We start from the raw sequence: 56,453 nt of genomic DNA on the forward strand, positions 1-56,453 counted from the left end.
TTGTCGGCGTTTTTCAGCCCGTTCATCGCGTTCATGTCGCCCGGGCCGGGGACGACGACGGTGGCTGCGGGCCGGCCAGTGGTTTCGGCGTAGCCCCACGCCTCCTGCGAGACGGCGGTCTCGTGGCGCGCCATCACGAACTGTACGTCGTTGCGGCCGTCGATGGCCTCGTTCAGCGGCAGCGTCTGTTTGCCGGGGATCCCGAACACCGTGTCGATGCCGTGTTCGACCAGTCGGTCGACGACGGCGGCGGCGAGCGTCATACGCGGAGGTGGCGACCGGCGACGGGAAAACTGTATCTCACTCGGGCGGCGCGGTTGAGGGAGACAGGAAACGCTCTCCAAGTGGGCGATTTGTGAGTCGGCACGAACGAGAGGACTAGTTAGCTTCCCGAAGACACTTATCGGTTGGTTGAAAACTGCCAGCCAGTAGCCTCCCGGAATGACTCGCCCTCCATCTGCGGCACCCGCCACGAGAGTGACGGAACTGCGAGACTCGTGCCGGCGGTATCTCCAGTTACGTCTCGGCATCGACGCGAGAGCGGTGGCCGCGTTCCGAATGGGGCTAGGCCTCGTCGTCCTCTTCGACCTCGTCTGTTCCCGGATTCCGGGGCTCAGAACGTTCTACACGGACAGCGGGATCTTGCCCCGGTCGGCCCTCAGGGAGATCTCCCCCACGCTCGCACAGTGGTCGCTGCACGCGATCAGTGGCTCCATCTGGGCCCAGGTGCTGCTGGTCGGCGTGACAGGCGTTGCTGCAGCGTGTCTGCTTGTCGGCTATCGACCGCGGCCTGCGGCAGTCGCTTCAGCGCTCCTGCTCACGTCGCTCCACGCCCGGAACCCGTATCTGGTCAACGGCGGCGACACGATACTCATCTCGGTGCTGTTTCTCGCGGCGTTTCTGCCACTCGATACACAGTGGGCGCTCCGGAGTTGCGACCGAACCGATGGGAAGAAGATCCGCTCAGTCGCGACGGCGACGATCCTCCTCCATGTCGAAAGTATCTACGCGGTGAACGCGTTGCTCAAGGTCCAGAGCGAGGCGTGGATGGGTGGGATCGCCGTCCAGCGGATCTTCCAACTGCAGGACTTCGTCTACTTGCTGGGGCCGACCGTCGCGGACTACCCGGCGTTACTCACCGCGATCAACTGGCTGTGGGTTGCACTGCTGTTTGCGTCGGTACTGCTCGTGTTCGCGACTGATCGGCTTCGGGCCGTCACCGTCGTCGCGTTCATGGGCGCGCACCTCGGGATGGCGGCGACGATGCGCTTGGGTGTCTTTCCGTTCGTCATGATCAGCGCCCTACTGCTGTTTCTCCCCCAGCGAGTGTGGAACGGCGTTGATCGACGCATCGACGAGAGCGGACCACGCTCCTCGCTCACGTCGCTGATCGGCCAAGAAAACGGCGTGACGCCGAAATCGCGACTGGCTGCTCGTTCGCCCGCTGTCCGACGGGGAGTTCGGATCACGCTGTCGGTGATTCTCGTCTGTTTCCTCATCACCACCGTAAGCTGGCAGGTCGTCTCGGCTGACCTCGTCGACACGCCGTCGACGGAAGCGAACGGGATGCTCGAAACCGCGAGTTGGGGGTTTTTCGCGCCGAACCCGCCAGATACGTACAGTTGGTACGTCGTCGCAGCCACCCGAAAGTCCGGTGAGCGGCTCGATCTCGTCGATGGGGGCGCTGTGGGGTTCGACCGACCGCCGAACGCGATGGACCGATATCCAACGACGCTCTGGAAACGCTACGCGACGAAAGGGCGAGATGCTGGAGGCGGCCTCGCGGAGCCAGCAGCGGCGTACTTCTGTCAGCGGAGCGCCGACGACATCCAGTCGATCACGATCTATCGGGTGGACCAGTCCGTCGACAGGGACGGGCCCGTCGGTGAGCCGACTCGGCACAAACTGGCCTCCACCACCTGCGACTGACGAGCGTGAGCAGCGAGGGCCAAACGTCGGACCGGGAGATACAGGTCCGTACGGCTGGTACTGATCGCATGGCTCCCACTGTTGCCGAGCAACGAAACGAGATCCGGGTCGCGGTCGGTCGGTACAAGCGGAAAGTGTCCTCGGGATTCACGAAGGAAGCGTTGGCAGCGATCTGTGACTCGCTCGACGCGGACGTGGAGATCGACGTCCTCCCGAAGAAGGGGGTGATGCGCGCGGCCATCGCTGAAGAGGTCGAGGGCGTCGACGGCAGCCGGGATCAGGGCAGCGCGTTCCGGAAAGCAGAACTGACGGCGATCACGGCGGCGGTCAGTTCGGACTGACTTCTCTATCGACGAGCAGCGAACGCCCGCTTACTGGTTCCACGCCGCGGCGTCGGGGTCGATCAGCCGTTCCTCGTCCTCGATGCCGTCGATGGTCGCGACGTCCTCCTCGGTCAGTTCGAGGTCCGTGGCTTCGCGGTTCGCGCGGATGTGGTCCGCGTCGGTGGACTGCGGAATCGGGACGACGCCCTTCTCGACGGCCCACGCGATGCAGACCGCGGCGACGGTGGTGTCGTGGCGCTCGGCGACTTCCCGCAGTTCGGGCGTGTCGAAGATTTCGCCCTGTCCGAGCGGGCAGTAGCCGACGAGCGTGTGGCCGTGTTCGTCGGCATACGCCCGGAGTTCGTCCTGCGGGAACAGCGGGTGGCACTCGACCTGGTGAGCCGCGATATCGATGTCGAGGATCTCGCGAGCCTCGTCCAGTAGTTCGGGCGTGAAGTTCGAGACGCCGACGTTCCGGGCGACGCCCTCCTCGTGGAGCTCCTGCAGCGCGCGCAGGCTCTCCTCGGGGTCGTACGCGCCGGTCGGCCAGTGGACGTACAGCAGGTCGACGGCGTCGACGTCGCCAGAACGCGACGCGTTCTGGCTGGCTGACGAATCGCTACGCGATTCGGCAACGCCGAGGCGTTCGAGACTCTCCTCGCTGGAGCGCTTGGCGTCCTCGTAGCCGAGGTTGTCCGGCAGTATCTTGCTCGCCAGCACGATGTCTTCGCGGGCCACTTCGGAGAGACGGATGCCCGCACCCACCGCGGGCTCGTTGTCGTACATCTGGGCGGTGTCGACGAGGCGGTAGCCGGCGTCCAGCGCGGTCCAGACCGCGTCAGCGCACTCGTGGCCCTTGGCGCCGGAGGTGCCGAAGCCGATGTCGGGAAGGTCGAGACTCATGTGGGCGAGTGGTAGGGTCCGGGGAGTAAAGAACTCCGCTTCGCGGCGGTTCGCGCACGGGAGAGCGACTAAGTGCGCCGCGCTCCAACGTTGAGGAATATGCTCTCCACCAATACGGACGCAGGAACGCTGAGTCGGGGTCTCGCCGGGGGCGCGGTGCTTGCCGCGCTGCTCGCGTCGGCCGTGCTGTTGTTCCCCCAGCCACCCGCAGACGTGTTCTTCACGGGAATCGTGCTGCTGTGCCCGCTGTTCGCCGTCGTCGGCGCCGCCGGCGCGTGGACCGGCCACACGGCGCTGGTCTGGGTGGCCGCGCTGCTCTCTGTCGGGCTCACGCTGGCGGGCGCGATGTCGGTCGGCCTCCTGTTCGCGCCGGCCGCCCTCCTCTTGCTCGGGAGCGCCGTCGCCGCGCAGGCTGCTGGTCCCGATACGGCGGCCCAAGAGAGCCTCCTCGCCGATCCGCCCGAGGCTCGTGAACGGGCTCAGAAAGCGCTCCTCGGCGTCGCCGGCATCGTCGTCGGCGCCGCCGCGGTCGACGCCGCCGCGTTGGACCGGGACCTGTTCGGCTCCTGTGCGCAGGAGACACTGGGCTGTGTGCTGCAGACGACGAACTGGGGGCTGGTCGGCCTGACGCTGCTCGGCTTCGGCGCCGTCGCTGGGGGTGGGTAGCTGCTCTGGAGACAGGTGTACGTCACGCGAGTGCTCGCCGGAACGCGGGCGGGCTGACTACTCCAGCGCGCTCGCGGCCCGGACGATGGTCTCCTCGCCGTACTTCGGCCCGATTAGCTGCATCCCGACCGGCAGGCCGTCGGCCTCGCCGGCGGGCACGGAGATGGCGGGCAGGTCCGCGAGGTTCACGGGGACGGTGTTCGCGTCCGCGAGGTACATCGTCCGCGGGTCGTCGAGGCTCTCGCCGAGTTCGAACGGCGGGACCGGCATCGTCGGCGACGCGAGGACGTCCGCTTCCTCGAGGGACTCGTCGAAGTCCTGCTTGATCCACGCACGGGCGTCCTGTGCCTTCCCGTAGTAGCGGTCGTGGTAGCCCGCAGAGAGCGCGAACGTGCCCAGCAGGATCCGACGTTTGACCTCGGGGCCGAACCCTTCCTCGCGGGCCGTCGCGAACGCCTCGTTCCAGTTGCCGGCCTCGTCGAGGTCGTCGAAATCACCCGCCTCCACGGCGTTGAGGCCGTAGCGCGTGCCGTCGAAGCGCGCGAGGTTCGAGGAGGCCTCGGACATCGCGATGACGTAGTAGGCCGCGACGGCTTTCTCGACGGAGGGCATCGAGACTTCGACGTACTCGGCGCCCTGGTCCTCGAGGTCCGCGATGGCGTCCCAGAACGTCTCGACGACGCCCTCGTCCGCCCCCTCGATCAGTTCGACGGGGACGCCGATGGTCATCCCCTCCACGTCGCCGTCGGCGGCCGCGGCGTAGTTCGAGTCGTCGCCGTTCTCGACGGTCGTCGCGTCTCGCTCGTCGGAACCGGCGATCACGTCCAGCAGGCCCGCAGCCTCCTCGACGGTCGGCGCTATCGGGCCGATCTGTTCCAGCGAGTTCGCGTAGGCCACGAGACCGTACCGACTGACGAGGCCGTACGTCGGCTTGATCCCGACGACGCCACAGAACGCGGCGGGGGCACGGACCGATCCACCCGTGTCGCTCCCGAGTGCGAGGTCGGCCTCGCCGGCGGCGACTGCGGCGGCCGAGCCACCCGAGGAGCCACCCGGCACGCGGTCGGTGTCGACCGGATTCAGGGTCGCGCCGAAGTGCGACGTCTCGGTCGTCGACCCCATCCCGAACTCGTCCATGTTGGCCTTGCCGTTGATCGTCGCGCCGGCCTCTTTGAGGTGCTCGACGACCGTGGCGTCGTAGGGCGGGACGTAGCCCTCCAGCATCTTCGACCCGCAGGTGGTCTCGACGCCTTCGGTGGAGATGTTGTCCTTGACGGCGACCGTCTTGCCGGTGAGCGGGCCATCGTCGGCGCCCTCGATGCGCTCTTCGGTGATGTAGGCGTTTAGCTCGGCCATCTACGACACCCGGGGTCCCTTGAAGTAGCCGTCCTCGGTCTCGCTGGCGTTGCTGAGTGCCTCCTCCTGGGTGAGTCCCTCCTCGATCTCGTCGGCGCGCATCACGTTCACGAGGTCGGGTTCGCTCTCGACTTCGGGCACCTCGTCGAGGGTTTCGAAGTCCGCGAGCACCGCTTCGAACTGCTCGGCGAACTGTTCGACCTCGTCGTCGCTCAGATCCACCCGCGCGAGATCCGCAACCTCCCGGACCTCCTCGCCGGTGACCGCTGGCTCGTTCCCGTCGCTCATACTCTCCGGTCGCTCCGGATTGGGAGTAAGGGTTTCGGTGGGGCCCGAGACCGCCGTCGGAACGCCTTCGGGCGGACCAATCGGCCGGCCGAGCGTAAGCGTCGAGTTCGGCACGGACCCGCCGAAAGACGACCGGTGGCTCTGGGTTTGGGCTGCCGGCTACGCGGCCGTCGGCGGTCTCCCGCTCAGATCCCGATCTCGCGGCCGATCACGAGATGCTGGATCTCGCTGGTCCCCTCGCCGATCTCCATCAGTTTCGCGTCGCGGTAGAAGCGCTGCGGGGCGAAGTCCTCGGTGTAGCCGTAGCCGCCGAGGGTCTGGACCGCCTCCTCGGCGACCTCGCGGGCGGCCTCACTGGCGTCGAGTTTGGCGAGGGCGGACTCGCGGGTAACCTCCTCGCCCTGATCGTACGTCCACGCCGCCTTGTGGGTCAGCAGCCGAGCACGCTCGATCTTTCGGTGCATGTCCACGACCTTGTCCCGGATGGCGTCGAACTCCGAGATCGGCTGGCCGAACTGCTCGCGCTCGGTGGAGTAGTCACGCGCGGCCTCGTAGGCGCCCTGTGCGAGCCCTGTCGAGAGCGCGGCGATGCTGACGCGCCCGCCATCGAGGGTCTTTTTGGTCTGCTCCCAGCCCTCGCCCTCCTCGCCGAGCAGGCGGTCCTCGGGAATGCGTACGTCGTCGAGTTGGATCTCGCAGGTGGGCGAGGAGTTCAGGCCCATCTTGTCCCAGACCGTCGAGATCTCGAAGCCGTCGTCGTTCTCGGGGTCGACGATGAACGTCGAGATGCCGCCGTAGCCCGCGTCGGGGTCGGTGACGGCCTTCACGAGCACGCTGTTGGCGACGTTGGCGTTGGTGATGAACTGCTTCGTCCCGTTGAGCACGTACTCGTCGCCCTCTTTCACGGCCATCGTGTCCATGTCCGATGCGTCGGAGCCGCTCCCGGGTTCGGTGAGCGCCCACGCACCCATTCCCTCGCCCGTGGCGAGCGGTTTCAGCCACTCTTCTTTCTGTTCCTCGGTGCCGAACAGCTCGATGGGCTTGGAGCCAAGCGAGACGTGCGCGGCGTAGGAGAGCCCGATCCCGCCGGAGATCCGGCCGAGTTCCTCGGCGACGAGTGCGTACATGAACTGGTCGCCCCCGAGGCCGCCGTACTCCATCGAGACGGGCACGCCCATCATGTCCAGTTCGCCCAACTGCTCGAAGATCTCCTCGGGGAACCGGTGGTCGTTCTCGATCTCCTGGGCGATGGGTTCGATCTCCTCCTCGCAGAACTCCCGGACGGTGTCGCGGATCATCCGGTGTTCCTCGCTGTCGATCACGTCAAGCAGGCCAGGCTCGCTCATGCGCGGCCGTTCGTGGGAAGACGGCAAAAACCCCGCCGGTCCGCGGGCGTCGACGCCGACCGCCACCGGTGCGGTCGCTGGACGTACTCAGCGGCGCGTGGTCGGCGTAACCGACCAAAACAACGTGGGGAGAAACCAAACAGCGGTGTTCCGAAAAGTGGTGCTACCTGCCCGTTTCAGGGCATGTGGATGCTCTCTTCGGCTTCCAAGAGCTCGTGGTAGCGGTTGCGGATGGTGACTTCGCTGATGTTCGCGACTTCGCTGACCTCGGACTGGGTCACCTTCTCGTTGGTCAGGAGCGATGCGGCGTAGACGGCGGCGGCCGCGAGGCCGACCGGCGACTTGCCCGAGTGGACCTCCTGTTCCTTCGCGGTTTGGAGGAGCTGACGGGCGCGGCGCTCAGCCTCGTCGGAGAGACCGAGGTCGCTGGCAAACCGCGGGACGTACTGCTCGGGGTCGGCGGGCTGGATCTCGAGTTTGAGCTCGCGTACCACGTAGCGGTACGTCCGGGCGATCTCGTCCTTCTCGACGCGGGAGACCGCCGAAATCTCGTCGAGGCTACGCGGCGTGCCGGCCTTTCGGGCGGCGGCATAGAGGCTGGCCGTCGAGACGCCCTCGATGGAGCGGCCCGGCAGGAGGTCTTCGCCGAGTGCGCGTCGGTAGATCACGGAGGCAGTTTCGCGGACGTTCTCGGGGAGACCGAGCGCGGAGGCCATCCGGTCGATCTCGCCGAGTGCCTGCTTGAGGTTTCGTTCCTTGGAGTCCCGGGTCCGGAACCGCTCGTTCCAGGTTCGCAGGCGCTGCATCTTCTGGCGCTGGCTGGCCGATAGCTGGTTGCCGTAGGCGTCCTTGTCCTGCCAGCCGATGTTGGTCGACAGCCCCTTGTCGTGCATCATGTTCGTCGTGGGGGCGCCGACGCGGGACTTCTCGTCTTTCTCGCGGGAGTCGAACGCGCGCCACTCGGGGCCGCGGTCGATGCTGTCCTCGTCGACGACGAGGCCACAGTCCTGACAGACCGTCTCGCCGTGTTCGGTGTCGGTCGCGAGGCTGCCGCCGCACTCGGGACACTGCAGTTCGTCGACGGACTCCTGCTCCTCTTCGCTCTCTTCTTCGCTCTGTGCGGACTTGGCACGCTCGCTGGTGTACGCTTGGACTTTATCGCTCATTGGGTGTATTGGGGGAGAGACAGATGGGTCTGGACTGCGGATCGTCTCACGTCTGGGTAACACGCCACCCTACTTAACTCTGCTGGCTATTTTCCCGGTAAGTAGCTCAGACAGAAAGCCCTGTGTGGGCGTGACACGCCGTAATTCGGCAGTGTCAGCGATGCGTTTCGTTCGGCCGTGGGACCACCTACGGACTACTTGAGCGTTTCGTCGCGGTGAACCAGGGTGTTTATTGAGCGTTTCGCTCGGCAAACTCCCCGAAACGGTAGACTTTCAGCGCTCCCGTCGGGAGCGAACGGTATGTACGTCGTCGTCGTCGGGGCGGGGGATATCGGTCGCCCGCTCATCGAGATTGCCACGGCAGCGGGGAACGAAGTCGTCGTCGTCGAACGCGACGAAGCCAAGGCCGAAGCAGTCGCCAGCACCTACGACTGCCTCACGATCAACGACGACGCCACCGTGAAGGACACGCTCGAGGACGCGGGCGCGGGACGCGCCGACGCACTCATCTCGACGACCGACCGCGACGCGACCAACGTGATGGTCTGCCTGCTCGCCCAGGAACTGGCGGTACCTGCGGTGGTCTCGGTGGTCCACGACCCCGAACACATGTCGCTGTTCGAGCGCATCGGCGTCAACACGATGGAGAACCCCAGCCGACTGATCGCCGAACATCTCTTCCGAGCGGTCGAGCGCCCCTCCATCATCGACTACATGCGCGTCGGCGACGAGGCCGAGGTGTTCGAAATCGAGGTCACTCACGGCGCCCCCATCGCCGGCGAAACGCTCTCGGAAGCTGACGCGGCTGGCCACCTCCCGGATGATCTACTGGTCGTCGCCATCGAGCGCGGGGAGGTTGGCGAGGTGATCACCCCCCGCGGCGACACCGTCCTACAGGCCGGCGATCAGGTGACGGTGTTCGCCGCCCGCGGGATCACACCCGAGGTCACCAGCGTGTTCGGCCACGACGGGGGCGAGTAATGCCCGGGCGATACGGACGACTCGGGACCGATATCGCCACCATCGCCCGGGACGTCGGGTCGTTGGTCGCCATGGAGTCCGCGCTGATGGCCGGATCGGCGCTGGTCGCCGCGGTGTTCCGCGAGTGGCACGTCGCCGGCGCGTTCCTGCTCGCCGCGGCGGTCACCGGCGTCGTCGGCGTCGCGGGGCGTCGACGGTTCAGCGGAGCACCCCAGCCCAAGATGAAACACGGGATGGTGATCGCGGCCGGGGGCTGGTTCACCACCGCGCTGTTCGGCGCGCTCCCGTTCCTGCTCGCCGCCCATCTCACCCCGCCGGCGGCCGTCGCCGCCTACGTCCCCGCGGGCGCCGACTACAGCTCCAGCCTCTACTACTTCCGCGACCCGCTCCACGCGCTGTTCGAGAGCATGAGCGGCTGGACCGGCTCGGGGCTCACGATGGCGGTCCACGAACCCAGCCTCCCGCGGGCGATCCAGTGGTGGCGCTCGCTGATCCAGTGGGTCGGCGGCGTCGGCGTGGTGGTGCTGACGGTGTCGATTCTCGCACGCCCGGGATCTGGGAGCTACGCGCTCTACCGCTCGGAGGCCCGCGAGAAGAAGATCCACCCGAGCGTGGTCTCGACGGTCCGGACGGTCTGGAAGATCTTCCTGCTGTACACCGCGCTCTCGGTTGCGACGCTGTTCGCGGCGATCCTCGCCACCGAACGCGGGGCGAGCCTCTCCCTCGCGGCGGCGTTCTGGGAGGCGCTGAACCACGCCATGACCGGGCTCTCGACGGGTGGGTTCTCGATCACGGACAACTCTATTGCGACGTACAACTCGCCGCTGATCGAGGGTGTGCTGCTCCCGATGATGGCGCTGGGCGCCATCGCGTTCCCGGTCCACTACGCGATGCTGCAGGAGCGTGACCCCAGCCACCTCTGGGAGGACCTCCAGACGCGTTGGCTGTTCGTGCTGTTCGTGCTCGGGACGGCCGTGCTGATCGCTCAGAACGTCCTCACGCTCCCACAGGCAGCGGGGGCCTTCGTCGCCGAGGACTGGCTGGGGCTGTCGACGCTGGCCGAGACGGCCGGCCTCGGGCTGTCGCCGATGGCGGCCGATGCGAGCCGCGACGCCGTGTTCCAGTTCGTCTCGGCGCTCTCGTGTACGGGGTTCCAGTCGGCGCCGATCGGCGACTGGTCGGACGGCGGGAAGCTGATCCTCTCGGGGGCGATGGTCGTCGGCGGCGCCGCGGGGTCGACGGTTGGTGGGATCAAGATCATCCGCCTCTACACCATCGGTCGGGGGATCGCGTGGCAGTTCGGCCGGGTGTTCCTCCCGACCAACGCGGTCGTGACCGCAAAGATGGGCGACCGGACGCTGAACCGACAGGAGATGGAGGCGGAGTTCAGCGAGGCGGCCATCGTGAGCCTGCTCTGGGTCGTGTTGCTCGTCGTCGGGAGTCTGCTGATGGTGAACCTCGCGCCCGTGGAGTTCGGCTACGCCGACGCGCTGTTCGAGGTCGCGAGCGCCCAGGGGAACGTCGGGCTCTCGACGGGAATCGTCGGGCCGTCGATGGATCCGCGGCTGGAGGGGATGTTGCTGTTCAACATGTGGGTCGGGCGCCTGGAGATCATTCCCGTGCTCGCGCTGTTTCGGTCGTTGGTGTACGGGATGGAGCCGTAACCAGCCACGGCACACGACTGGCTCCGGCCTCCGTGCCGGAGCCACGGAGCTACGCCGTGGCTGTGGTAGACCAATCGCGGCGAGCGACCTGTCGAGTGCTCCGTCGCGCGACGGCGGAGCCCATGCCGCGGCTGTACGTAAGCCACCCACGGCACACGACTGGCTCCGGCCTCCGTGCCGGGGCCACGGAGCTACGCCGTGGCTGTGTGTAAGCCAACCGCGGCGAGCGACCTGTCGCGCGCTCCGTCACTCAACGGCGGAGCTAATCCTGTGTGCCATCGCTCCAGCCACCCTGGAAAGCGTGGTCTCGCGCTACGCCTTCGCAGTCAGCGCGGTCGTGAGTCGGTGCTCGACCGTGTCGATGCGGTCGAGCACGCGCGCGCCGTCAGCCAGCACGGGGTAGGTGGCATCGAGATCCCGGTAGAGGTAGCGATACACTGACTCGGTGTCGCGGCGCTGCCAGCCGAACGTCACGCCCTCGTGGAGCTGTTCCTGGCGTCTCTCGAGGGTCGTTTTCACCGACTGCCGTGCGTCCTCGAGGCAACTGTAGCGTTCCTGTAGCTCCTCGAACGACCGGCGTCGCAGGCGATCCCCGTCCAGTTCGCTCGCGTGGTCGGCCGTCCGTTCCAGCGCGTCGCCGGCCGACTCGAGACGGCGGCGCTCCCGGTCGAGCGTATCGAGATACTGATTTCGCTGCTTGCGGCTCTCCTCGGCGCTCGACAGTACCGCACGTTTGACCTGAGGTGAAAGCCCGTCGTTGACCACCACGGCGCCGGCGACGCCGTCGCCGAACTCGTTGGCGAGATGCTCCGGGAACGACTCCCCGTAATCGCGCTCGTAGTGGTCGACGGCCATCACCGTCTCGCGATAGCGTTTCCGGAGCGTCGCCATCTCGCCGGACTGGCTGTTGGCGCTGACGACGCCCGCGCCGCCGGCTTCGACGCTCGGCGTCGGGCCGGGTGCGGGGATCGACTCCACGTCGGCCGCGAACGTCGAGAGCGCCTCTCGCTCGTCGATGACTGCCTCGCGCTCACGCCCGAGCGCCGCCAGCGCGGCGCGTACGTTCACCCGCGGCGCGAACAGCAGCCCCGCTGACAGCCCGGACCACAGCAGGAACGCGATCATCGCGCCCGCGACAGCCGCTGCACAGCCAAAGGCGCCGCTGCACGTGGCAACCCCCCCTTCCACCTCCGGTCCGAGACTGTAGGATGCGGGCATCTGTTGAATGTATCACTCGTGGCAACCCACTTCAAACAATCGGGGGTTGTAAGAATCCGGTAACGCACCCCCATCGACAGAGCGAAGCAGCCTCCGTCACTAGAGCCGATATGGTGAAAATGGTCGTGCTGCTGGTCCGCAAGGAATCACTCAGCTACGAGGCGTTCCGTCGCTACTGGGAGGACGAACACGTCCCGATGGTCGAGGCGCTGCCGGGGGTCCAGCGCTACGTAACCTCCCACCCGACCGACCCCGAGAAATCCGCTTACGCCGGCGTCGCCGAGGTGTACTTCGAGGAGATGGACGACCTCGGTGCGGCCTTCGAGTCCGAGGCCGGCCAGGCGCTCCAGGAAGACGCCGCCGAGTTCTCGGATCAGGAGGCCGGCGAAGTGATGTTCATGGAGGAGACCGAGCAGTTCGTCGCGGAGTAACTCACAGGACTCCGTCTTCTTGCAGTGCCGCGATCCGTTCCTCGCTGTACCCCAACTCCGCCAGCACCTCGTCGGTGTGCTCGCCCAGCAGGGGCGGGTGACGGCGAGCAGTCGCCGCGTACTCCCGGAACTGCATCGGCGACCCCGGTAGCTGAACCTCGCCAGCGGTGGGGTGTGAGACCTCCTGCAGCATCCCACGGGCGTCGACCTGCGGGTCGTCGAACGCCTCCAGCACGTTCCGGATCCGGCCGACCGGCACGTCGTTTTCCCGGAGCAGATCAACCACCTCGTCCACCGTGCTGTCGGTGAACGTGTCGGTGAGGATCGCTTCCAGTGCCTCCCGGTTCTTGACACGCTTTTCGTTGCTCTCGAAACGCGGGTCGTCGACGAGGTCGGGACGGTCGAGTGCCTCACAGAGTCGGTACCAGATCGCCTCGCTCGCACAGGCGACGACGACGTAGCCGTCGGCGGTCTCGAACGCCTGATACGGCGCGATGTTGGGGTGGCGCGAACCCATCCGTTCGGGCGCCTCGCCGGAGGCGAACGCGTCGGTCGCCATGTAGGAGAGCCACGCCAGCAGCGAGTCGAACAGCGAGATGTCGATTCGCTCGCCGCCCTCATCAGCGAATTCGCGGCGGAACAGCGCCGCGAGGATCGATTGGGTGGCGTACATCCCGGCCGCGAGGTCGGCGACGGCGACGCCGACGCGCACTGGCGGGCGCCCCTCCTCGCCGGTGATGCTCATCATCCCCGCCTCGGCCTGCATCATCAGGTCGTAGGCGGGGCGCTCTGCCAGCGGGCCAGTCTGTCCGTACCCCGTGATGGAGCAGAACACCAGTCCGGGGTTCTCCGCCCGCAAGGACTCGTAGTCGATCCCCCACTCCGCGGCCTTGCCGACGCGGAAGTTCTCGAGCACTACGTCCGCCTCGGCGGCGAGGTCCCGGAACGTCTCCCGTCCCGCCTCGGTGGCCATGTTGATCGTGATCGAGCGCTTGTTGCGGTTGATGCTGGCGTAGTAGGAACCGGCGCCCTCGCCGAAACTCGGCGGCGTCCAGCCGCGGGTCTGGTCGCCCACGTCCGGGCGTTCGACCTTGATCACGTCGGCGCCGAGGTCACCCAACTGCATCCCGCAGAACGGGCCGGCGAGCACGCGCGAGGCGTCGAGTACGGTCACGCCGTCGAGCGGGCCGGTCTGGTCGTCGGTCATGCACCGACCCCGGCGGGCCAGCGTCTTAGTGGTTCCCACGCGGGACGCTCGATCACCGCTCCCGCTCACCCACCGTCGATGGGCCGCGCCGCCGTCGACGCCGGTAGGAACAGGAGGTGGTCGAACGACGCCGGAAGATTCGTCCGGGCGTACCCTTCCTCAGCGTCAGCCTTCGGATCGAACACCGAGCCCACGTAGCGCGTCCGACGTTCCGTGGCGAGCCACGGTTCGAGTCGCCCGTCTACGGCTGCTGCGCGGAGGTCAAGCAGGTACGGCGCCCCATCGACTGCCGCGAACGTCGCTGACGCGCTCTCTTCGATGGGTGTACCCACCGAGAACGTCTCCACCTCGCCGCTCCCGGCGCCGGCAGCGCGGAACGACCCGCGAGCGAAGTCGAACCCGACGGGCCGGTAGTCGTCGCCGAGTTCGCGGTCCAGCCGCTCGCCCATCGTCGTCGCGTCGGCCCACGGCGTGCCGTCGTCGAACGTCCCCCGCTGGACGTGGCCGTCGTGGGCCCAGAGCGCGACGCCAGCCCCGGCGTCCTGCGCCAGCGTCCAGCGCGCGTTCTCCGCCATGAACCGGTCGCGGGCCGCCATCCCCGCCTCGTGCGGCCCGGGCTGTTCGTGTCTGACTCGTGCCCACTCGCAGGCCTGTTCGACCACGCGACAGAGGTGCCGCGCGGTTTCCCACGAGACGGGCGTCGATGTCGTCTCGGCGTTGTCGCGCGTCGCCGCCACGTGGTCGGTGAGCGTCTCGGCGGCCGCGGCTACCGCGTCGAGCGCCTGCGCTCGCTCGTGTGGGCCGTCCGGAACTGTGGCGTCGGCGACGGTGCGGAGCGCCTCGCTGTCGAGGATCCTGTGGTCGACTGCCTCGAAATACGGCCGGAGCGGCGCCGCGGGTGCCGACGGCGTGGAGAGGTCGACGCCCCGGATCCGAACACGGTCGCTGGAGGACCGCTCATCGTTGAACGTCCGGAGCCACGCCAACAACTTCCCCACGGACTCGGTTTGCCACTGCCACATCTCCAGATCCGCGAGCGCCGAGGCGGGGGCGTTGGATCCAAAGTCGCGGACGAACGAATCAAGCGCCGTCGCTGCCGCCGCGTCGGCCTCGAACGCCACAGTCCGGTAGCCGTGCTCGGCGACTAGCGTCTTGATCAGCCGCGCTTTGTGGCGGAAACACTCCCGCGTCCCGTGGGTCGCCTCGCCGAGGCCGATGATCCGGGCCTCGTCAGGCGCCAGCGAGTGCGTCGGCGGGTCGTCGACGCCGGAACCGGCCGCCGGTATCAAGGTCGCGTGCTCGCTGATCGCCGCGAGTCGATCGGGTGGCGGGCACATGTGGGTAGGCTGTCGCTCCGGTGTGAAGAACGCTCCCAGTTCGGTTCACATACCGTGCGAACTTTTACCAATATGGAACGCATCAACATCACCCGATGGTCGGGCCACAGTTCGCCTGTCAGGAGTGTGCTCGAACGGTGAGTAACCTCTCGTACCGGGCCGTCTGCCCGGACTGTGGCGGCGAACTCGGGCGCCAACGGGCCTGACCGGCCGCTCTCGCGGAGGTGTGCTGACTCACCGACGGGCGCGGCGCTCGTCGACGCCGGACGCTCCGGAAAACGAGGCGACCGCGTTCAGAACAGTTTCAGGTTTTCACGGAACCCTTGTCGGCCTGTTCGATGCCGAACTCCGTCCCTGGCTCCCCCCAGATCGGGCCGCCGATGTCCTCGAGGAGGAAGCATTTCTCGAGAGAACTGTGGGTGAAATATTCCCGCGGATGGTGGCTCGTGTGAACACGTAACAACACTCAAGTGGGCTCCCAGCCACTCTCGCGTCGTGTACCGCGCGAAGATATATCTCAGACTTGACGCCAACTGTGTCCTGAGTCGGGTAACCGACGAGTGGGACATCTCCTTCCCGGTCAGTACTGAGGAGGTCATCGGCGGCGACCAGGTGCGGTTCGTCCTCGACGCTGGCGACCGGATCGACGAGATCGCGACGGCACTTTCGGCGTCGGCGGAAGTGGTCGATCTCGATCGCGTCGAGGAGGGGCGTCTCGCCGTCACCAAGCATGCCTGTGGTGCGCTCCCGATCATCCGCGAGAACCACGGGATGCTACAGGGCCGGGACCGCGTCAGTGGCGACCAGCGCGTGTTCGACGTGGTAGTCTACCGCCGCGCGGACCTCCGCAATATGATGGAGGAGCTATCGGCGATCAGCACGGTCCGACTGGGACGGCTCTCGCCGTACCTCGAACCCGACAGCATGCTCTCGGAGCGCCAGTCGGAGGTCGTCACGACAGCACTCGAACGGGGGTACTACGAGTGGCCCCGCGAGGTTGACGCCGAAACCCTGGCCGAGGAGTTGGATATCGCCCACTCGACGTTCCTCGAACACCTTCGAAAGGCCGAGCGTGCCCTTCTCGAAGACGCACTCAGCCGCGGCGACCGCAGCGGCGTCCCCGGCCCGGATGAGGCGGCGTTCATGCGTGAGTCCGACCCGGCCCCCGGTCCATCGAGAACTTAAAGAGCCGACGAGTGTAGGCGGGAAGGCCAACCATCCGAAACTATGGTGATAGAAGACATGGCACGCAAACGGTTCACACGCCGGCGGTTCGTCGGCGCCGCTGGGACGACAGCGACGCTAGGGATCACCGGCTGCCTCGGCGGTGGCGGCGGCGGTGGAGACACGATCCGGTACCTCTCGGACCGCGGGGACTCCAGCGACGTGATCGACGAGATCATCGCTGAGTTCGAGGGGGAATACGACTACACGGTCGACGTAACGTACACGTCCCGAGGGACGTCGACGGACGAGGAGCTCCAGCAGATGCTGGCGGCGGGCAATCCGCCGGACATCGTATTCGACACCTCGACGGACGCGTACCGCTACCAGCGAAACGGCAACCTCGCGCCGGTTTCCGACGCGGTGCAGGGGACCGGCCTCCCCGACCCGGTCAACGTCGACGGCGAGTCCTACTTCGCGCCGACCATCGTCGAACCGCTGATGGGGTGGTACCGGAACGATATCTACGAGGAGAAGCCGACCACGTTTGAGACGTGGCGCAGCGAGGCCCAGCGGGTCACCGAGGAGGAGGACGACATCGACGGCTACATCGTCCAGTCCGGCCAGACCAACAACGCCGCGACTGCCACGACCCAGTACCTCTGGCAGAACGACGTGGAGATTTACGGCGGCCCGTCCGACAACATCGAGGTCACCATCGACCAGGGCGACAACCGGAACCGAGCCGTCGAGACGTACTCGTGGCTCCAGGAGATGAGCGAGTACTCACCCACCGGCTCTGGATGGGGATGGGGCGACGGGACCCAAGCGCTTCAGCAGGAGAACGCGGCGGGGCTGATGTCCGTCGGCGGCCTCCCCATCCTGACCATCCGCGAGAACCGACCAGATCTGGTCGAGAACCTCTCGCCGACTGGGTTCCCGATTCCGGAGGGAGGCCAGCAGGACAAGTGGTGGGCCTACATGGAAGGTCACGTTGTCCGGAACGACGGCGACGCTACCGAGGGCGCCCAGGAGTTCGCGCGGTTCTTCAGCGAGTCCGACCGCTTCCTCGACTTCGTGCTGTCGGCGCCGCTGTTCCAGTGGCCGCCCACGGAGGAGGGCCTCAACAGCGACGCGGTACAGGAAAACGAGGTTCTCGCGGAGCACCAGGACGCGGTGGACCTGATTCGGGACAACTGGGACGCGTTCACCACCGTTCTCGAAACGGGGGACGGGGGGGTGCCGAACATCGTCGCCGCCGACGCGTACGGCCAGCAGATGTTCGGCCAGTCGGCCGAGCAGATGCTCGTGGGGGGACGCTCGCCCGAGGAGACCGTCGACTGGATCGCCGAAGAGCTCCGCGGCCTGCAGGAGGAGTAGCGCTCCTCGATGTCCGCTGTCAGTACCCTGCAGGGAAGGCTCGCTGAGTTCGACGAGAAGCGACTGCTGTTGCTCGCGACGTTCGTCCCGTTCACGCTGTTTTTCGTCCTGGTCTGGGGCGTCCCCATCGGCTACGCGCTGGGGATGAGCCTGTTCTCGGACCCGACTGGGGCCGCGGAGTTCGCCGCGTTCGCGAACTACGCGGGCGTTCTCACCTCGGAGCTGTTCAGCACCGCGCTGTTCAACAGTGTCGTCTACGCGCTCTCCTCGACGATTCTCAGCCTGGTGCTGGGACTGGGGCTCGCGCTTGTGGTCAACCGGGAGATAACGGGCGGCAACGCCCTGCGGACGATGATGATCTTCCCGTACCTGCTACCGACGCTGGTGGTCATCTTCATGTGGACGTTCCTGCTCGACCCCAACGTCGGCGCGGTGAACCAGTTCCTGCTGGACTACGGGCTAGTACAGGAGCCGCTGGCCTTCTTCTCGTCGACGCAGTGGGCGATGCCTGCTGTCGTCGTCGCCAGCGTCTGGAAGTACGGCTCCTTCGCCTTCTTCATCCTGCTTGCGCGCTTGCAGGCCATCGACCCGAACCTCTATGAGCGCGCCCGCGTCGAGGGGGCGTCGACGTGGCAGGCCTTCCGTGACATCACGGTCCCGCACCTGCGTGGGGCGATCCTGATCATCATCCTCGTCAGAGGGATCTGGATGTTCAACAAGTTCGACATCATCTACCTCGCGACCCGCGGTGGACCGCTCGACGCCACGACCACGCTGCCGATCATGGTGTACGAACTGGCGTTCCGGGGCTCGCCCAACTTCGGCGGGGCGACGGCGCTTGCCGGAATCATGTTCATGCTGCTGGCGGCCGTCGCCGTCGTCTACTTCTGGGTCTTCGAGCCCGAACAGGAGGTGGCGAACTGATGCTGGGACTCGGAAAAGGCCCGGCCGGGAAGTACGTCAGTCAACGCACGCAGGAACGGGTGCGTCGGGTATCGGTCATCCTCACCGCGCTGCTGGTGGCTATCTTCGTCAGCATCCCGGTGTACGTGATGATCGCCATCGCGTTCCAGCCCGCGACCACGACGTTCCGTGGCGGCACGGTGAACCTGCTGTTCGACTCGTTCACGTTCGAGAACTTCGTGTTGCTGTTCACTGACACCGGCACGCCACGCTACCTGTTCAACAGCCTCATCGTCACGGCGTCGTCGACGCTGCTGGCGACGGCGCTGTCAGTGGCGGCGGGCTACGGGCTGACCCGCTTCGAGTTCCGCGGGAAGACGATGGCCGCACGCGCGGTGCTGTTCGCGTACATGTTCAGCCCCATCGTGCTCGCCATCCCGCTGTACGTCATCTTCTTCACGCTGGGACTGCTCGACAGCTACTTCGCGCTCACGCTGGCGCTGACGGGTATCTCCGCGCCGTTCGGTATCTGGCTGATGTGGCAGTACTTCCAGACGGTACCCATCGCACTCGAGGAGTCGGCGTGGATCCGCGGCGCGAGCCGAACCCGGACGCTCTGGGAGGTGGTCCTCCCGGTCGCGCGACCCGGCACCATCGCGACCGCGATATTCTCCTTTTCGGTCGCGTGGAACGACTTCACGATGGCCCGCGTGGTGATGAGTCAGGACGAGATGTACCCCATCACCGTCGGCGCCAGCCTGTTCCTCGACCGGGTGACCATCGGCTGGTCCGAAACCATGGCGGCAGCGGTGCTGATGTCGCTACCGCCGTTCGCGATAGCACTGTTCCTCCAGAACTACCTGCTGCAGGGCTTCAACGTCGGAGGCCTCGAATAACTATGGCACGACCGATACGACTCGACACCGTCTGTAAGGAGTACCACACCGCCGGCACGACCCACGTGGCCGTCGACGACCTCTCGCTGGAGATTCCGGAGGGGTCGTTCACAACCATCGTCGGCCCGTCCGGCTGCGGGAAGACCACCACGTTGCGGATGATCGCCGGCCTGGAGACGCCCACCTCGGGCACCATCCACTTCGGCGACCGCGACGTGACCGAGGTGCGCCCGCAGGACCGCAACGCCGCGATGGTGTTTCAGAGCATCGCACTCTACCCCCACATGACCGTGCGGGAGAACATCGCCTACGGGCTGAAAGTTGCCGGCGTCCCCAAGGCCGAGCGCGACGCCGCCGTCGACGAGGCCGCAGAGACGCTCCAGATCACCGAGCAGTTGGACAAGATGCCCGCCGAACTCTCCGGCGGCCAGCAACAGCGGGTTGCACTGGGCAGCGCGTTCGTTCAGGACCCCGACGTGCTCCTGCTCGACGAGCCGATGTCCGACCTCGACGCAAAACTCAAGGCCGAACTCCGGGTCGAAGTCCAGCGTCTCCACAAGGAGATGGACGCAACGATGGTGTACGTCACACACGACCAGACGGAGGCAATGACGATGAGCGACCACGTGCTCCTGCTGGAGGAGGGTCGCCTCGCGCAGTTCGCGCCGCCGGGGGACCTGTTCGACCGCCCGGTTTCCCAGTACGTCGCGGAGTTCATCGGCACGCCCTCGACCAACACGCTGCCCGCAACCGTCGAGGCCGCCGACGACGGCCCGACTATCGTCGGCGAGCAGTTCGAGATTCCGGCACCCGAGGACCGGTTCGCCGACCGCATCGGCGACTCGGTAACTGTCGGCATCCGGCCGCAGTATCTCTCGCCCGACGAGGGTGACCACCGAATCCGGGTCATCGTGAACGTGGTCGAACAGCTCGGCACCGAGTTCGTCGTCCACGGCACGAGCGTCAACGGCGCGCACGTCAACGTCGTCGACGAGAGCGTCGACGGCGCCGGCCCGGACGACGAACTTTCGGTTGGCTTCGAGGCCGCCGACGCGTTCGTGTTCGACGAACACGGCGAAACCATCTGTCACGGCGACGCGCTCGTCGCCGCCCGTTCTGCCTCTCCCTCCCAATGACGCGACACGACGATTCGAGCGACGACGCAGAGTACGGATCCGATCGACGCCCGCGAACTGACGGCGGCAACCGCGTCGCCCCGGACCTGCTCTCAGGCGCCGAGGGGCGACCGCTCTCGGACGTGACGGTTCTGGAGTTGGGCCACATCATCGCCGGCCCGTTCTGCTCGATGCTGTTGGCGGACCTCGGTGCCGAGGTGATCAAGGTGGAACACCCGAAGGGCGGCGACGCCGTCCGGGACTCCTCGGAAGTCGGCAACAGTTCGTTCAACTACGTCAACCGCAACAAACTCGGGATTACTCTCGACCTGAAGTCCGACGAGGGCAACGCGGTGTTCGAGGACTTGGTCGAGGAAGCGGACGTACTGATCGAGAACTTCGCGGCCGGCACGGCCGACCGCCTCGGCGTCGGCTACGACGACCTGAAGCCGGTCAACGAGGAACTGGTGTACTGCTCCATCAAGGGGTTCAACGAGGGCCCCTACGAGGATTACCCGGCGCTCGATCCCGTCGCCGAGGCGCTCTCGGGCGTGATGAGCGTCACGGGCCACCCCGGCCAGCCGCCGGTCCGCTGTGGGACCAGCCTCGCGGACATGGCGGCGTCACTGTACGGCGCCATCTCCGTACTCGGCGGCGTGCGCCAGCGCGACGCCAGCGGCGAGGGACAGCACGTCACCGTCCCGCTGTACGAGAGCACCGTCTCGCTGATGGGCTACTGGCTGGCGTACTCCCAGACAGCCGGCGAAGCGGCCGAACCCATCGGCGCTGGCCACCCCAACTGGGCGCCGTACAACGCCTACCAGTCCGCCGACGGCGAGTGGGTGTTCGTCGGCCCGTCCTCGCAGGCCCAGTGGGAGGCACTCTGTGAAGCCCTCGAAGCCGACCTCCACGAGGACGAGCGCTTCGCGACCCTCGACGACCGTCGCGAGCACCGCGAGGCACTCGACGAGGGCGTTGGCGCGGCCTGCGAGCAGTTCGAAGCTGAAGAGCTCATCGCCCGCCTGCGGGACGCCGGCGTTCCAGTCGCCCCCGTCAACGACACGCAGGATGTCGTCGACGACCCGCACCTCCGGCAGACCGACGCGCTCGGGACCATCCGCGCGACGGAGGGCGACGGCGGCGACATCGACGTGCCGCGCTACCCCGCTCGCTCGACCGGGTTCGAACGCGTCGAGAACACGGACCCGCCCGAACTCGGCGAGGACACCGACGCCGTGCTGGAAGCGCTGGGCTACGACGCGGAGGAGCGAAAGCGACTCCGGGAGGCCAACGCGGTATGAGCGGGATGAAGCTACTGGACCTCACACTCCGTGAGGGCGAACAGCGACCCGGCGTCGAGTACACCGTCGACGAGAAAGTCACGGCGGCCCGCGAACTCGACGAACTGGGGGCTGACTTCCTCCAGATCGGCTTCCCGGTCGCTGGTGAGCGCACTCGGCGAGTCTGTGAGCGCCTCGACATCGACGCCGACATCACCGGCCTCGCCAGAGCCATCCCGAGCGACGTGGAGGCCGCACTCGACGCCGGCGTCGACGTGGTGGACCTGTTCGCGCCGACCAGCGACCAGCAGCTCGACGCCGTCCTCGGCGCCTCCCGGGCGTCGATGGTCGAGTCAGTGCGGGAGGCCGCCAACATCGCCCGCAAGGGCGGTGCAGACGTGCAGTTCACCGCGATGGACGGCTTCCGCACCGATCCGGCCCACCTCGACGACCTGTTCGGCGCCGTCGACGCCGACTGGTACACTGTTGCGGACACTGTCGGCTCTCGAACGCCGGCAGGTGTCGAGCAGTTCCTCACTGGCCTCGACACGGACCTCGGCGATGTCGGGGTACACTTTCACAAAGATCTCGGCGTTGGCACCGCGAACGCGCTGGCGGCAGGCCGCGCGGGCGCCCGGAAAGTCGACGTCTCCATCGGCGGCATCGGCGAGCGCGCCGGCAACACCCCGACCGAGGAGTTCGTCGCGGCCGCCGCAGTCGGCGAGGAACCGATTGACCTCGCGGCCGACGAGGCGTCGCTGCTCCCCGTTGCCAGGCGCGTGCTGGACGCGCTGGGTGAGGACGTGGAGCCCACGAAGCCGCTGATCGGCGAGGCGGTGTTCTCTCACGAGTCCGGCCTCCACACGGCGGCGATGCTCGAGGAGCCATCGACGTTCGAGCCGTTCGATCCCGCACGGTTCGGCGGCGAGCGCCGACTCCTGTTCGGCGCCAGCACCGGCACGGGCGCGGCACGGAAACTCATCGAACGTGCCGGCCGGGAGCCAACGGACGCGCGGGTCGAAGCGCTGCTCTCGAACCTCGCGGACCTCGAGGAGGAGGTCGGCGTCGACGCGGCCGTCGAGATGGCTGAAAACATCGACTGAGAGCGCCACGCCATCGACCGGAGCTTTTTGCGCCCGCCAACCCACCACACGCCCGTGACCCGAGAGACCATCAGCGACGACACCCACGGCGTCGTCTACGAGTTCGCCCCCGAGATGGAGGCCGTCCGGACCGTCGAACCCGGCACGAGCCTCACGTTCGAGACCCGGGACAGCCTCGACGGCGTCATCCAGGAGGAAGACGACCTGCTCGACGAAATCCCCGACGAGGTCAACGCCGCCACGGGCCCGGTCGCTGTCGAGGGCGCCGAACCCGGCGACGTGCTGAGAGTCGAGATCGAGAACGTGCGCCTCGCGGAGGACCGCGGCCGGGTCGTCACCACGCCGGGGTTCGGCCTGCTGCAGGAGGGCCCGGAGATCGAGGCACCGTTCACCCGTATCACGCCGGTCGAACCCGGCGAGAACTACGACGACGGCCGGCCACGGATCCGGTTTGCCGAGCGCTCGATCCCCGCGGACCCCTGTATCGGCACCATCGGCGTCGCACCCGCAGAGGACGCCTACTCGACGCTCGTCCCGCACGACCACGGCGGCAACCTCGACACCAACGACGTGACGACGGGGTCGACGCTCTACCTCCCGGTCTATCAGCCCGGTGGGATGCTCGCGATGGGCGACTCGAAGGCCGTGATGGCCGACGGCGAGATGTGCGGCACGGGCGCCGAAATCGCGACCGACGTCGACGTGACCCTTGACCTCATCGAGGATCCGGAGTTCCCGCTGGTGCGACCGCTGATCGACACGGGAGATCACTGGAAAACCGTCGCCAGCGCCGAGACGATGGAGGAGGCCGCACGGCTGGCCCACCGGGACGCGGTCGACCTGCTCGTCGCCGAGCACGGGTTCGACCGGACCGAGTCCCACACGTTCGGCAGCCTCGTCGGCGGCCTCGAGATCTCGCAGGTCGTCGACCCGCTGGTGACCGTGCGGAACGCGATCCCGACAGAACACGTCTCCTCGCCGTTCTGAGCCGCTAGCGAGGGTATCTACTTCCCGAGCAGTTCCAGCAGCAACGCTTGCTCGGTCGGCATACGGTTGCCCGCCTGCTGCCAGACGACCGACTGCTCACCCTCCAGCGCGGCGTCGGACAGTTCCTCGCCGCGGTTGGCCGGCAGGCAGTGCATGAGTTTCGCGCCGGAGAGCAGCGCCTTGTCCACCTGGAACCCCTCGAACGCGGGCAGTTTCTCCTCGCGGCTCTCCGTCTCACCCATGCTCATCCATACGTCGGTGTAGACGGCGTCGGCGCCGTCGACGGCCGCCTCGGGGTCGTCGAACAGCGTGGGCTCGCCCCCCGCAGCGCGGGCCGCCACGATTGCGTCGTCGCCGACGCCGTAGCCCGGCGGCGTCGCCACGCGCAGGTCCACGCCCGCGAGCGCACAGCCGACTACGAGCGAGCGCGCGACGTTGTTACCGTCGCCGACCCAGGTGATGGTCATCTCGTCGAGCGCGTCGCCGCGCTCGGCGGCGAGCTCCTGCAGCGTCAGCAGATCGGCGAGCGTCTGGCAGGGGTGGGCCTGTTCAGTCAGCGCGTTCACGACCGGCACGTCGGCGTACTCGGCGAACGCCGCGAGGTCGTCGTGGCTGTTGAGGCGCGCGACCACGGCGTCGACGTACTGTGAGAGCGCGCGGGCGGTGTCCTTGATCGGCTCGCCGCTACCGAGGTGGATGTCGTCCTGCCCGAGGAAGCTGGGGTGGCCGCCCAACTCGGTGACGCCGGCCTCGAAGGAGGTCCGGGTGCGCGTCGAGGGCTTCTCGAACACCATCGCCACGGTCCGGTCGTCCAGCCGTGCCGTCTCCTCGCCGGCCTTGATCGCGGCTGCGCGGTCGAGCAGGTCTCGGAGCGCCGCCGGCGATAGCTGGTCGATTGTGAGCAGGTCCGTCGGGAACGTGGTAGTGGTGTCGTGCATCGGTCTGAGTGAGTTAGTCGCGTAGCTGTTCGCAGGCCGTCGTCAGCACCGCGACCGCGCGGTCGAACGCCGCGAGCGGGAGGCGCTCGTCAGGTGCATGATCGAGGCTGGCGTCACCGGGGCCGTAGGTGGCCACCGGCACGTCCCAGCCAGCCGCATAGAGGTTCGCGTCGGCGGTTCCGGTCTTGTGGAGGTGCGTCGGCTCCCCGCCAGCGTCGCGGATTCCCTTCCGCAGCGCAGCCGGGACTGACCCACGGGGCGAGGAGACCTGCGGCGGGATCGACTGGCCCCACTCGATTTCGCCCGCCTCCAGACTGTCCTCGACGAGCACACGAACCGAATCGGGCGTCTCACTGGGCGGCACGCGAAAGCGCGTCGCCATCGACGCCACGACCGCCGTGCCGTCGTCTGTGGGGCCGGCCTCCATGCCCGTCGCCCGGGGAGTGATCGTGTCGAAGCCGCCGGCTTCCTTCCCCTCGTTTTCCGCCGCCACCGCCGCGCGAACGCGCTCCCACCACGCGGTCGCGTGGTTGATGGCGTTCGCGTCGGGGCGGGCGCCGTGGCCTGCCGGCGTCGTAACCGTGTAGTCGCCGCCGACGATGCCGCGGTAGCCGAGCGTGATCGCGTCCCAGCCGGAGGGTTCGCCGTTGATCACGGCTTCGGGGGCCTCGCGGTCCTCGAGCAGATGGCGCGCGCCGCGGGAGTCGGTCTCCTCGCCGACGACGCCGACGAACGAGGCGCCGGTATCGACGGCCGCGACGGCCATCGCCGCCAGCGGACCGGTAGCGTCGACGCTCCCGCGACCCCAGAGCACGGGTCCTTCGGCGGCTAATTCGGGGTCACCGTCCTCGATACGGGCGGGAATCTCGCCGGGGACCGTGTCGATGTGGGAGGTCAGCAGCACTGAGTCGTCGCCGGGCGCACGGACGTTGCCGGCGTCGTCGATCCACGCCTCGCGGCCCTGTGCCTCGAAAAACGACGCGAGGTGAGCCGTGGCTTTGTCCTCTTTCCCGGAAGGCGAGGGGATCGAGACGAGATCCGCGAGTAACTGACGGCCGGGGGTGTCGAACACACCCTCCGCGCCCGGAATCTCGTCGGCAGGGACTGTTGCGATAGTCACGAGAGCACCTCCACCAGACTGTCGACGACGCTGTCGGCGTCGGCCTCGTCGATGGTGAGTGGCGGGAGCAGGCGCACCACCGAGCGCCCGGCGGGGAGCGCGAGCACCTGCTCCTCGATGGCCAGGTCGCGCAGCACGCGCATCGAGCCACGCTTGACCTCGATCCCGACCATCAGCCCCTGCCCGCGCACCTCGCGGACCGGGAGGTCGTGGCCATCGACGGCCGCACGGAGTGCCGAACGGAGGTACTCCCCGACCGCGGCGGCGTTCTGGGGCACGTCCTCGGCCTGTAGCTGGGTCAGCGTCGCGCTCGCGGCAGCGGCGACGACGGGGTTGCCGGCGAACGTCGAGCCGTGGTTCCCGGCATCCTCGGCGATCCAGTCCGCACAGAGCGTTACGCCGAGCGGGAGGCCCGAGGCGACGCCTTTTGCGGCCGTGAGAATGTCCGGAACCACGCCAGCCGACTGGCAGGCCCACATCGTCCCCGTACGGCCGAGGCCGGTCTGGATCTCGTCGAGGACGAGCGCCGCGCCCGCATCCGCAGTCGCCTCGCGAGCGGTCTGGAGGTACGCGTCGCCAGCGGGGTGGACGCCACCCTCGCCCTGAATCGGTTCGAGGAAGACGGCCGCCGTCTCGTCGTCGACGGCCTCCTTGAGGGCTTCCTCGTTGCCGTACGGGACGAACTCCACGCCGCCCGGGAGCGGCCCGAACGGGTCGCGGTAGTCGTCCTTCCAGGTCAGCGAGAGCGACCCCAGCGTACGGCCGTGGAAGGCGCGCTTGGCGGCGACGACTTTCTCGCGGCCGGTCGCCGAGCGCGCGAACTTCAGCGCAGCCTCGTTGGCCTCGGTGCCGGAGTTACAGAGCCAGACTTTCGAGAGGTCGTCCGGCGCGACTTCGGCCAGCTGCTCCTGCAGGGCCGTGCGGGCGGCGACGGGGTAGGAGCCCTGCACGTAGAGCAGGTCTTCGGCCTGCTCGCTGATCGCGTCGACGACCGCCGGCGGCGAGTGCCCCAGCGGCGTGCAGGCGTAGGAGGCACCGAAATCGAGGTACTCGGTGCCGTCGTCGGCGGTGAGGATGGCACCGGATCCGGACTCGATGGTGATCGGCTTCTCGGAGAAGACGAACCCCTCGCCGGTCATGCTTCACCCCCGATCTCGGCCACAGCGTCCTTTGCGATCCACGTCCCGTGGCCCTCCAGCGCCGCGAGTAGCGGCTTGCGGAGCGTGGCGTCGGAGACGATGACGCCCGCGGCGCCGCCGGTGAGTGCCTCCTTCGCGGCGTGGACCTTGCGGCTCATGAACCCCTCCGCGGCCGCTTCGAGCGCCTCGAACTCCGACGGCGTCGCGGCGGTGTCGATGAGCGTGTCCGGGTCGTCCGGATCCTCGTAGACGCCCGCCACATCGGTCAGGAGCACCAGTTCGGCGCCGAGTTCGGCGGCCAGCAGCGCGGCCACGCGGTCGGCGTCGGCGTTGGCGGCCGTGCCGTCGTCGGCCAGCATCGGCGGCGAGACGGTCGGGACGTAGCCGTCCGCGAGCAGGGAGGCCAGCAGGTCGACGTTGACCGACTCGGGCTTGCCTGCGTGGTCGCCGCGGCGGATCTTCTTCTTGCCGTCCTCCAGCACGCGAACCGCGGACTTGCGCGGCCCCGTAATCAGACCGCCGTCGATCCCAGAGAGGCCGACGGCGTTGACCCCGGCTGTGCGGAGGTCGGTGACGAGATCGGTGTTGAGTTTCCCCGGGAGCACCATCGAGAAGACCTCCATGGTCTCCTCGTCAGTGAAGCGCCCCGAGACGCCCGCGGGGGTCTCGACGTACTCAGGCTCCGTCCCCATCGCTTCCAGCGTGTCGTCGACGGCCGTGGATCCGCCGTGGACGACGACCACTTCGCGACCCGCGGCGGCGATGTGGGCCACGTCCTCGATCACGCCAGCCGGATCGACCGCGCGGGCGCCGCCGATCTTCACCACCACCGGGGGCTGGTCCGGGCCAACCGCGGCGTTGGACTCGCTCATGGCGATCCCACCGGGTGGAGCCCCGTCTGGTTCAGGCCGGCCGTCTCATCGAGGCCGAACGCGAGGTTTGCGCCGTGGACCGCCTGCCCCGCGGCGCCCTTCATCACGTTGTCGATGGCCGCGAAGGCAACGACGCGGTCGCCGTCGGCCGCGAAGCCGACCTCCGCGAGGTTGGTTCCGGCGACGGATTTGGGCTCGGGGTAGCGATAGACGCCGCCCCCGCCCGCGACGAGGCGGACGAACGGTTCGTCCCCGTAGGCCTCGCGGTAGGCGCCCCAGAGGTCGGCCGTCTCGACGCCGCCCTCGGCGCCCGGGCCGGTCGGGAACGTGTGGCAGGTCGCGGCTGCGCCGCGGACCATATCCACCGCGTGGACCGTGAAGGAAAGCGAGAGACCGAAATGCTCCTCGATTTCGGCCTCGTGGCGGTGCCCCGTGGGCGCGTACGGGCGGACGACGCCCGAACGCTCCGGATGCGACGACGCCGCGCCGCCGCCGGCGCCGCCCTCCGAGGAGCCGACTTTGAGGTCCGCGACGACCTGATCGTCGGGGGCCAACATTCCGGCGTCGACCAGCGGTTTGAGCGCGAGCATCGTCGCCGTGGCGTTACAGCCGCCGGAGGCGACGATGTCGGCGTCTTCGAGCCCTTCGCGCCCCAGTTCGGGGAGCGCGTAGGTCGCCTGCGAGAGGAACTGCGGCGCGCTGTGGCCGTCGTACCACTGGTCGTACGCCGCTTCGCTGTCGAGGCGGAAGTCAGCCGAGAGGTCGATCAGTTTCCCCGCAGCGTCGAGATACTCCTCGACGTGCTCCATCGAGACGCCGTGGGGCGTCGCCGCGAACAGCGCGTCGACGCTCTCGAGCTCCGCTGGGTCGGAGAAGCGCAGATCCAGTTCGCGGAGGTTCGGGTGGACGTGGCCCACCGTGCGGTTCTCGTACTCGCGGGAGGTCGCCTGCACGACCTCGAACTCCGGATGGCTTATGAGCAGGCGGAGTAGCTCCCCGCCCGCGAAGCCGGAGGCGCCGACGACGCTCGCGGTGAGGGTCACTGTCCCACCTCTGCGGGTGCGGTGTCGGCATCGGCGTCGTCGGCATCGGTGTCGTCGGCCTCGGCGTCGTCGGCCGCCTCAGCAGCGACTTTCGCTTCCAGCCAATCGACCACTTTCGCCGCCACGTTGACGTCGACGGCGGCGTTGAGTGCTTTAAACTCGACCGTGTGGTTGACCTCGTGGACGGTGTAGCCACCATTCTCGAGTTCCATCAGGTCGACGCCGAGCAGGCCGCCGCCGACCGCGTCGCTGGCTTGCTTGGCGAGCTTTTCGACCTCGGGATCGAGGTCGAACGACGCCGTCTCGGCGCCCGTCGCGGCGTTGGTGAGCCAGTGGTCGGAGGTACGGCTCATCGCCGCGATTGGCTCGCCGTCGACGGTCAGCACGCGCAGGTCGCGGCCGGGCTTCTGCACGAACTGCTGGACGTAGAAGACGCTGTGCTCGTAGTGGCCCAGCGTCTCCTTGTGTTCGAGCACGGCCTCGGCGGCCGAGCGCGACTCGAGTTTGGCCATCAGTCTGCCCCACGACCCCACCACCGGTTTCAGCACGCAGGGGTAGCCGAACGCCTCGATGGCGTCGAGCGCCGACTCCTTCGTGAACGCGACAGTGGTCTCCGGCGTCGGGATCCCCGCCTCCGCCAGCGCGAGGCTGGTCTCAACCTTGTCCGAGCACGTCTTCGCCGTCTCGGGGCTGTTGACGACCGGCACGTCGTAGTGAGCCATGAAGCGACTCGCGTACTTCGAGCGCGAGGTCGCCAGACAGCGGTCGAGCACCACGTCACAGTCGCCCAGCGGCTCCGGCGGCGCGTCGAGGCCGAACGTCGCCTTGCGCACGTCGACTTTGTGGACCTCGTGGCCGCGCTCGCGCAGCTCCGAGAGCAGGAGCTTCTCGTCCGGGCGGATGCGGGAGTAGAGCAGACCGACCTCCATCACTCCCCCCAGTCTTCCGCGAGGTCGGGCGCCTCCGCCAGTTCGGCGGGGTCGACGCCCACGACTTCGAGTTCTGTCCCACAGCCGCCACAGTCGACGATCTCGCCGACTTCGGCGTCGTCTGGCAGTGCAACGGCCGCGCCGCAGGTCACGCAGTCAGCTTCTGTCATCGTACTCCGAGGGAGGCGAGGGGAGTACTTTAATCCGTCTATTTATCTTATGGAAAATAAACGCGTAAGCGTCGCTAGTCGGCGAATTCGGACGAATCGGTGCCGCGCGGGACCGGCCGCGACGGCGCGAAATATGTGGTGGCCCGGAGGGGCCGCGGCCGCGGTCGCCGAAGCAGCGACCGAGGCGGACGCGGCCGCCGCGGGAGCCGTCGCCGGACTCCCTGCGGCGTTGGCCGTGGCTGTCGCCGCCGGACTGGCGAACTCGCTCCTGAAACGACCTCAGACATAGTCGCCTACCTCCGCCGCGAGGCGGTCCTCGGCGGCCGCGAGCGATTCTCGGTGGGCGTCGACGGCCGCCGCGTGGTTGGCGTGCGTCTCGCGCAGGCGGGTTAGCGATTCTTCGACGGCCGAGGCAGCGGGGCCGCCGCGGGAGTCACGCGCGGCGACGCTCCCCGCGGGGGAGAGCAGGTCTGCGAGCGCCTTCTCGTCGACGTACGCCGAAAGCGGGTCGTCGAGCACCGCGTCGGCGGCCGCCGCGAGTGCGTCGATCTGCTCGTCCACGCCAGTCTCGTCGTCGATGGCCGTCGTCGCCTCCGCGACGAGCTCGTGGGCGGTGCGGAACGGGAGGCCGGCGGCCGCGAGCGCGTCAGCGACGCCCGTTGCTGTCGAGAAGCCCTTGCCAGCGTCGGCCGCACAGGCCTCGGCGTCCCACTCCGCGGTAGCGACGGCGCCGGCGGTGACCTCGGTCGCCTCGCTGACGATGTCGACGGCGTCCCACGCGTGGGGTGTCGCGCGCTGGAGGTCGCGGTTGTACGCCCGGGGGAGCCCCTTCAGCGTCGTGAGCAGCCCCGTCAGGTCGCCGACGGCGTCGCCGGCGACAGCACGAACTAGCTCCAGCGAGTCGGGGTTCTTCTTCTGGGGCATGATCGAGGAGGTGGAGGCGTAGGCGTCGTCGATGTCGACGTGGCCGTCCTTCGCGGCCTCGATCAGGTCGGTCGCGAGCCCCGAGAGCGTCGCCGAGAGCGCCGCGAAGGCGCTACAGCCCTCGATCAGGAAATCACGCGCGGTGACCGCGTCGGCGGCGTTCTCGATAACGTCGTGAAAGCCCAGCAGCTCAGCAGTGCGCTCGCGGTCCACATCGAACGTGGTGCCGGCGAACGCCGCGGCGCCCAGCGGCGAGCGGTTCGTGCGCTCGAACGCGGCGAGTAGGCGCTCAGTGTCGCGCGCCACGGCGCCCGCGTAGGACGCGAGCAGGTGGGCGACGGTGGTCGGCTGGGCGTGCTGGCGGTGAGTAAAGCCCGGAACCACGGAGTCTGTCTCCCCGGCCGCGGCGTCGAGGAGCGCGGCACGGAGGTCCAGCGTGGCCTCGGCAGCGTCGAGCAGGTCCTGACGGAAACGGTAGCGGATGCAGGTCGCCACCTCGTCGTTGCGCGAGCGCGCGGTGTGCATCCGCCCGCCCGCGGGCCCGACCTCGGAGACGACGGCCGACTCGATGGCCTCGTGGACGTCCTCACCCTCGGGGAGGACCTCGTGGCCGGCCTCCTCGACGGTGTCCAGCGCGTCGAGGATGGCTGCGGCGTCGACGTCGCCGACGATGCCCTGTTCGGCCAGCATCACCGTGTGGGCGCGGTCGACCGCGAGGTCAGCCGCGAAGATGCGTTTGTCGGCGTCGAGACTCGACATGAACGAGCGTGCGGGCCCGCCGGCGAAGCGTTCGCGGCGGACGACGGTCTGGTCGTCGCTCGTGTCTCCGGACATCTACTCCCCGCCGTCCGTCGAGAGCGTGGTCGTCTCCTGTGCGTCCTCACGCTCGGCCTTCTCGGCCACGTCGTTGGCCAGACGCTCCTGGAAGCCGTGGTACTTCGCCACGCCAGTCGCGTCGGCCTGCTCGATGCCGTCTACCGTCTCGGTGTTGAACGAGGCGGCGTTCTCGGAGTAGACGCCATACTCGGACTCGCGGGCGACCGGACGGACGTGCCCGCCCTGGAGTTTGACCGTCACCGTGCCGGTGACTTTCTCCTGGGAGGCCTCGAGGTAGCCGTTCAGACTCTCCGTGAGCGGGGAAAACACCAGCCCGCGGTAGGCCTGTTCGGCCCACTGCTGCTCGATCTGGGGCTTGAAGTCGCGCTCGGTTTTCGTGAAGACGAGCTGTTCCAGCGCTTCGTGAGCGGTCAACAGGACCGTCGCGGCCGGGTGCTCGTAGTTCTCGCGGACCTTCAGCCCGAGCATGCGGTCCTCGAGCATGTCCGTGCGGCCGACGCCGTGGGCGCCCGCGAGGGCATTGAGGTTCTCGATCAGGTCGACTGGGTCGAGGAGTTCGCCGTTGAGGCCGACGGGGTAGCCGTTCTCGAACTCGATGTCGACCAGTTCCTCGCCGCTGCTGGGGGTCTTGGTCCACTCGTAGATGTCTTCGCTCGGGATATGGCTGGGGTCTTCGAGATCCCCACCCTCTACTGAACGGGACCAGAGGTTCGTGTCGATGCTCCACGTGCCCTCGTTGCCGGCCTCGACGGGCAGGTCGCGCTCCTCGGCGTAGTCGACCTCCCACTCGCGGGTCAGACCGAGTTCACGTACGGGCGCGATGACTTCGAGGTCCGAGCCGCGCCAGACGGTCTCGAAGCGGAGTTGGTCGTTGCCCTTCCCCGTACAGCCGTGGGCGATGGCGTCGCAGTCCTCGGCCTCGGCGACTTCGAGGATCTTTTCGGCGATCACGGGGCGGGCGAGCGCGGTGCCGAGCGGGTAGCCCTGATAGGTGGCGTTCGCGCGCACCGAGTCGAAGCAGAGCGACGCGAACTCGGCTTTGGCGTCGACGACGTGGATGTCCAGCCCCAGCGCGTCGGCGGTCTCTCGGGCCTCCGCGAACTCGGCCTCTGGCTGGCCGACGTCGACGGTGACGGCCAGCACGTCGTCGTAGCCGTACTCCTCTTTCAGTAGCGGGACACAGACGGTGGTGTCCAGTCCACCGCTGAACGCGAGCGCGACTTTACTCATACCTACGTCTGAAAGCCGCTATCCAATAAATACACCGCTTTAGAAGTTAAAAGGAAATGTGCTACGACACGCTACCCGGACGAAGAAGTGGTGGATTTCGGCGAAACGGTAACGAGGGGTAAAGTAGAGTTGGGCCTAGATGGCCCGCGGCCGGAACGCGACCCGCGGCTGTCGGACGGCAACGTCGACAGCGGTGGTCACGTGAGTCACATCGAATGGACTGTCGGGGAGGTACAAAACTGTTGTGGCGAAACGCGGCTCAGTCCTCCTCACCCGAACGATCCCGCGAGACGCCGAAATCTTCAGGCTGGGCGTCGGCGACCGACGGAAGTCGCCTGAGTCGCGGGCGACCCAGCACGTAGATGGCTGTGAAGCCGAAGCCGCCGGCGGCCAGCGCCATCGTCGTCGACGTACCAAGCGTCTCCGCGACGACGCCGCCGACGAGCGAGCCGAGCGGGAGCGTTGCGCCCGACGCAGTCCCCTTCGTGGCGGCGATACGGCCCAGTATCTCGGTCGGGAACAGTCGCTGATTCAACGTCGAGGTGAGCACGCCCGAGGCGGCCGCGGGCACCCACGCGAGGCCGAACAGCGCGACCGTCGCGGCTGGCGAGGAGACCACTACCGCTGCCAGCCAGCAGGCGGCGCCGAACCCCTGCGCGAGGAGAACCGTTCCGTACGGAACCCCCTCGAGGTACGGGCCGACGACGGAGCCGACGAGCCGTCCGACGCCGAGCGCGCCCAACATGAGGCCGTAGAGCGCTGGCCCGCCCAAGTCGGCGCCGAACGCCGGTAGGATAGCGAGCGTGACGCCGGTGGCGAAGTTCGCGACTGCGGTCGTGAGCACCAACTCGACGAACACCGTCCCGCGGAGCGCGTCGACGCCGGCCCGGAGATCGCTGGCGTAGGAGCGGAGTACGGAGCGAAGCGTGGGACCGGCCTCAGCCGAATCGTTGCCGTCGTCGGGTTCCGGGGCACGGATCGTGATGCCGACGAACAGCAGGGCGGCGACGCCGAATGTCGCCGAATCGAGGAGGAACAGCGTCGTCGCCCCGAAAACGGCGACCACGCCACCACCGACGGCGTCGAACACCATATCCAGCCCGAGCGTCACGGTCGCCAGCGCGGAGTTGGCGCCCGAGAGCCGGTCATCGTCGACGATTCGGGGCAGCAGCGCCGTCTCCATCGGTGCCATCAGCAGCGTCGCAAGCATCAGCACGGGAACGACGGCGAACAGGACGCCGACGCTCAGCCGTCCCGTCACGGCAGCCAGCGGCAGCGCGAGGACGACGACACCCTGAATCACCTGCGAGCCGACGAGCACGGGCTTGAGCGGCAAGCGATCCACGAGCGGCCCGGCGAGCACCTGCAGCAGCCACGGGAGCAGGAGGATGGCGTTCAGCGCGCCCGTGAGCACCGTCGAGCCGCTTAGCTGATAGGCTAGCCACAGCACGGCGACCGTGTAGAGGCTGTCGCCGGCGTTGGTGACGAACTGGCCGGCGAAGAACCGCCGGAAGTCGCGGTTGCGCCAGAGCGAGGGCTGGTCGGTCATCGACTCTCACCCCCGCGGGTGGGTGAGATGTTCGACGAGCGTGGTCGGCAGCGTGGTCGGTAAGGCGATACTCGCGATAGGGAGTCGAACGCGCCGCCGCAGTCTGCGGCGGGCGCTGGCGATGTCGGCATGTGCGTGTGTGGTCGGTGGGGAGAGTGCGGCTACCGGCGTAGCGAAGCGAACCCGAGTGCTGCAGCTATCGGGCCCGCGGCGCGGCCGGGGGCGAGAAGGGGTCGAACACCGGACGACACACGTGCCGGCGGTTCATTTGGCGCGTCGCTCAGGGTGTCGGTGAGTAGTGAAAAGAAACTGACGGTCGTGGTCGGCGCGCTACTCCAGATACGCCTCTGTCGCCCGCGCGAGCGCGGCGACGCCTTCCTCCAGTTCCTCGGGTGAGACGTGGCTGAACGAGATCCGGAGCGAGCGCGTCCCCACGCCGTCGTCACCGAGGTCGGCGGCACCCTGTCGGCCGCCGTCGTCAACGTAGAACCGCTCGCCGGGGAGGTACGTCACGCCCTCCTCGGCGGCCAGCGGGAGCATCTCCTCGGCGTCGACGCCCTCCGGGAGCGTGACCCAGAGGAAGAAGCCACCCTTCGGTTCGGTCCACGAGGATCCGGGCGGGAGGTGGCGCTCCAGCGCGTCAATCATCGCGTCGCGCCGGGTCTCGTACCCCTCCAGGAGGCCTTCGAGCGTTGGCTCGTAGTGGCCGGCGTCGAAGTAGCGCCCGAGCACGCTCTGGGTGAACGTGTTCGTGCCGCCCGCGGCCATGTGGCCGATCTGTTCGATCAGCGCCTCGTGGGCGACGATCCAGCCGGTTCGAACCCCCGGAGCGATGGTTTTCGAAACGGTTCCGAGCCGGATCACGCGGCCCGAATCGTCGAGTGCGGCCAGCGGCGGCGGCGACTCGCCCTCGAAGCGGAGTTCGCCGTAGGCGTCGTCGGCGACGACCAGGAAGTCGTACTGCTGGGCGAGTTCGAGCACGCGCTCGCGGCGCTCCCGCGTGAGCGTCGCTCCTGTTGGGTTCTGGAATGACGGGATGGTGTACAGCAGTTTGGGGACCGGTTGGCCAGCGGCCTCACGGCGTTCGAGGAGTTCCTCCAGCGCGTCCGGGTCGAGGCCGTTCTCGTCCAGATCGACGCCCGTGAGTTCGGCGCCGTGGTTGTCCAGCACCGCGAGGCTCCAGACGAACGAGGGCGACTCGACCAGTACCTCGTCCCCGGGGTCGAGGAACGTCGCGCCGATGGCGTCCAGCGCGTGGGTCGCGCCGTTAGTGACGAGCAGTTCGTCCCGGGTTGCGTCGACGCCGTTGACGGCCTCGTGAGCGAGGATGCCGTCGTTGAGGCGCTCGACGTACTCGCCGCCACCGTACTGGAGGACATCAGCCGCCTCCTCGTCGAGCACCGTCTCGACGGCGTCACGGAGGGCGGCAACGGGGAACGACTCGGGGTACGGGAACCCGTAGGTCAGTGGGACGGCGTCGGGCGCGGGCGGCGACGCGCCCCCGGCGTAGCCCGCGTCGTCGAGGCGTTCCCGAACCGTCGTGGCGAACAGGTGGTCGAACCGCCGTTCGCGGTCGGACTCGCTCATAGCGGCAGTCGTCGGCGTCGGGGGATAAAGCAATCCGTGTCGGAAACCGTGGCCGGATCGGCCGACTCTCCCGGTTCGGTTCTCCCGTGACCCCCCGTTGACGCCCTGACCCGCCACCCCTCGTGCCCCGTTGGAACTATTTGATACGAACGTGACACGGGAGTATGGACGACGATGTCGAGAGCCTCGCCGTCGTGACGGGCGACGGGGGTGAGCCGGTGGACAATCCGGGCCTCCGCCGGCGACTCGCGGCCGGCGCAATCAGTACGGTCGGCCTCGTGTTGCTCGGCGTGCCGGCGTACGACATCTGGGACGACGCAAGCAACCTCGGTTGGGGCATCGCCGATACGCTATTGGAGAACTCCGTGTTGATCGGGCTAGCGCTGCTGCTGATCGGCGGTGGCGTCTGGCTGTTCGGACAGGACTGGAGCGATGACGACGTCGTGCTGGCGGCGCGGTGGACTGTCGGCGGCGCCCTCGCCACCGCCGGCCTGTACGCGGTGGTGATTCTGCTCCAACTGCAGGTAATGGGCCGACTCAAACCGTACGTACTGGCTGCCGACGGCGTGCTGATGGGATCGGTTGCGGCGTTCGGCGCCGGGCTCTACGACGTGCAGCGCCGCCAGAGCCGCCGGGAGCTAACAGCCGAACGAGACCGGTTCCGAGCCTTCTTCGAGGGAACGAACGTCCCCATCGTCACGGTCGGCCATCGCGATGACGGTCTGGTGGCTGGCGAGGGCAACCCGGCGTACGAGGACGCGTTCGCCGTCGGTTTTGAAGCACTGCTCGCCACCGCCAAGCCGACGAGTGAGAGCGACTTCGACCGTGAGCAGTTCGTCCACGCGACGCTACGGGCGGAACCCTACCGCGATGAGATTCACGTCCCGCCGGAGAACTTGGACCCGAGCGCCCGTGCTGACGACGAGGACGACCGGCTAACGAAGGGCCGCTTCTACGACGTCCGGACGGTCCACGTCGCCGCCGACGAGACGTTCGTAGTGTTCACCGAGATCACCGCCGGCAAGGAACGGGAGCGCCTGCTGGCCGAGCGTACCGAGCGCCTCGCCCGCCAGAAGTCCGAGCGCGAACGGGAGCTGGAAGAGCGCACGAACCAACTCGAGTTCCTCCACTCGCTGCTGCGCCACGACGTGCAAAACGGGACGATGGTGATCGGCTCCCGGGCCGAGATACTGCGCGAGGAGCTATCGGGCCGCGAGGCGGAGTTCGCGACGACGATCCTCACTCGGGCCCGCGGGATATCCGACCAGATCGACCGGATCCGGACCGCGCTGAACACGCTGACTGAGGGGACCACCACCGAACCGGTCGACCTTTCGGAGTTGCTCGAACGGCGCGTCGAGACGTTCCGGGACAACTACCCCGACGTGCACGTCGAGACCGATATCGACGCCGGCCTCCGGGCCGAGGCCGACGACATCCTCGACGACGTGCTCGCGAACCTGCTGCGCAATGCTGTCGAACACAACGACAAGGAGCAGGTCGAAATCGAGGTGGTCGCGACTGAAGTCGACGACGGCATCCGAATCGGGATCGCCGACAACGGCCCGGGGGTCCCCGAGGAGGACCGCGATCAGGTGTTCCGCCGGGGCGTCTCGAATGCGCAGGCTGGCGGCCCCAGCGGCTCCGGATTCGGTCTCTTCTTCATCGACACGATTGTCGACGGCTACGGCGGCGAGGTCCACATCGAGGACAACCACCCTGAGGGCGCGCGGTTCGTCGTCTCGCTGCCGCCGAGCGACGCCAGTTTCGGCGGCGAGTGAGTTGGTACGTAAAAACCGGGGCACATCCTTTTCAGTCAGCCATTCGTCAGTCTTGCCTGCGATGGTGTCCATCGACCCCGCCGGCAGCCCGGTCGTTCTCGTCATCGACGACGACGAGGACGTGCGAAACACCTACGAGCTCTGGCTCGACCACGACTGGGAGACGTACACCGCCGAGGACGGACAGACGGCCCTCTCGATCCTCAGCCCCGCTGTCGACGTCGTCGTCCTCGACCGAATGATGCCGGGACTTTCGGGCGGGGACGTGCTCGACGCGATGCAGGACCGGGAGGCCGACCCGCGGGTCGTGCTGGTGACGGCGGTCAGCCCCGAACCCGAAATCGTCGAGACGCCGTTCGACGCCTACCTCCCCAAACCGGTCGACCGCGAGGAGCTCAACGAGACGGTCAGAAAACTCCTCGGCCGTGACAAGCAGGACGACCGGCTTCGGGAGTACTACCGCCTGGTGGAGAAACGCGCGACCCTGGAGACAGAAATCCCGGAGCACGTGCTGGTCGAAGACGAGCGCTACGAGCAGCTAACGTACCGGATCGCGGAGTTGGAGGAGGACCTCAACCAGGACCTCAACGACCTGGATTCCGACGAGTTCGTGGCGCTGATCGACGATGTGGTGTAGCTGCAAGCGTCCACGGAAGAAACGCGTGTACTTTCTTTCACGGTTCTTCCGGCAAGAAGTGTTTTGAACGGGGCGCCCGACTCTCGCGACATGGAACGGACCTCGCTTACCCGACGTGACACCCTCCGAGTCGGTGCGACCGCGGCACTCGCCGGCCTCGCCGGCTGTTCCGGCAGTATCGGTGGCAGCGCCACCGTCTACGGCCGGTGGACCCCGGCACAGGAGGGCAGCGGCGCCAACCAGAGCGGCGAGTCGATTCGGGCGATGGAGCCAGCCGACCTCGACGAAGGCCGGCACACGCTCGGCGACCGCTACGACCTGATGGCCGCGTTCCTCGAACCGCCGGTGCCGACCATGGAGTTCGGCGAACTCGACGCCGTCTACTACAACGGCGGCTGGACCACTTCGCTGTACGGCGTCGAAGCCGAGTTCGAGCAGTCCGCGATGGTCAGCGCCTACCAGAACGAACTCGACGCGGAAACGGTCAACAGCACGTACAGCGGCTACGAACTCTACCGCGTCGACGCCACGCTCACCTCCTACCTCGTCGGCGTCGCCGACGGGCGAATCGCCATCTCCTCGAACGGCGACCGGGACCGCGCGGCCATCGAGTCGCTCATCGACGCCCGCGAGGACGGCACGCGCCGGACGAACAACGACGGCCCGCTCTCCTCGCTCGAGTCCGCGGTGGGCCAGGAGTCCTCCACCGAGATCTCGGTCGGCGACGACGTGGGGGTACAGGTCGGCGAGACCACGCCCACGGCCGTCGCGATGGGGTTCAGCGTCACCGACACCGAGGAGGACCTCGTGAGTCTCACCAGCGGCTTCATCCTCCCGGACACCGTCACAGAGCCTGAGGCGGCCGTCGAGGCCCGGCTCAGCGCCGACGCCTCCGTCGGCGTGCTGAACTACTCGGAGGCCGAGATCAGCACCGACTCCGGCGTCGTCGTCGCGACGGAGGAGCGGCCCGTGGCTGACGGACTCGCCTTCTAGAGGCTCTCGAACAGTTCGATGCTGGTCCGGATCCCGCTCCGGAAGCAGGAAAGCGCGAGGTTCTCGTCGGGCGAGTGGTTGTTCTCGTCCTCGTTCGCGTAGGGCACCGTCACGCAGGGCAGTCCCAACTCTCGCTCGAACACCGCAGTCGGCAGCGACCCGCCGAGTGTCGGCTTCAGGATGGGGTCGGTGGGCCACGCCGCGCGAACGGCGTCCATCACCGGCTCACGGATCGGGTGGTCCAGCGAGGTGCGCTGGGGGCGCATCGCGCCCATTTCTGTCACTTCCACGTCACAGACCCCGGTCGCGTGCTCGTGGACGTGGGTCTCGAAGGCGTCGTAGATCTCCTTCGGGTCCTGATCGGCGACGAGGCGCATGTCCATCTTGAGCGTCGCCGTCGACGGCAGGACCGTCTTGCTCCCCTCGCCGCCGTAGCCCGAGGTGAACCCGCAGATGTTGCAGGTCGGGTAGTAGAGCAGTTTCTCGAGGTAGCTGTCACCCGGGCCCTCGGCGAACGCCTGTACGTCGAGGTCGGCCTTGATGGCGTCCTCGTCGAACGGCATCGCCGCCAGCGCTTCGCGGTCCCGGGCTTCGATCGGTCGCACGTCGTCGTAGAAGCCGTCGATGGCGACGCGGCCGGTTTCGTCCTTGAGCGAGGCGACGATGCGGACTAACTCCCACGCGGGGTTCGGGACGGGGCCGCCGTAGTTGCCGGAGTGGAGGTCGCGGTTCGGCCCAGTCACGTCGACCTGCACGTACTGCATCCCGCGGGCCCCCATCAGGACGTGCGGGCGGCCCGAGGCGTCGATGGGGCCGTCGGCGACGAAGGCGAGGTCTGCGTCGCCGGACTGCGTCCGGCTGCCAGAGGAGCTTCGCTCCTCGCTGTCCGCACCGAGCACGTCGGCGTACTCCCGGACCACGTCGTCGAGGTTGGGGCTGCCGCTCTCCTCTTCGCCCTCGAGCAGGAGGGTGACGTTGATCGGGAGCCCGGTCGTCTCGCGCAGCGCGCGTACGGCACAGAGATGCGAGAACCACTGGCCCTTGTTGTCGCCGGCGCCGCGCGCGTAGATGCGCTCGCGGCCGTCCGGGCCCTCGCGGATCGTCGGTTCGAACGGCGGCGTGGTCCACTCGTCGGGATCGGCTGGCTGCACGTCGTAGTGGCCGTAGACGAAGATTGTCGGTGCCTCCTCGCCCGGGACGGCCCGCTCGTCGGCGCCCGGCCGACCGTCGCCGGTCGCACCTGTGTCTGCCCCCGCTCGCGCGATCACGGCCGGCTGTCCGGGGGTCTCGACCCGCATCGCGTCGTCGAAGCCGTACTTCTCGCAGAGCGACTGGACCAGTTCCACACAGTCGGCGACGCCCTCGCCGGTCGCACTGATGGATGGCTGAGAGAGCAGGTCGAAGAGGTCCTCAAGCTGTTCGTCCTCGTGGTCGTCGACGTACTGTCTGGCCTCGGCACTCATCGGCGTTCACCGGTCATGGGTCCCCGTGGCACGGGCGCGGCTAAATCCCCATCGGATCCGGCGACGGGCAAATGGGCCACGGCGACCAACGAACTCTCACTCGATCCGCCCCAGCGCGATTTCGCGGGCGGTGTCAGCGGGCGGTTCGGCCGTGATCGCTATCGAGTCGACCCACTTGACGCTCTCCCAGCAGTCGCCGTCACCCGTGGGAATCAGGCGTGCAGGGCCGCCGTGTTCGGTCGGGAGTGGTTCGCCGTCGAGTTCGAGCGCCAGCACTGCGCTCTCGATCCGTTCGAGCGGGAAGGCACAGGCGTACTCGCCGTCCATCGCGTGGACGAGCGCGTACTGGCTCTCCGGCGTCGGTTCGACGCGCTCGAGCAGATCAGCGACGCGGACGTCGCGCCAGGAGAGCCCTGCAGCCGTCCAGCCGGCTTCACAGTCGAAGTCCTCGGCGAACGTCTCGTTCGGGAGCGCTGCGAGGTCCGCTGCGTCGAACGCCCGGGGCCGGCGGACGCTCCCGCGGATCGTCAGCGCCCAGTCGTCGGTCGTGACCTCGTCGGGAACGTCGTAGCGCGGGAGTCCGTCCATCGGTTGGAGTTTGGTTCAGAGAAGCAAGAAGGCCGGTGCGAACGAGTTCGGCTCGAGCCGTTCTCGAGTCAGAAGCGGGAGGCGGGTCCTCAGAGCGACAGCTGCGTCACGTCGATGATTCGGCTGTCGGCTTCCAGTTCCGACAGCGCCGCCTCGGGCACGTCGTCGTCGAGGCTGTACACCGTGAGCGCCTCGCCGCCGATGGTCCCGCGGGCGTTGTACATCCCGGCGATGTTCACGTCGTACTCACCTAGCACCGAGCCGATCAGGCCGATGACGCCCGGCACGTCCTTGTTCCATGCGACGAGCATGTGGCCGTGGGGCAGCGCGTCGACGCGGTAGCCGTCGATGGAGACCAGTCGCGGCTCGTCGCCGGTGAACAGCGTCCCCGACACCGAGAGTTCGTCCTCACCGTCGCCGGACTTCGTCCGGCTGCTAGAGGAGCTTTGCTCCTCCCTGTCGCCGACGGTGACGGTGAGCAGGCTCCGGAAGTCCGCCGAGGAGCGGGTTTTGCTCTCGGTCACGTCGACGCCGCGCTCCTCGGCGACGCGGGGGGCGTTGACCGAGTTGACCTGCCACTCCAGGGGCGCGAACGCGCCCTGCTGGGCGCTGGCGGTGACCAGTTCCACGTCCTCCTCGGCGATTTCGCCCTCGTAGCTCACTTCGATGTGCTCGATCCGGCCGTCGAACAGCTCTGCGGCGACGCGGCCGGCAGTCTGTGCGAGGCCGAGATACGGCTCGATGCGGGGGAACGCGCTCTCGTCGACGGAGGGCGCGTTGAGCGCGTTCATCACTGGCTCGCCGGCGAATGCCGCGAGCACCTGCTCGGCGGTGGCGACGGCGACGTGCTCCTGTGCCTCAGCCGTCGAGGCGCCGAGGTGCGGCGTGAGCACGATATCCTCCACGTCGCGGAGGGGAGAGTCCGCGGGGAGTGGCTCCTCGGCGAACACGTCAAGTGCCGCGCCGGCGACGACGCCGTCCTCGACGGCCTCGGCCAGCGCGCCCTCGTCGACAACGCCGCCGCGGGCGACGTTGATCACGTAGCCGTCCTCGAGTTGGGCGAGTTCGGCGTCAGAAATCAGCCCCTCGGTCTCGTCGGTCAGCGGCACGTGGACCGTGAGGAACTCCGCGCGGTCGATACACTCCTCGAGGTCGACCAACTCCGCGCCGATCTGTTCGGCACGCTCCTCGCTGATGTAGGGGTCGTAGGCGACCAGTTCCATCCCCAGCGAGCCCAGGCGCTTGGCGGCCTCCTGGCCGACCCGGCCGAGGCCGACGATGCCGAGCGTCTTGCCGTTGAGTTCGGTCCCGAGGAACTCGCCTTTGGCCCACGTGCCCCCGGCCATGCGGCCGTGGGCCTGCGGGATCGAGCGCGCGGCCGCGAACGCCATCCCGACGGTGTGTTCGGCCGCCGCGCGGACGTTCCCCTCCGGCGCGTTGGCGACGACGACGCCGTGGTCGGTGGCGGCGTCGATGTCGATGTTGTCGACGCCGATGCCCGCCCGGCCGACGATCTGGAGGTCCGGCGCCGCCTCGAACAGCGCGGCGTCGACCTCGGTCCCCGAGCGAACGATCAGCGCATCAGCGTCGGAGACGGCTTCGAGCAGCGCGTCTCCCTCGATGTCGTAGGCCGTCACAGCCTCGTGGCCCGCCTCGCGAAGCCGGTCGATCCCGGCGTCGGCGATCGGATCCGTGATGAGTACTCGCACGGGCGGAGCGAGTCACCCCCGGCGGTTAACGCTTTCTGCGGAATGCGACTGGTTGTCGAATATCTATACACGTGTATGGGTGTATAGAGTGGCTGAGGAGAATATAGGCACACAGATATGCTGTTCAACGACGGTAGTCGGGCGGCGACTCAACCCGGGTCTCGCCGCTCACGGTGAGATGTCGAGAAGCTCCGTCGAGCCGGTGATGTCCGACTGCACGTCGATGACCTCGGCAGACTCAGCTCGCCGGAGCAGTTCCTCGGCGAACTCCGCGTGGGTGCCGACCGCGCCGGTGGAGACGAACCCCGAGTGTTCGGCCTTGGGTTCGAGCACGAACTGGTAGCGCTGCCCGGGTTCGAGGTCGGACGACTCGACGAACACGGAGGAGCCACTGCCGTGTTTGAGCGCACAGACCCCCTCGATCTCCGCCCAGTTGAGATACGTCGTGTCGTCGTATCGGTCGGCCTCCGAGCGGCTCACCGAGAACGGGTCGTACAGCCCCAGTCGGCTCGGGAGCCCGAACAGCGCGCTGTCGAGCGTGTCGCCGACGAACGCCTCGACGCCGCCTGTCCGGGAGCTACCGAACACCAGCTGGTCGTCCTCCAGGAACACCGTCCCCTTGCCGCCGACATCCGAGCCCGAGAGCCCGTCGGCGACCGAGGCGTTGCGCTCGATCAGGTTTAGCTTGCATTGGTACGTCATAGCGTGCCAACCAGACGGCGGATACAGTAAAACTGTTGGGATCGTTGGAGAACCGGCCGTCGAAACATCTCGCGCGGTCACCGTGCCGGCTCTCGTGCGCTTTAAGCCTGGAGGGGTCACAGGGGGCGTATGACGCTGGTCGCTTTCGACTTCGACGGGACGCTCTCGGATGCGGAGATGCTGGTCGCACTGGGCGAGCGCTACGGCGTCGCCGAGGAGATCGGCGACATCACCGCCCGCGCGATGCGCGGCGAGATCTCCTACGCCGAGAGCCTGCGCGAGCGCGCGGCGATGCTCGAGGCGCTCTCGGAACACGAGGCCGCCGCAGCCTACGAGGAGACCGCGCTCCGGCGGGGGGCCGCCGACGTGATCGAGCGCCTCAACGACGCCGGCCACACGACCGCCATCCTGACTGGCGGCTTCACGCCGGGCGTCGAAGCCGCGCTGGAGCGCGACGGCGCCGAAGTGGACCGCATCGTCGCCAACGACCTCCCCATCGTCGACGGCGAACTCACCGGCGAGGTCGAGGGGTCGCTGATCGAGGGGACCAAGGACGACGCGCTGGCGGATCTCTGCGAGGAGTACGGTATCGACCTCGTGAACACCGTCGCGGTCGGCGACGGCGCGAACGACCTCCCGATGCTGAAAGCCGCGGGTCACGCGGTCGGCTTCGAACCCAAGGACGCTGTTTCCCCGCACTGCGAGGACGTGGTGACGACGATGGCGGCGCTGGGCGGCCTGTTCGAGCGAACCGGGCTGCTCGACTGAGTTTTACGCGTCCAGTTCGTTTCGCGCTTTCTTGACGCCGGCCTCGGTGTCGATGTCGACGCCGACCTGTTCGAACGCCTCCCCGATGGTCCGGATCCCGCGCAGAAGTTGGTCGCTCGTGAGATTCCCCATGTTGCTCACCCGGAAAACCTCGCCGCCGAGGTGGGCCTGCCCGCCCGAGATGGAGACGCCGCGCTCCGAGACGGCGTCGAAGAACGCTTCGCTGTCGTCACCGCGCGCGCCCTCGGGGAGGTCGATGGCTGTGAGGGTGTTCGAGTACGCCGTCGCCTCGTTCAGTTCGGGGAAGGACTCGAGCCCCATCGCCCACATCGCCTCGCGGAACGCAGTCGACTGCCGGCGGTGGCGGGCGATCCGGCCGCTCATCCCCTCAGCTTCGATCTCCTCGACGGCGACCGCGAGGCCGCGGAACAGCGGGACCGCGCTGGTGAAAGGCGTCTGGTGCTGGCCCGCCTTTCGGCTGTGCCAGTCCAGATCCTCGTAGAACGGCGCGTTCCCGCCGTCGATGTGGGCGTCGACGTCATCAGAACACGACGTGTTCTGGTTGTCACCGGAAGCCGACGGCTTCCGGTTGCCCGAGGGACTACGTCCCTCGCTGGCAGACGAGAGCCCCTGGCTCTCGTCGACGCCGTCAGCGACGTAGAGCGCCGAGACGCCCGGCGGCGCCGCGAGCGCCTTCTGGCCGTCCGTGACCGCGATGTCGACGTTCCAGTCGTCGATGCGGAACTCGTCGCCGCCGATGGAGGTGACGCCGTCGACGACGAACCGGGCGTCGGCCGCGGCGGCGATCTCGCCGATCTCTCTGACGGGGTTCAGCAGGCCCGTACTGGTCTCGTTGTGGACGACGGTGACGACTTCGGTGTCGTCGGAGACGGCGGCGTCGACGGCATCGAGGTCGACCGGGTCGCCCCAGTCGAACTCAACAGGGGTGACCTCGCAGTGGCGCTCGGCGATGCGCTTGAACCGCCGGCCGAACTTCCCGTTGACGACGGCGACGAGTTCGTCGTCCTCGTCGACGAGGTTGGCGACGGCGGCCTCCATGCCCATCGTGGCGGTGCCGTTGAGGATGAGTGCCTCCCCGCCCACGGACGTCGACGCCTCGCTCGGCGTCGAGCGCTCGAACACGTACTCCAGTCCGTCCTGTGCGCGCTCGTACACCGCCTCGAACGCCGCGGAGCGATGGGAGACCATCGGCTCGCTCATCGCCTCGCGGACGTCGGCACTCAGCGGTACGGGCCCCGGGTTGAGCAGGAGGAAATCCTCTCGCATGTGTGTGGCTAGTTCCTCCGGTGGGTGTTAAGCCCGCCGTTGGTGTGCGCCACTCTCACACGCCCACGGTGGTTCTCTGACTCGCCCATCACGCCCGAACCGAGCGCCGCAGCGCCAGATCGGCGATGTTGCCGCCACATTTCGCGGTCCGGACGAGGCTGTCCAGCAGGCGAGTTAGCACCGCCGCGTGTGCGGGCGAGATCTCGACGATCCGGGACTCTAGGCGGCGGCCCTCGGCCACGACGGCCTCACTCCGGTCGAGTGCGTCCTGGGCGGCCTTCCGCGGCGCGCCGTTGACGACGGCGTCCGACGCGTCCCGGACGACATCCCGGGCGGCGTCGCTCATCGCGCGGAACTCCCCAGCCACCGATTCAGGAACGGTGTATGTCTCGCGCGCGGCGGTGCCGGCGATCCGGGCGGCGTGGTCGGCGACGCGCTCGAGGTTGCGCGCGGTGCAGTAGTAGTCGAACAGTCGCGGGCGCCCCATCCGCAGGTCGTCGACCTCCGACAGACGTACCAGCGACCGGTTCAGGTGACGTTCGACTAGCCGGAACACGCGGTCGGCCTCGTCGTCGCGTTCGGCGACCTGCGCCGGGTCGGCGCGCTCGCCGACGAACGCCGCAATCGCTTCCTCGTGCATCGACAGCGCGGTGAACTGGAGTTGGAGCAGCGACTGCCGAACCGAGACGCCGTCGGCGTCCAACATCCCGCGGACGACGATTCGGTCGCCAGTCTCCTCGGCAATCTCGACGCCGGTCAACCCCCGGACGACGTTCTCGACTGCCCGGAGCTGCCCGTCGGTGAGTTCCTCGCGTCGGTGGAGCGTGATACGGTCGAACCCGGCCGTGTACGCCGCCATCAGCAGGTGGCGGGTGGCGGTCCCGTCGGCGTTCGCGAGGTCGATTTCGGTGGCTGCGAGGGCGTTCTCGTCGCGCTCGGCCCAGCGCACGACCAGCGAACCGTCGCGGTGTGTGTAGAGATACGCCGTCCCGCCGGCTTCGAGGCCGTGTTCCTCGGCCCACCCCACCGGGATCGAGACGGTGTACGTGCCGCCGCCGACCTGCTGGACTTTTCTGGTCTCCATCGGTCGTGATCAGCCGAACTTTCCGGTGATGTAGTCCTCGACACGCTGACTCTGGGGGTTCTCGAAGATCTGCTCGGTCTCGCCGTACTCGACGAGCTCACCCCCGGTCAGAAACACCGCCGTCTGGTCGCTGATTCGAGAGGCCTGCTGCATGTTGTGCGTGACGACGACGACCGAGTAGTCCTCGGCGAGTTCCTCGATCAAGTCCTCGATCTTCGCGGTGGCGATGGGGTCCAGCGCGCTCGCTGGCTCGTCCATCAAGATTACGTCGGGATCGACCGCGAGACAGCGGGCGATGCAGAGGCGCTGTTGCTGGCCCCCGGAGAGCCCGAGCGCGTTGTCGCCGAGTCGATCCTTGACCTCCTCCCAGAGAGCTGCGCGCCGGAGCGCGCGCTCGACCAGCGCCTGGGCTTCCTCGGCGTCGTCGGTGCCGAACAGCCGAGCCAGCAGCCCGGTGTCGAGGTCCCCGTGTTTCCGGGGGCCGTAGGAGATGTTGTCCTCGATGGACTTCGGGAACGGATTCGGCTCCTGAAACACCATGCCGACGCGCTTCCGGAGTTCGACGAGGTTCACGCCGTCGCTGTATATCTCCTGGCCGTCGAGCGCGACCGAGCCCTCGATGCGGGCGCTCTTGATCCGGTCGTTCATCCGGTTCAGACACCGCAAGAACGTCGACTTCCCACAGCCCGAGGGCCCGATGAGCGCCGTCACCGACTCGTCGGGCACGTCGAGGGAAACGCTCTGGAGTGCCTGTTCGTTGCCGTAGTAGACGTCGAGGGCCTCGACGGCGAGTTTGGCGTCGTCCTCGAACTGGAACTCCGTCCAGGCCGCTTGTGTCGTTTCGTCGGTCTCGCCGGTGGTTGTCAGTCGCTGTTCGGCCAGGTCGGTCCGTTGGGTTGGCTCAATCTCACTCATTGTGTAGCTTCCTCCGGAAGTAGAGTCGACTCCCGACGCCGATGGCGTAGAGGCCGACGACGACGAGCAGGAGCACGAGCGCGGTTCCCCAGCCGAACTCGGTGTTGGTGAAAATCTCCTTGGGGAACACGCCCGCGGTGATCGTCGAGTAGAGCTGATACGGCAGGGCGCTCGCGGGGGAGAGCAGTGCCTCGTTCGTCACGAACGGTGGCTGGGCGCTGAACCGGAAGCCGCCCAGCACGTTCGGGGTGGTACTCGGGTACGGCGAGCCACCGAACACCAACAGCAGAGGGGCGGTCTCGCCGGCGATGCGGCCGACGCCGAGGATGACGCCGGTGATGGTCCCGGGCATCGCCGCCGGGAGCACGACGCTTCTGATCGTCTGCCACTTCGTCACTCCCAGCGCGGCGCTCGCGTCGCGGCGCGCGTCGGGCACCGCAAGAATCGCCTCGCGGCTGGTGATGAGCACCAGCGGCAGCAGCATGAACCCGAGTACCAGTTGGCCGACGACGATGGAGTTCCCGCCGCTGATCCGCGGCACGAGAAAGGCTAGCCCGAACAGCCCGAACACGATGCTCGGCGTGCTCCAGAGCCCGTTCGTGGCGACTTCGACGACCTGCGTGAAGCGGCCGCGTTCCGCGTACTCGGTCAGGAACACTGCCGCCCCGATCCCAAGCGGTACTGCGAAGCTGACAGCACCGACGACGAGCCACAGGGTTCCGACGAGCGCCGGCAACACCCCCGGGATCTCGACGTACAGCCCGCCGGTCTGGTTCAGCAGGAACGGGAACTCCGGCCACGCGACCTGCAGACCGACGAAGGGTATCGTCTGCCGCCCGCCGAGCAGACTCGCGCCCGTGAGCGTAGTCTGGAGGCCGTTCGTGACGATGAACCCGATCAGGAGTCCGAGCACGCCCAGCATCGCGAACACGACCGAGCCGATGAGGTAGTACGCGCCCGCCTGTCGGCCCTCGGCGCCGAACCCTTCCTTTGCCTTCCCGGCGCTCCAGGCGCCGAGGAGGGTGCCGAAGACGACCAGAATCGGGACGAGTTCGCTTCCCGGGAACGACGCTGAGGACCAGTCCGGCGACCACGTCCAGCCGGCGTTGACGCCGCCGATGGCGACGACGACGCCGAGCAGGATCAGGATGGCCGCCACTGGAAGGGTCGATCCCACATCCTCCCCAGGAAGCACCGAGGCGAGGAACCCGACGACGCCGAAGACGACGGCGACTGGGAGCCACAGCACGACCGCATTTTCGAGCAGGAGTGTCGCCGCGAGACCGCCGAGGATCGCCCACAGTACGCCGAACACGACCCCGACCGGCGCGCCCGCCGAGGACGACGGCGTGGTGTCGATGTAGTCGAACCGTGAGCCGACGCCGATAACTACGAGGCCGCCGCCGATAACGGCCAACCCGACGCCGAGGAGTTTCAGCACGCTCAGGCCGGCAACTGTGGCCGTCTCGTCGACCCACTGGAGCAACAGCAGCCACGACGCGAGGAAGGTGAGCGTCGCGACGCCGATGACGCCCAGCGAGACGAGGTCACCGGTCGTCGAGTCGGCGGCGGCGAGTCGGTTCTCCGTGACGCTGCTCATTGCTCACCCCCGAGCTTCTGGTACATTCGCCACTCGACGTACTGTGAGGCGACGCTCAGCAGCATCACCATCACGAACAGGACCACGCCGGCCGCGAACAGCGCGCTCATGTGGACGCCGCTGGCGTTCCCGCCCTCGAACGCGATGACGGTCGTGAGCGTCTCGCCGTAGTTCGAGAACACGTCGAAGACGGGCGAGGGGAACCCCTTCGTGTGCGTGAGCATCACCGTCGCCGCCATCGTCTCGCCCATCGCTCGGCCGATGCCGAGCAGGACGCCCGCCGAGACCCCCGAGAGCCCGGCGGGGATGGTGACGCTCTTGGTCGTCTGCCATCGCGTCGACCCTATCGCGAGCGCGCCGCTCTTGATCGACTCCGGCACGGCGTTCAGCGCGTCCTCGGCCACGGTGACCACCGTCGGAAGCGCCATGATGCCGATCATCAGGCCGGCCGCGAAGTACGTCCCGATGGTCGGGGTGCCGAACTCCAGGTAGAAGTACTGGTTCACGATGGTGAGGCCGATGAACCCGTACGTGATCGAGGGGATCCCGGCCATCAGTTCGATGCCGGGCTTGACCACCTCACGGACGCGCCGGGGGGCGATCTCCGAGACGAACACGGCGCCGGCGATGCCGATTGGAGCCGCGATGAGGGTCGCGATGAGGGTCGTGACCGCGGTGCCGAGCATCATCGGCGTGAGCGACCAGACGTCGTTGCGCCCCCATAGGCCCTGCCCCAGCGCGGGGTCATCCATCGTCGGGTTCCGGATCTGGGTGAGCAGGTCCAGCCCCATGAGTCGGACTGCGGGCACCGACTCGATCACCAGGAACGCCACGATCAGCGTCAGGATCGAGACCGTGATCACGGTCGTCAGGAGCGTCGTGATCTTGGCGGCCTCCGCCTGATAGCGGTACCAGCCGACCCCCATCGACGCGAGGAACACCACGACGGGGATGACGGTCCATCTGGAGCCGGCGAGAAACGACAGGAACGTCACGATCACCGAGGCGAAGACGAGCCCGTCCATCGCGATGGCGCCGTCCTCGGTCCGCGAGCGATAGTCGCGGGCCCGCTGTTTCGTGCGCTCGACGCGCCGGCGGACGGCCGCGCGGAGCCGCCTCGGTACCTCTCGTGTCTGTGGGAGTCGCTGCGTCATGAATGCATGAGTACGGTATAAATGAATCGTGGGGGCCGTGCGCCAGGGGAGCCGTCGCCTTACTCGTAGTTCGACGGCGCGACCTTCTCGCGCTGGCTCTGGAGTCGGTCGTCGGGCAGCGCGAAGTAGTTCTCGGCGCGGACGAAGTGCTCCTGACCGAAGTCGCTCAGGATGAAGTTGATGAAGGCGGCCTCCTTTCGGGAGGTACCCGTCCACGTGTAGGCGTGGAGGTCACGCGACAGGGGGTAGTCCTGTGCGCCGAGGTTGTCGCCGTAGGAGTACGTGGTGCCGTCGATGACGAGGTCGACCGGCGGCGTCGCGCCGTCCGGTTCGACGAACGCGAGCGCGATGTAGGCGATGGCGTTGTTGGCCTGCGCGATGGCCGTCTGGAGCTGCTGGTTCTGGCCGAAGCGCTGGTCGGGGCTGATCGGCGCGTTGGGATCGCCGAACACGTTTGCGCGGAACGAGGTGTCGGTCCCGGAGCCCTCGGCGCGACCGAGTGCGAGGATCTCCCGGTCCGGACCGCCGACCTCGGACCAGTTGGTGATCTCCTGTCGGTAGATCTGGCGAAGCTCCTCGATGGTGATGCTCTCGACGCCGGCGTCGGCGATCTCGCGGCTGACCACAATCGGCTGACCGTCGACGCCGACGACGTGGTCGGTGAAGTTGTTCAGCGTCTCCTCGGAGGGGTCACTCCCCGCGAGTTCGGCCTCGGCGGAGGCACTGGAGTCGCCGATGTCGACGCGACCCTCCATCACGCCCTCGACACCCGTGCCGGAGTGGCTCAGTGCGATACTCACGCGGAACGGCGGCACGGAGCGCTGCTCGGTCGCTTCGTAGCCGTACTGGCTCGCGAAGTAGTCTGCGAGCCGCATGTCGGTGCCGTACTCCTCGGCTGCCTCGGCTGGCCAGTAGTCCTCGTCGCCCGCTTCGGGGTTGGAGTTCCAGTAGCTCGAGGCAGTGTTCGTGATCGGGAACACCGTCGAGGAGCCGTCCCCGGTCAGGACGGTAGTGTCCAGGCCGGACTGCTGGCCACCCGAGTCCGTCGATTCCCCGCCGGACTCGCCGTCCTCAGTGTCGGTCGAGTCGTCACCACCGCCCGAACAGCCGGCGACCCCGGTCACACCGGCAACGCCGGTGGCCGCGATGAACTTCCGCCGCGATACGTGTCCTGCCAAGCCCTCGGAACCAGGCGTCATCACCTCAACCGGGGAGTGATTACTGTAAAGCGGTTTATAATAGGAGTATTGGGTGCTGTGAGCACTCCGGACCGGACTGAGGAACGCAGAGCGATTGGGTCCGGAACAGAGTGCTATATATTGATCACATGCGTCCCACCGCAACCGAGATCATGCGGGGCACTGTCACTGCACCCGAAAACCCATTACCTGGGCGTGGAACGCCCGATATGGCCCTCGACTTCGACCGGGATCGGGAGGCGTTCTTCGAGAAGTGCCGGGAGAGCGACTCCGTCCCGGGAAACAGCGCGCTGAAACTGGTGGTGCTGGAGGAACTGCTCGACCGGGAGTTCGAGACCGGGGAAACGTACACCAAAACCGAGGTCACCGAGCGTATCGGCGAGCACTTCGCCGAGCCGATCCACCTGCGCCGGGAGTTGGTGAACTTCGGCTACGTCCACTACGACAACCGAGCAAACGAGTACGAGATTCTGACCCGCACCCTCTCGGAGGAGGACGTACGTGAGAACGGGCACCTCACGCGCCACGCGAAAGACCTCGGCGTCCTGAACTGACCCCGGTGCCGGAGCCGTCGGTAGAGCGAAGTTCCGGCGCGCCCAACACCCACCCATGACCGTCGTCGCATTCCTCTCGGTCGCACCGGCAACGGACGAGTCCATGCTCCTGAGGTGGCGAAAGCCGTCGACGCCCTCGATGCCTTCGACGTGTCCTACGAGACAACACCGATGGGGACCACCATCGAGGCCGACGAGATCGGCGAGCTGTTCGCGGCCGCGCAGGCCGCCCACGAGGCCGTCGACGGCGACCGCGTGAGTACGTTCCTCAAAATCGACGACAAGCGAACGAGTGACGCCGACGCCGCGTCGAAGGTCGCGGCCGTGGAGTCGGAACTGGGTCGGGAAGCGCAAAAAGAGCGGTAGGGGGCCGTCAGGGCGGGCACACGGCCAGAACGGTTATGTGGTTTTTCCGACTATAGATCCATGCCCGAGCAACGCGCCACGCTCGGGCGCGGACGGTGAGCGGCCACCTGACGACCGCACGACGCCGGTCGCGGACCATTCCCCTGTGGAAGCCGGGTCGCCGACCCCGTCAGTGCGGGCGGCAGTCCACCCCGGCGACCTGGCTTCTCACGCGGCGCGTATCAGTTGGCTCGTTTCTGGGGCGGCGCAGAACGTTTCGGGGACTCGAAAGGTCGCTCAGGCCGCCGAGAGCGACCCAGAGTCGGACGCGTCCACACGGGACTGAAAACCCTTTACGCGGTGGCGCGGGAGTACGTCGTATGGAGAGCATCAATCGGATGGCGGTCGAGCTGGTCGACGAGGCGCTCGACTTCGCCGACGAGCTCAACGTCGCGCCCTACGAACTCGACTCGGGCGCGACCGTGTTGGACTTCGGCGTCGACGTGGACGGCGGCGTCGAGGCGGGCGTGCTGCTCGCGGAGATTCAGACCGCGGGGCTGGCGACGATCACGACCCGGACCGGCCGGGTCGACGGCGCGCCGGTGCCCCACGTGGAACTGTCGACGGACCACCCCGGGATCGCCCTGCTCTGCTCGCAGAAGGCGGGCTGGGAGCTCGATTTCGAGTTCTACGACGGGCTCGGCTCCGGCCCCGCGCGGGCGCTGGTCGGCCGCGAGTCCGAGTTCGAGGCCGTGGGCTACTACGACGAGTTCGACCTGACGGTGCTTGCCGTCGAGAGCATCGACCTGCCGGACGACGAGATCGCGAGCCACGTCGCCGACCTCGCGGGCGTCGAGGAGAGCGGCGTGTTCCTGCCGACGTTCGCGCTGGGCTCCATCGCCGGCAGCGTCGCCGCCGGTGCCCGCGCGCCCGAATCGGCGGTCTGGCAGCTGTTCGAGGCCGGCTACGACCCCGACGACGTGCTCTCGGTCTCCGGGAGCGCCCCCGTCGCGCCGGTGGGCTACGACGAGAGCGAGGCGATGGCCCGCACCAACGACGCGCTGGCCTACGGCGGCGAGGTCCATCTCACCGTCGCCCGCGACGACCCAGAAGCGTTCGACGCGGTCACCTCCGACGCCGCCGCGGAGTACGACGCCACCTTCGCCGAGATCTTCGAGCAGCACGACTGGGACTTCGAGGCGCTTCCCGAGTCGGTGTTCGGCCCCGCATCCGCCACCGTCGACGTCGTCGACGGCCCGACCTACCGCTTCGGCGGCCGCGAGGAGGCGCTGCTGGCCGAGAGCTTCGGCTTCTAGGCCGTGCGACTCAAACCGCTCCCCGAACCGCCCGCGGACCGCGACGAGGACCGGGACGTGTTCGACGCGCTGGCGGACGCCCAGTCGGCAGTCCCGCTGGTCCCCGGATCCGAGAACGACTGCTGTGCCCGGCTGATGCGCCGGGAGGGGTTCGAGAGCCGCGACGTGGCCCGGAGTTGGCTCACGTTCCTCCGCGCGCTGGAGTTGGCCGAGGAGACTGACTCCGGCTTCAAACGAACCGACCGCGAGCCGACCCCCGAGAACGTCCGGGAGTCGTTCCGCGAGCGCGTGTTCGGCGCGCGCGAGACGCTCGACGTGCTCAGAGCGGCCGAGGAGCCACTCACCGCCGAGTCGGCGTTCGACCGGCTTCGCGACACTGTCCCGGGCTGGGAGCGCGAACGCCGCCGGACGTGGGTCGAGCACTGGGCGGCACGAACGTCGCGGCTGCTCGACTGGCTCGTCGTGCTGGATCTCGCGGAACGTGTCGACGGCGGCTACGTCGCCGCCGAGAACTGAGTCACGCGTCGTTTTCCCTCGGCCCGGAGTCCCGGCTCAACACCACCGCCCGAGCAGCGGTCGCGCCGAGATACGTCGATGCGGCGCCCCCGCCGACCGGCAGGAAGTTCGGGAGGGTCGGGGGAAGCAGGATCACCACGGCGAGCGCCCCGACGGCGATGCCGCCGCCGGCCTCCGCGAGCGCGAGGACGGCCCGCGTTCGACCTTCGACACCCTGCTGGGTGACCGGGTAGGCGCCGGCGAGAAACACCGGCATCGCGACGCCGAGGCCCACGACCACGGCGAACGGTTCGGCGGCGCCGACGCCCTCGCCCACGAGTACGAACCGTGCCAGCGTCGTCGCCACCGCGGCCAGCGCGACGCCGGTCGCGAGCAGCGCCAGCCGTCTTGCGGTGGCCTCGTCCATCCCGTTGACGGAGGCTGTCCGGCGCGAAAAGGGTTCGGGATCAGCGGGTGTCGAGGGATCTGACCGTGCCGACGCCCTTGCTCTGGCCCTCGCGGAACACGAACCGCTGGCCCTCTTCGACGAGGTAGGGCCGGAACTTGAACCGAACCGATGTCCGGCCGTTGTCACCCGGGAGCAGGCGCCCGCCCTCGGGCCTGAAGACGGCGGCCTCGCTCAGGGTCTCCAAGTGGACCACCGGCTCGTACCCCTCGCCGATCTTCGTCGGGTGGTTCAGCACGACGACCTCCGCCTCGAACTCCCGGACTGGCTCGGGGTCGGCCTCGCGGGGGAGCAGCGCCATCCCGCGCTCGATTTCGGACTCCTCGATGCCTTTCAGCGCGATGCCGACGATCCGGCCCGCCTGGGCCTTGTCGACGCGGTGGTAGTGCATCTCGATAGACCGGACCTCCACCTCCCGGAAGCTCCCGTCGCTCATCGGCCCGAGCAGGAGTTCGTCGCCCGCTTCGACAGTGCCGGCGTTGATCGTCCCCGAGGCGACGGCGCCGACGCCGGTGACGCTGTAGGAGCGGTCGATGTACATCCGGAACGGCGCTGCGGCGTCGGACTCGCGCTTGGGTAGCGCCTCGAACAGCGTGTCGAGGTCGTCGAGGCCGTCGCCGCCGACGGCGCTGGTGCGCAGGACCGGGACCGTCGTCCCGATCTCCTCGATGGCGGCATCGACGCCGTAGCGCTCCGTGGGGAGCGGGGTCTCGCCGACCTCGCGGAGCATCGCCTCGACCTCGGTCTCGACTTCCTCGACGCGCTCGGAGTTTACGGCGTCGGTTTTGGTGATCGCAACCATCGTCGGCAGTTCGGTGGCGAGCAGGATGCCGAGATGCTCGCGGGTCGTCTTGGTCGGGCCGTCGTCGGCCGCGACCGCGAGCAGGCCGTAGTCGAGTTTCTGGCCCACCAGCCCGCGGATCGTGGTGCGGAGCCACGGCTCGTGGCCCACGGTATCGACGAAACTGACGAGACGGTCGGCCTCGCGGACGACCCGCGCTCGGTCGGTCTTCCGGTGGGGGTTGTCCATCCGGACGGGCCCATCGTCGTCGAAGCCGTAGACGGCGTAGGAGAGGTCCGCCGAGAGCCCGCGCTCGACCTCGTGTGGCTGGACGTCGAGGAACGAGCGCGTTCCCCCTCGGCCGTCGTCTCGCTCGCCGGTGACGAGCGTCCCCACGAGCGTCGATTTCCCGTGGTCGACGTGACCCGCGGTGCCGACGACGACGTGTTCGTCGTCGTCCGTCTCGAGCATCGCGCCCTCGCGGACCGTCGCGACGCCGACCAGGCCGTCGCCGACCTCACCGGACGATGTCCGGTTGCCAGAGGAGCTCTGCTCCTCGATGCCCCACGTCTCGACGTCTTCGATATGGGCATCGGCGTCCTCCGCTAAGAGGGAGAGCACGTCCATCGACTCCG

Annotated in this window: 53 protein-coding genes and 1 pseudogene (2 of these 54 only partly in view); 22 read left to right on the plus strand and 32 right to left on the minus strand. The window is 67.9% G+C overall.

Features of this window, described 5'->3' with window-relative positions; all coding sequences use genetic code 11:
• On the minus strand, positions 1-263 hold the start of the coding sequence (locus tag J2753_RS09000) for a thiamine pyrophosphate-binding protein (RefSeq protein WP_209491597.1). It extends 1,372 nt beyond the left edge of the window; 263 of the gene's 1,635 nt are visible here — the first part of the coding sequence; its start codon is at positions 261-263; the stop codon falls past the left edge of the window.
• A gap of 178 nt (positions 264-441) precedes the next feature.
• Between J2753_RS09000 and J2753_RS09005 the strand changes: the two genes are divergently transcribed.
• Positions 442-1,929, plus strand: a complete 1,488-nt coding sequence (locus J2753_RS09005) for an HTTM domain-containing protein (protein WP_209491598.1) — start codon at positions 442-444, stop codon at positions 1,927-1,929.
• Between the two features lie 68 nt (positions 1,930-1,997).
• Positions 1,998-2,270, plus strand: a complete 273-nt coding sequence (locus tag J2753_RS09010) for a hypothetical protein (RefSeq protein WP_209491599.1) — start codon at positions 1,998-2,000, stop codon at positions 2,268-2,270.
• 30 nt (positions 2,271-2,300) lie between these two features.
• Here the strand turns inward: J2753_RS09010 and J2753_RS09015 are convergent, their stop codons facing one another.
• Positions 2,301-3,155, minus strand: coding sequence for an aldo/keto reductase (locus J2753_RS09015; protein ID WP_209491600.1), 855 nt, complete (start codon positions 3,153-3,155; stop codon positions 2,301-2,303).
• A 99-nt stretch (positions 3,156-3,254) separates the two neighbouring features.
• Here J2753_RS09015 and J2753_RS09020 point away from each other — a divergent pair, with 99 nt between their 5' ends.
• A complete protein-coding gene (locus J2753_RS09020) occupies positions 3,255-3,821 on the plus strand; it encodes a hypothetical protein (protein WP_209491601.1) in 567 nt (188 codons plus the stop codon).
• A gap of 57 nt (positions 3,822-3,878) precedes the next feature.
• On the opposite strand, the gene gatA is transcribed toward J2753_RS09020, so the two are convergent.
• The 4 genes from gatA to J2753_RS09040 form a co-directional block, all read right to left on the minus strand.
• Positions 3,879-5,177, minus strand: coding sequence for an Asp-tRNA(Asn)/Glu-tRNA(Gln) amidotransferase subunit GatA (gene gatA, locus J2753_RS09025; RefSeq protein ID WP_209491602.1), 1,299 nt, complete (start codon positions 5,175-5,177; stop codon positions 3,879-3,881).
• Positions 5,178-5,465 carry an Asp-tRNA(Asn)/Glu-tRNA(Gln) amidotransferase subunit GatC gene (gatC, locus tag J2753_RS09030; protein WP_209491603.1) on the minus strand — a complete coding sequence of 96 codons (288 nt, stop codon included), beginning with the start codon at positions 5,463-5,465 and terminating at the stop codon, positions 5,178-5,180. It abuts the gene before it with no gap.
• A 185-nt stretch (positions 5,466-5,650) separates the two neighbouring features.
• On the minus strand, positions 5,651-6,811 hold the full coding sequence (locus tag J2753_RS09035) for an acyl-CoA dehydrogenase family protein (protein ID WP_209491604.1): 1,161 nt from the start codon (positions 6,809-6,811) through the stop codon (positions 5,651-5,653).
• Between the two features lie 176 nt (positions 6,812-6,987).
• A complete protein-coding gene (locus tag J2753_RS09040; protein WP_209491605.1) occupies positions 6,988-7,977 on the minus strand; it encodes a transcription initiation factor IIB in 990 nt (329 codons plus the stop codon).
• Between the two features lie 300 nt (positions 7,978-8,277).
• Here J2753_RS09040 and J2753_RS09045 point away from each other — a divergent pair, with 300 nt between their 5' ends.
• The gene (locus tag J2753_RS09045; protein ID WP_209491606.1) at positions 8,278-8,958 is read left to right on the plus strand and encodes a potassium channel family protein; all 681 of its coding nucleotides are present in this window, start codon (positions 8,278-8,280) and stop codon (positions 8,956-8,958) included.
• Complete coding sequence (locus J2753_RS09050) at positions 8,958-10,622, plus strand: TrkH family potassium uptake protein (protein WP_209491607.1); 1,665 nt, start codon at positions 8,958-8,960, stop codon at positions 10,620-10,622. The genes J2753_RS09045 and J2753_RS09050 overlap by 1 nt, the downstream gene beginning before the upstream one ends.
• 312 nt (positions 10,623-10,934) lie before the next feature.
• Here the strand turns inward: J2753_RS09050 and J2753_RS09055 are convergent, their stop codons facing one another.
• On the minus strand, positions 10,935-11,840 hold the full coding sequence (locus J2753_RS09055; RefSeq protein ID WP_209491608.1) for a DUF7260 family protein: 906 nt from the start codon (positions 11,838-11,840) through the stop codon (positions 10,935-10,937).
• Positions 11,841-11,950: 110 nt separating this feature from the next.
• On the opposite strand from J2753_RS09055, the gene J2753_RS09060 reads away from it, so the two are divergent.
• Complete coding sequence (locus tag J2753_RS09060; protein WP_209491609.1) at positions 11,951-12,271, plus strand: EthD family reductase; 321 nt, start codon at positions 11,951-11,953, stop codon at positions 12,269-12,271.
• 1 nt (position 12,272) lies between these two features.
• Here the strand turns inward: J2753_RS09060 and J2753_RS09065 are convergent, their stop codons facing one another.
• Complete coding sequence (locus J2753_RS09065; RefSeq protein WP_209491610.1) at positions 12,273-13,478, minus strand: CaiB/BaiF CoA transferase family protein; 1,206 nt, start codon at positions 13,476-13,478, stop codon at positions 12,273-12,275.
• Between the two features lie 65 nt (positions 13,479-13,543).
• Entirely contained in the window at positions 13,544-14,815 is a 1,272-nt protein-coding gene (locus J2753_RS09070; protein WP_209491611.1) for an erythromycin esterase family protein, read from the minus strand.
• A gap of 495 nt (positions 14,816-15,310) precedes the next feature.
• Here J2753_RS09070 and J2753_RS09075 point away from each other — a divergent pair, with 495 nt between their 5' ends.
• From J2753_RS09075 to J2753_RS09110, 8 genes are read left to right on the plus strand one after another with little or no spacing between them, the layout of a single operon-like run.
• Positions 15,311-16,000, plus strand: coding sequence for a helix-turn-helix domain-containing protein (locus J2753_RS09075; protein WP_209491612.1), 690 nt, complete (start codon positions 15,311-15,313; stop codon positions 15,998-16,000).
• A gap of 57 nt (positions 16,001-16,057) precedes the next feature.
• Positions 16,058-17,359: an ABC transporter substrate-binding protein gene (locus J2753_RS09080; protein ID WP_209491613.1), complete on the plus strand. Its 1,302-nt coding sequence runs from the start codon at positions 16,058-16,060 to the stop codon at positions 17,357-17,359.
• A gap of 9 nt (positions 17,360-17,368) precedes the next feature.
• Positions 17,369-18,283 (plus strand): carbohydrate ABC transporter permease, encoded by a 915-nt coding sequence (locus J2753_RS09085; protein ID WP_209491614.1) that lies wholly within the window; start codon positions 17,369-17,371, stop codon positions 18,281-18,283.
• On the plus strand, positions 18,283-19,158 hold the full coding sequence (locus J2753_RS09090) for a carbohydrate ABC transporter permease (protein WP_209491615.1): 876 nt from the start codon (positions 18,283-18,285) through the stop codon (positions 19,156-19,158). The genes J2753_RS09085 and J2753_RS09090 overlap by 1 nt, the downstream gene beginning before the upstream one ends.
• 2 nt (positions 19,159-19,160) lie before the next feature.
• The gene (locus tag J2753_RS09095; RefSeq protein WP_209491616.1) at positions 19,161-20,294 is read left to right on the plus strand and encodes an ABC transporter ATP-binding protein; all 1,134 of its coding nucleotides are present in this window, start codon (positions 19,161-19,163) and stop codon (positions 20,292-20,294) included.
• Positions 20,291-21,574 (plus strand): CaiB/BaiF CoA transferase family protein, encoded by a 1,284-nt coding sequence (locus J2753_RS09100; protein WP_209491617.1) that lies wholly within the window; start codon positions 20,291-20,293, stop codon positions 21,572-21,574. The genes J2753_RS09095 and J2753_RS09100 overlap by 4 nt, the downstream gene beginning before the upstream one ends.
• 5 nt (positions 21,575-21,579) lie before the next feature.
• Complete coding sequence (locus J2753_RS09105) at positions 21,580-22,656, plus strand: LeuA family protein (protein WP_379810978.1); 1,077 nt, start codon at positions 21,580-21,582, stop codon at positions 22,654-22,656.
• A 54-nt stretch (positions 22,657-22,710) separates the two neighbouring features.
• Positions 22,711-23,643 carry an acetamidase/formamidase family protein gene (locus J2753_RS09110; protein ID WP_209491619.1) on the plus strand — a complete coding sequence of 311 codons (933 nt, stop codon included), beginning with the start codon at positions 22,711-22,713 and terminating at the stop codon, positions 23,641-23,643.
• Positions 23,644-23,660: 17 nt separating this feature from the next.
• Here the strand turns inward: J2753_RS09110 and argF are convergent, their stop codons facing one another.
• The 11 genes from argF to J2753_RS09165 form a co-directional block, all read right to left on the minus strand.
• Complete coding sequence (gene argF / locus J2753_RS09115) at positions 23,661-24,581, minus strand: ornithine carbamoyltransferase (protein ID WP_209491620.1); 921 nt, start codon at positions 24,579-24,581, stop codon at positions 23,661-23,663.
• A gap of 13 nt (positions 24,582-24,594) precedes the next feature.
• A complete protein-coding gene (locus J2753_RS09120) occupies positions 24,595-25,695 on the minus strand; it encodes a [LysW]-lysine hydrolase (protein WP_209491690.1) in 1,101 nt (366 codons plus the stop codon).
• A 2-nt stretch (positions 25,696-25,697) separates the two neighbouring features.
• Positions 25,698-26,840, minus strand: coding sequence for an aspartate aminotransferase family protein (locus tag J2753_RS09125; RefSeq protein ID WP_209491621.1), 1,143 nt, complete (start codon positions 26,838-26,840; stop codon positions 25,698-25,700).
• A complete protein-coding gene (locus tag J2753_RS09130; protein ID WP_209491622.1) occupies positions 26,837-27,712 on the minus strand; it encodes an acetylglutamate/acetylaminoadipate kinase in 876 nt (291 codons plus the stop codon). The genes J2753_RS09125 and J2753_RS09130 overlap by 4 nt, the downstream gene beginning before the upstream one ends.
• Positions 27,709-28,755 carry an N-acetyl-gamma-glutamyl-phosphate reductase gene (argC, locus tag J2753_RS09135; RefSeq protein ID WP_209491623.1) on the minus strand — a complete coding sequence of 349 codons (1,047 nt, stop codon included), beginning with the start codon at positions 28,753-28,755 and terminating at the stop codon, positions 27,709-27,711. The genes J2753_RS09130 and argC overlap by 4 nt, the downstream gene beginning before the upstream one ends.
• The gene (gene lysX, locus J2753_RS09140; protein WP_209491624.1) at positions 28,752-29,684 is read right to left on the minus strand and encodes a lysine biosynthesis protein LysX; all 933 of its coding nucleotides are present in this window, start codon (positions 29,682-29,684) and stop codon (positions 28,752-28,754) included. Before lysX ends, argC begins: the two co-directional genes overlap by 4 nt.
• Positions 29,684-29,854, minus strand: coding sequence for a lysine biosynthesis protein LysW (lysW, locus tag J2753_RS09145; protein WP_209491625.1), 171 nt, complete (start codon positions 29,852-29,854; stop codon positions 29,684-29,686). The genes lysX and lysW overlap by 1 nt, the downstream gene beginning before the upstream one ends.
• Positions 29,855-30,133: 279 nt before the next feature.
• Complete coding sequence (gene argH, locus J2753_RS09150; RefSeq protein WP_209491626.1) at positions 30,134-31,612, minus strand: argininosuccinate lyase; 1,479 nt, start codon at positions 31,610-31,612, stop codon at positions 30,134-30,136.
• A complete protein-coding gene (locus J2753_RS09155; RefSeq protein WP_209491627.1) occupies positions 31,613-32,845 on the minus strand; it encodes an argininosuccinate synthase in 1,233 nt (410 codons plus the stop codon).
• Between the two features lie 259 nt (positions 32,846-33,104).
• Positions 33,105-34,394 (minus strand): MFS transporter, encoded by a 1,290-nt coding sequence (locus tag J2753_RS09160; protein WP_209491628.1) that lies wholly within the window; start codon positions 34,392-34,394, stop codon positions 33,105-33,107.
• Between the two features lie 330 nt (positions 34,395-34,724).
• Positions 34,725-35,981 (minus strand): aminotransferase-like domain-containing protein, encoded by a 1,257-nt coding sequence (locus J2753_RS09165; RefSeq protein ID WP_209491629.1) that lies wholly within the window; start codon positions 35,979-35,981, stop codon positions 34,725-34,727.
• Between the two features lie 164 nt (positions 35,982-36,145).
• On the opposite strand from J2753_RS09165, the gene J2753_RS09170 reads away from it, so the two are divergent.
• From J2753_RS09170 to J2753_RS09180, 3 genes are all read left to right on the plus strand, one after another.
• Positions 36,146-37,762, plus strand: coding sequence for a sensor histidine kinase (locus J2753_RS09170; RefSeq protein ID WP_209491630.1), 1,617 nt, complete (start codon positions 36,146-36,148; stop codon positions 37,760-37,762).
• A 61-nt stretch (positions 37,763-37,823) separates the two neighbouring features.
• The gene (locus J2753_RS09175; RefSeq protein ID WP_209491631.1) at positions 37,824-38,399 is read left to right on the plus strand and encodes a response regulator; all 576 of its coding nucleotides are present in this window, start codon (positions 37,824-37,826) and stop codon (positions 38,397-38,399) included.
• Positions 38,400-38,489: 90 nt separating this feature from the next.
• Positions 38,490-39,392, plus strand: coding sequence for a hypothetical protein (locus J2753_RS09180; RefSeq protein WP_209491632.1), 903 nt, complete (start codon positions 38,490-38,492; stop codon positions 39,390-39,392).
• On the opposite strand, the gene J2753_RS09185 is transcribed toward J2753_RS09180, so the two are convergent.
• From J2753_RS09185 to J2753_RS09200, 4 genes are all read right to left on the minus strand, one after another.
• On the minus strand, positions 39,389-40,855 hold the full coding sequence (locus tag J2753_RS09185; protein WP_209491633.1) for a M20/M25/M40 family metallo-hydrolase: 1,467 nt from the start codon (positions 40,853-40,855) through the stop codon (positions 39,389-39,391). The genes J2753_RS09180 and J2753_RS09185 overlap by 4 nt on opposite strands.
• Positions 40,856-40,951: 96 nt before the next feature.
• A complete protein-coding gene (locus J2753_RS09190) occupies positions 40,952-41,443 on the minus strand; it encodes a molybdopterin-dependent oxidoreductase (protein ID WP_209491634.1) in 492 nt (163 codons plus the stop codon).
• A gap of 89 nt (positions 41,444-41,532) precedes the next feature.
• Positions 41,533-43,152, minus strand: coding sequence for a phosphoglycerate dehydrogenase (gene serA, locus J2753_RS09195; protein WP_209491635.1), 1,620 nt, complete (start codon positions 43,150-43,152; stop codon positions 41,533-41,535).
• A 168-nt stretch (positions 43,153-43,320) separates the two neighbouring features.
• Positions 43,321-43,854: a hypothetical protein gene (locus J2753_RS09200; protein WP_209491636.1), complete on the minus strand. Its 534-nt coding sequence runs from the start codon at positions 43,852-43,854 to the stop codon at positions 43,321-43,323.
• Positions 43,855-43,983: 129 nt separating this feature from the next.
• Here J2753_RS09200 and serB point away from each other — a divergent pair, with 129 nt between their 5' ends.
• Positions 43,984-44,622, plus strand: coding sequence for a phosphoserine phosphatase SerB (gene serB / locus J2753_RS09205; protein ID WP_209491637.1), 639 nt, complete (start codon positions 43,984-43,986; stop codon positions 44,620-44,622).
• Between the two features lie 3 nt (positions 44,623-44,625).
• Here the strand turns inward: serB and J2753_RS14440 are convergent, their stop codons facing one another.
• From J2753_RS14440 to J2753_RS09235, 6 genes are all read right to left on the minus strand, one after another.
• Positions 44,626-45,909 carry a pyridoxal-phosphate-dependent aminotransferase family protein gene (locus J2753_RS14440; protein ID WP_245334552.1) on the minus strand — a complete coding sequence of 428 codons (1,284 nt, stop codon included), beginning with the start codon at positions 45,907-45,909 and terminating at the stop codon, positions 44,626-44,628.
• Positions 45,910-45,997: 88 nt separating this feature from the next.
• Positions 45,998-46,993 carry a PhoU domain-containing protein gene (locus tag J2753_RS09215; RefSeq protein WP_209491638.1) on the minus strand — a complete coding sequence of 332 codons (996 nt, stop codon included), beginning with the start codon at positions 46,991-46,993 and terminating at the stop codon, positions 45,998-46,000.
• A 9-nt stretch (positions 46,994-47,002) separates the two neighbouring features.
• Positions 47,003-47,908 carry a phosphate ABC transporter ATP-binding protein PstB gene (gene pstB, locus J2753_RS09220; RefSeq protein WP_209491639.1) on the minus strand — a complete coding sequence of 302 codons (906 nt, stop codon included), beginning with the start codon at positions 47,906-47,908 and terminating at the stop codon, positions 47,003-47,005.
• The gene (gene pstA / locus J2753_RS09225) at positions 47,901-49,508 is read right to left on the minus strand and encodes a phosphate ABC transporter permease PstA (RefSeq protein WP_209491640.1); all 1,608 of its coding nucleotides are present in this window, start codon (positions 49,506-49,508) and stop codon (positions 47,901-47,903) included. Before pstA ends, pstB begins: the two co-directional genes overlap by 8 nt.
• Positions 49,505-50,662, minus strand: a complete 1,158-nt coding sequence (gene pstC, locus J2753_RS09230; protein ID WP_209491641.1) for a phosphate ABC transporter permease subunit PstC — start codon at positions 50,660-50,662, stop codon at positions 49,505-49,507. The genes pstA and pstC overlap by 4 nt, the downstream gene beginning before the upstream one ends.
• Before the next feature lie 59 nt (positions 50,663-50,721).
• Positions 50,722-51,861 carry a substrate-binding domain-containing protein gene (locus J2753_RS09235; protein WP_209491642.1) on the minus strand — a complete coding sequence of 380 codons (1,140 nt, stop codon included), beginning with the start codon at positions 51,859-51,861 and terminating at the stop codon, positions 50,722-50,724.
• Between the two features lie 209 nt (positions 51,862-52,070).
• Between J2753_RS09235 and J2753_RS09240 the strand changes: the two genes are divergently transcribed.
• The 4 genes and pseudogenes from J2753_RS09240 (at position 52,071) to J2753_RS09255 (ending at position 54,592) form a co-directional block, all read left to right on the plus strand.
• A complete protein-coding gene (locus J2753_RS09240) occupies positions 52,071-52,415 on the plus strand; it encodes a DUF2087 domain-containing protein (RefSeq protein ID WP_209491643.1) in 345 nt (114 codons plus the stop codon).
• A gap of 55 nt (positions 52,416-52,470) precedes the next feature.
• Positions 52,471-52,781 (plus strand): annotated as a pseudogene (locus J2753_RS09245) (thiamine-binding protein).
• 359 nt (positions 52,782-53,140) lie between these two features.
• A complete protein-coding gene (gene mch, locus J2753_RS09250; protein ID WP_209491644.1) occupies positions 53,141-54,076 on the plus strand; it encodes a methenyltetrahydromethanopterin cyclohydrolase in 936 nt (311 codons plus the stop codon).
• Positions 54,077-54,079: 3 nt separating this feature from the next.
• The gene (locus J2753_RS09255) at positions 54,080-54,592 is read left to right on the plus strand and encodes a hypothetical protein (protein ID WP_209491645.1); all 513 of its coding nucleotides are present in this window, start codon (positions 54,080-54,082) and stop codon (positions 54,590-54,592) included.
• Between the two features lies 1 nt (position 54,593).
• Here the strand turns inward: J2753_RS09255 and J2753_RS09260 are convergent, their stop codons facing one another.
• Entirely contained in the window at positions 54,594-54,998 is a 405-nt protein-coding gene (locus tag J2753_RS09260) for a hypothetical protein (protein ID WP_209491646.1), read from the minus strand.
• A gap of 40 nt (positions 54,999-55,038) precedes the next feature.
• Positions 55,039-56,453: the 3' portion of a GTPBP1 family GTP-binding protein gene (locus J2753_RS09265; RefSeq protein ID WP_209491647.1), read on the minus strand. 232 nt of this gene lie beyond the right edge of the window; the window shows 1,415 of its 1,647 coding nt (coding positions 233-1,647); the start codon falls outside the window, past its right edge — the gene reads right to left on this strand; the stop codon is at positions 55,039-55,041.

Origin of the sequence: Halolamina salifodinae, from assembly GCF_017874235.1 — an archaeon.
Classification (GTDB): Archaea; Halobacteriota; Halobacteria; order Halobacteriales; family Haloferacaceae; genus Halolamina; species Halolamina salifodinae.

Coding starts and splice junctions, on each gene's coding strand:
- J2753_RS09005 (WP_209491598.1), top strand. CDS start 442: ATGACTCGCCCTCCATCTGCGGCACCCGCCACGAGAGTGACGGAACTG.
- J2753_RS09010 (WP_209491599.1), top strand. CDS start 1,998: ATGGCTCCCACTGTTGCCGAGCAACGAAACGAGATCCGGGTCGCGGTC.
- J2753_RS09015 (WP_209491600.1), bottom strand. CDS start 3,155: ATGAGTCTCGACCTTCCCGACATCGGCTTCGGCACCTCCGGCGCCAAG.
- J2753_RS09020 (WP_209491601.1), top strand. CDS start 3,255: ATGCTCTCCACCAATACGGACGCAGGAACGCTGAGTCGGGGTCTCGCC.
- gatA (WP_209491602.1), bottom strand. CDS start 5,177: ATGGCCGAGCTAAACGCCTACATCACCGAAGAGCGCATCGAGGGCGCC.
- gatC (WP_209491603.1), bottom strand. CDS start 5,465: ATGAGCGACGGGAACGAGCCAGCGGTCACCGGCGAGGAGGTCCGGGAG.
- J2753_RS09035 (WP_209491604.1), bottom strand. CDS start 6,811: ATGAGCGAGCCTGGCCTGCTTGACGTGATCGACAGCGAGGAACACCGG.
- J2753_RS09040 (WP_209491605.1), bottom strand. CDS start 7,977: ATGAGCGATAAAGTCCAAGCGTACACCAGCGAGCGTGCCAAGTCCGCA.
- J2753_RS09045 (WP_209491606.1), top strand. CDS start 8,278: ATGTACGTCGTCGTCGTCGGGGCGGGGGATATCGGTCGCCCGCTCATC.
- J2753_RS09050 (WP_209491607.1), top strand. CDS start 8,958: ATGCCCGGGCGATACGGACGACTCGGGACCGATATCGCCACCATCGCC.
- J2753_RS09055 (WP_209491608.1), bottom strand. CDS start 11,840: ATGCCCGCATCCTACAGTCTCGGACCGGAGGTGGAAGGGGGGGTTGCC.
- J2753_RS09060 (WP_209491609.1), top strand. CDS start 11,951: ATGGTGAAAATGGTCGTGCTGCTGGTCCGCAAGGAATCACTCAGCTAC.
- J2753_RS09065 (WP_209491610.1), bottom strand. CDS start 13,478: ATGACCGACGACCAGACCGGCCCGCTCGACGGCGTGACCGTACTCGAC.
- J2753_RS09070 (WP_209491611.1), bottom strand. CDS start 14,815: ATGTGCCCGCCACCCGATCGACTCGCGGCGATCAGCGAGCACGCGACC.
- J2753_RS09080 (WP_209491613.1), top strand. CDS start 16,058: ATGGCACGCAAACGGTTCACACGCCGGCGGTTCGTCGGCGCCGCTGGG.
- J2753_RS09085 (WP_209491614.1), top strand. CDS start 17,369: ATGTCCGCTGTCAGTACCCTGCAGGGAAGGCTCGCTGAGTTCGACGAG.
- J2753_RS09090 (WP_209491615.1), top strand. CDS start 18,283: ATGCTGGGACTCGGAAAAGGCCCGGCCGGGAAGTACGTCAGTCAACGC.
- J2753_RS09095 (WP_209491616.1), top strand. CDS start 19,161: ATGGCACGACCGATACGACTCGACACCGTCTGTAAGGAGTACCACACC.
- J2753_RS09100 (WP_209491617.1), top strand. CDS start 20,291: ATGACGCGACACGACGATTCGAGCGACGACGCAGAGTACGGATCCGAT.
- J2753_RS09105 (WP_379810978.1), top strand. CDS start 21,580: ATGAAGCTACTGGACCTCACACTCCGTGAGGGCGAACAGCGACCCGGC.
- argF (WP_209491620.1), bottom strand. CDS start 24,581: ATGCACGACACCACTACCACGTTCCCGACGGACCTGCTCACAATCGAC.
- J2753_RS09125 (WP_209491621.1), bottom strand. CDS start 26,840: ATGACCGGCGAGGGGTTCGTCTTCTCCGAGAAGCCGATCACCATCGAG.
- J2753_RS09130 (WP_209491622.1), bottom strand. CDS start 27,712: ATGAGCGAGTCCAACGCCGCGGTTGGCCCGGACCAGCCCCCGGTGGTG.
- lysX (WP_209491624.1), bottom strand. CDS start 29,684: ATGGAGGTCGGTCTGCTCTACTCCCGCATCCGCCCGGACGAGAAGCTC.
- lysW (WP_209491625.1), bottom strand. CDS start 29,854: ATGACAGAAGCTGACTGCGTGACCTGCGGCGCGGCCGTTGCACTGCCA.
- argH (WP_209491626.1), bottom strand. CDS start 31,612: ATGTCCGGAGACACGAGCGACGACCAGACCGTCGTCCGCCGCGAACGC.
- J2753_RS09155 (WP_209491627.1), bottom strand. CDS start 32,845: ATGAGTAAAGTCGCGCTCGCGTTCAGCGGTGGACTGGACACCACCGTC.
- J2753_RS09160 (WP_209491628.1), bottom strand. CDS start 34,394: ATGACCGACCAGCCCTCGCTCTGGCGCAACCGCGACTTCCGGCGGTTC.
- J2753_RS09165 (WP_209491629.1), bottom strand. CDS start 35,981: ATGAGCGAGTCCGACCGCGAACGGCGGTTCGACCACCTGTTCGCCACG.
- J2753_RS09170 (WP_209491630.1), top strand. CDS start 36,146: ATGGACGACGATGTCGAGAGCCTCGCCGTCGTGACGGGCGACGGGGGT.
- J2753_RS09175 (WP_209491631.1), top strand. CDS start 37,824: ATGGTGTCCATCGACCCCGCCGGCAGCCCGGTCGTTCTCGTCATCGAC.
- J2753_RS09180 (WP_209491632.1), top strand. CDS start 38,490: ATGGAACGGACCTCGCTTACCCGACGTGACACCCTCCGAGTCGGTGCG.
- J2753_RS09185 (WP_209491633.1), bottom strand. CDS start 40,855: ATGAGTGCCGAGGCCAGACAGTACGTCGACGACCACGAGGACGAACAG.
- J2753_RS09190 (WP_209491634.1), bottom strand. CDS start 41,443: ATGGACGGACTCCCGCGCTACGACGTTCCCGACGAGGTCACGACCGAC.
- J2753_RS09200 (WP_209491636.1), bottom strand. CDS start 43,854: ATGACGTACCAATGCAAGCTAAACCTGATCGAGCGCAACGCCTCGGTC.
- serB (WP_209491637.1), top strand. CDS start 43,984: ATGACGCTGGTCGCTTTCGACTTCGACGGGACGCTCTCGGATGCGGAG.
- J2753_RS14440 (WP_245334552.1), bottom strand. CDS start 45,909: ATGCGAGAGGATTTCCTCCTGCTCAACCCGGGGCCCGTACCGCTGAGT.
- J2753_RS09215 (WP_209491638.1), bottom strand. CDS start 46,993: ATGGAGACCAGAAAAGTCCAGCAGGTCGGCGGCGGCACGTACACCGTC.
- pstB (WP_209491639.1), bottom strand. CDS start 47,908: ATGAGTGAGATTGAGCCAACCCAACGGACCGACCTGGCCGAACAGCGA.
- pstA (WP_209491640.1), bottom strand. CDS start 49,508: ATGAGCAGCGTCACGGAGAACCGACTCGCCGCCGCCGACTCGACGACC.
- pstC (WP_209491641.1), bottom strand. CDS start 50,662: ATGACGCAGCGACTCCCACAGACACGAGAGGTACCGAGGCGGCTCCGC.
- J2753_RS09235 (WP_209491642.1), bottom strand. CDS start 51,861: ATGACGCCTGGTTCCGAGGGCTTGGCAGGACACGTATCGCGGCGGAAG.
- J2753_RS09240 (WP_209491643.1), top strand. CDS start 52,071: ATGGCCCTCGACTTCGACCGGGATCGGGAGGCGTTCTTCGAGAAGTGC.
- mch (WP_209491644.1), top strand. CDS start 53,141: ATGGAGAGCATCAATCGGATGGCGGTCGAGCTGGTCGACGAGGCGCTC.
- J2753_RS09260 (WP_209491646.1), bottom strand. CDS start 54,998: ATGGACGAGGCCACCGCAAGACGGCTGGCGCTGCTCGCGACCGGCGTC.